Raw genomic sequence first — 56,222 nt, forward strand, 5'->3', positions numbered from 1 at the left:
TTGGTCACTTCACCAGACATTGAAAATCAACAAAATTGTTTGATGTTCGATGCTGTGAGTGCCCACACAGATTGCTTGATTCAAATTGTTAAAGAGCGATGCAACAGTGTGCTGCTGCGGGAGTGGAATTCTACTCAACCGCCTTCTCGAGTCAAGCCTTATTTTCAAAGGCTTTTCGAGGTTATCGACGTGGTTGTTTGCGTTGCCGCTTGCCCTGTCGATGTGGTGCATTATAGAGACATTGATCACATTGGCAAGCGCTGACTGCAATAAAATTGCAAAAAACGGCCATTTATTAGTTATTCATATCAAAACACAGCTTTTATACAAACTTATCCACAGGCGGGCGTTAAAAAGAGCTCTGATTGATACTCGGTGCTCCCCAATCCGGCAGCGTCTCGACGCCATCCTGACCAAAAGCCGATGCCCATACAGATACCTATATAAAGGAAGGCAGTAAAAAGAGGTCATCAGGCCAGATCGGCCTCGGCGACCCAGGCTGAGATCAGCTCGGCGGCGGCGAGGGAGCGGCAACCCGAGACATTCTGTCCGGCCCAGAGTGGCGAGAAGCCGCCCTCTCCCATCTTTTCAGCCGCGGCGCGCAACGGGGCCAATGCGCCGCTGGCATGGGGGAAATCAGGGGGCAGTGCCGAGAGAGGGCCGAGCTCCCGCATCAAGCGATTCACTATCCCCCGCGCCGGACGGCCGCTAAACAGATTGGTCAGTGCGGTGTGCCGGCCATGCGCCCCCAGGAGCGCCGCACGGTGCAGGGGCGAGGTCGTCGCCTCGTGACAACAGAGAAATGCCGTTCCCATCTGGACGGCGCTGGCCCCCAGTGCCAGGGCGGCCTTGATCCCCTTGCCATCGACAATGCCCCCGGCAGCAATGACAGGCAAATCCACTACCGCCACTATCTGTGGCAACAGCGTAAAGGTGCCTTGTTGCAAGCTGAGATCCTGATTCAGGAAGTGACCGCGATGGCCTCCCGCCTCCAGCCCCTGGGCTATGATGGCATCGGCGCCATGGCGGGCCAGCCACTTCGCTTCTGCTACCGTGGTCGCACTGGCAAAGACTTTTGCTCCCGTTGCTTTTACCCTGGCAAGCAACTCGGGCGCCGGCAGGCCGAAGTGGAAGCTGACTACGGCGGGGTTGAACTCGGCCAGGATGGCTGCATGCTCGGCGTTGAACGGGGCGCGACCTGGCCCATTCGATACAGCATCGATACTCACACCGAACTCGGCATAAAAAGGCGCCAGCACCTGTTGCCAGCGTGCGACCTGCTGCGGATCGGGATCCCCTTGCTGATGACAGAAGAAGTTGATGTTGAATGGCCCCAGACCGCTGGCGGAAAGCCGAGAGAGCTCGCTTCGCAGGTCAGTCGGGCTGAGCATGGCCGCTGGCAATGATCCCAGGGCTCCACCCCCTGTCACCGCCATCGCCAGCTCACAGTTCTGCACTCCGGCCATGGGGGCCTGGATGATGGGATAGCGCATCCCCAGTTCGGCAAACAGGCTCATGTATCGGCCTCTCTTTCTGCGACTGAGGTTGCCATATGACTGCGCGCCAGCGCGATGGCGCCGTCGATGGCACCGCGGGCCTGTGGGCTGTTCTGCCAGCAGGTCGAGCCCAGCATGCTGGCCACCAACCGGACTATGTGGCCAGTCTCCGCCTCGGCCAGCTCACTCAGGGTATGGTAACCCAGCTGTTCGAGCCTCTCGATGACGGTGGGCCCCACCCCTTTCACCCCGAGCAGCAAACTGCGTTCCCGTGCCGAAAACTGTTTCACGTCGGTCATTGCAGAGCTCCTTTCCGATGGCTCTCTTTGAACATCAGGCCCTCAAGGGGCCTGATTGAAATAAAATGGGGTCAACGCACGCTGCGCAGCAGGAAGTCTGGCTGGCCGCAGGAGCGGCGCTCCCGCTTTTGCATCTCGTCCGAGCAGGGGACGGCATCCGTCCCTTCCCTGTTAATGCAGATGTAGATCTCCCGCAGGAAACGCCCGCCATCGGCGCAGGCCACCGTCATGGTGTCGGGTGCCAACCACTCATTGGCACTGGCCAGATCCGCCTTCAGTTCGAAGGTACTCTTGCGAAGGGGCTCTGCTGGCGATTGATAGGCGACCGGGATCTTCACCTTCTGGCGCAGGTCGCTGGCTAGTTGATGGAATGCCTCCTGACTCAGGCCGGAGCAGGTGCCGTGCTTCTCCCACTCATGACCATAGAGAAAACGGCTGGGATAGAGCCCGGCAAACTGCTGCTCCATGGCGGGATCCAGCCGCTCGCGAGAACAGCTGCTCGGGTAGCCACGCTGATACTGGGGCCAGAGGCCGTGCAGCACGAATCCCAGTTGCCGGCTGCACTGCTCTCTATCGGCCGGTTTGATGGCGCAGTGCTGCGGTGACCAGGAGAGCGCCATGGCGTAGTAGTCAAACTCCCCTGCCCGCCCCTTGGCTTGCACGGTCTGGGCCCACAACAGAGTGGCCATCAGCAACACCATGATCTGCTTCATCTTCCAACCTCCATCACCATGTCTTGCCCCCCTGCTTGTGCGGCGTGTTCCCCGCAATACCAGTCCCCATGCTCCCATACAAGGGAGTCAAAGAACAACCATGTGAAATGCCCTTACTAAAGGAGGGTCAGACCAGTAAAGGGTTTCCCCTCCCGGATCAGAGGCGTAAGCTGACTCTCCGGCGAGCCCCCGCGTCCCGCCACCTTATCCCCGAATTCAGCTGCAACAGGACGTAACATGATCCGCAAGAATCCCTCAGGTCACCTGCCCGTCATCCACGAATCCGCCTACATCGACAAGACCGCCATCATCTGTGGCAAGGTGATCATCAAGGAGAATGTGTTTGTCGGCCCCTATGCCGTGATCCGCGCCGACGAGGTGGACGAGAGCGGCGACATGGAGCCCATCGTCATCGGCGCCAACTCCAATATTCAGGACGGAGTGGTGATCCACTCCAAGTCCGGCGCCGCCGTCACCATAGGCGAATACAGCTCCATCGCCCATCGCAGCATAGTGCACGGCCCCTGCGAGGTGGGTAACCGGGTCTTCATCGGCTTCAACAGCGTGCTGTTCAACTGCCATATCGGCGAAGGCTCGGTGGTGCGCCACAACTCGGTGATCGACGGCTGCGATCTGCCCCCGGGCTTTTATGTGCCCTCCACCACCCGCATCAACCAGCAGAGCGATCTGGCCCAGATACCCCGCGTCACCGTGGATGCCACCGAGTTCTCCGAAGACGTGGCCCACACCAACATCGACCTGGTCAAGGGCTACAAGGCGCTCTCCAACGAGTTCTGACGCCAGCCATGTCATAGCAGAAAAGGGGCACCACGCGGCCCCTTTTCTCTGCACGCAATCCTGACCCGGCCGAACACGCCACCATGGCGCTGGCATCCCCTCTTCTTTATCTCTCCCGCTCGACGCCTTCAAAACAAAGAACCCCTACTCGTTGGGTGCCCAACTTTCGGGGTTCACGTCACGCAGGCTGCGCCCTCATGCGGCACAAGGGGCAGCGGGTCGGAATATCAGGCCCCGATGATACCGCCGTCGTCCCGGGTGATACGCAGCACGGCGGAGCGGGGAATGGCGGTGCCGCCATCCGGGAAGTGGGAGGGTGCCAGCTCCTCCCCCGGGTGCTGCACCCCGACGAACATAGTGCGCCAGTCCGGACTGAAGGTGAGGCCCGTGATCTCGCAGGCAATGGGGCCAGTCAGGAAGCGGCGCACCTCGCCACTCGCCGGGTCCGCGCACAGCATCTGGTTGTTGCCCATGCCGGCAAACTGCTTCTCGTTGGAGTAATCGCCGTCGGTCTGGATCCAGAGCCGTCCCGCCTCGTCGAAGCCGATGCCGTCCGGGCTGTTGAACATGTTGTCCGGGTTGATGTTGGCACTGCCCGCCATCAACCCCTCTTTATTGACCTCAGGATTGCCCGCCAGCAGGAAGAGATCCCACTCGAAGCTGTCGCTGCCATGATCGCCACCGGCCGGGCGCCAGCGGATGATCTGGCCATAAGGGTTCTCGGCCCTGGGGTTGGCGCCGTCCAGGGGTTGGTTCTCCTTGAGGCCGCGGTTCTTGTTGTTGGTCAGGGTGCAGTAGGCCTCGGCCCTGTGGGGATGCACGGCCACCCATTCAGGCCTGTCCATGGTGGTGGCGCCGAGCAGGGTCGCGGCTTCGCGCGCGAAGATGAGCACCTCCCCCTGATCGGCGAAGCCGTTCTCCCGGGTCAGGCCGTGCTGGCCATACACCAGGGGCAACCACTGGCCGGTGCCCTTCAGTTCCCCTTCCTTGGCCTCGAAGCGGGCCACATAGAGGGTGCCCTCATCCAGCAGATCCCGGTTGGCAGGGTCCTTGCCCGGTGCAACCTTGTTCTTCGAGACGAAGCGGTAGATGTGCTCGCCCCGCTCGTCATCACCGAGGTAAACCACGGAGCGACCATCTTTATTGATGGTGAAGGCGGCATTCTCATGCTTGAAGCGGCCCAGCGCCGTGCGCTTCTTCGGGGTGGAGGCGGGATCGTGCGGATCGATTTCCACCACCCAGCCGAAGCGGTGCGGCTCGTTGGGGTGTTTGGCGAGATCGAAGCGCTCGTCAAACTGGTGCCAGCCAAAGCCCGCATCCTCGGCGGCCAGGCCGTAGCGGGCGGCGCGCTTGTCCAACTCAGGCTTGCCCGCGCTGCCGAAGTAGCCGTTGAAGTTCTCCTCGCAGGTGAGGTAGGTGCCCCAGGGGGTCTGACCGTTGGCGCAGTTGTTGAAGGTGCCAAGAGCCGTGCGTCCCTCCGTGTCGGCCTGGGTCTTGAGCAGGGCGTGGCCCGCCGCCGGGCCGCTCAGAGTCATGGGGGTGGTGGCGGTGATGCGGCGATTGAGTGCCCCCCTGGGGTTGGCCTGCCACTTGCCATCGATGCGTACCAGCTCCACCAGAGAGACACCGTGGGCCGCCTGGGCCTTGGCGACGGCCTCGGCACTGAGCGCCTTGCCGCCATCTGCAAACAGGTATTCGTAGTTGGTGTACTCATTGTTGACGGCGAGCAGGGCGCGATCAGGGCCCAGGGGGAAGAAGCTCATGCCGTCGTTATTGTCGCCAAACTGGCGTGCCTGGGCCCTGGCATCATTGCTCTGGGCAAAGGCGGGAGCATCGGCGAACAGGGCATCACCCCAGGCGATCAGCACCTCGGCCTTGTAACCTGGCGGCACCACTATGGCATCGGCCACCGAGGCGGGCACGGCCTGGAACCCCAGCAGCGGCTGGGTGGCGGCGGCCACGGCGCGGGCTACCGGGCTCGCGGCGAAGAAGGCCACCATGCTGGCGGCGCCGACTCCCTTGAGGAACCCCCGACGGCTGAGGCCGGCCTCGATCAGGCGGTTGAACTCCGGCTCCTGTTCCCGGGGATGGTTGACACTGTCTCTCTCGTCAAAACGGCTCATCGGCTTTTCCTTGTTCTCTCTGCTGGCATCATTGCGTCATCACTGCGTCCGGCCACAGCATGGCGGCACTTTATTAAACGATGATGACAAACGATGAGATAACCGGCTGGCCCGGCAAGGCGCACCGCCTAGAACAAGGGGCGGTGGACACGAGTCCCACCGCCCCGAATAGAGACATGACTGACTGCGTCTAACCGCACTTCTTCAGGCTGACATGCCAGTTGGCGCCGGATTGCACCTGATGTTTGGTGGCGAAGCTGTCCATATTGAGGGCCACCGAGACCTGCAGCAGGCTGTTGAGGTAGACCAGCGGCTGGCCTTCCGGCACATCGCCAAAGCTGCTGACGTAGGGGGCCTTGCCCTCATACTTCAGCGCATCCCCTTCGCTGATCCTGATGCAGGCGTTGTCCCCCTTGTTGATCCCCGCCTTGGTGAGCAAGGCGTCGTCGATGTTGGTCCAGACGTTGCCGTACTGCACGTCCAGGATGGGAATGGTGCCCTTGAGAGTGCCATCTTTTTCCGCCACGGCCGGCTGGTAGGGGATGGTCACCACCTCTGCGGGCAGCAGGGGCCCCACCTGCTCGAAGCTGATGACGCCGGAGGCAAGCCGCGCCCCCGTGTAGGCGTAGACGTCGCGACCGTGGAAGGTGTAGGACTTCTCGGAGCCCTTGAGGCGGTTGCGCTTCTCGTCTATCTGGCGCACCGCCTCGATGCCGAAGTGTTCGGCCACCAGGGTCAGGGTGCCGTTGTCCGGGCTGACGATGTAGTGGCCGCTCTTGGTCTTGAGCACCACCGAGTGGCGATCGGTGCCGACGCCGGGATCCACCACGCTGACGAAGACGGTGCCCTTGGGCCAGTAGTTGAGGGTCTGGTAGAGGCGGTAGGAGGCCTCCCAGATGTTGTAGGCCGGGATCTCGTGGGTCAGATCCTGCAGCGGCAGTGTCCTGTCCACCCCGAAGGCGACCCCCTTCATGGCGGAGACGGCTCCGTCCTTGAGACCAAAGTCGGTCTGGAAGACCAGCGCCTCGTTTGCGAAGGCACCACTCCCCATCAGCGAGAGGGCGAGGACGAGGGCGCGGGGAAGGGTACGAATAGCCATATCAGGACTCCTTGTGGGGAATGCAACAGAGAAACAGAAATCTAGACGTCCAGAATGCCATTTGATGACACCTTTGCAAGCCCCCTTGCCCGAATGGGGGGAAAGCACTCGCCAGAGTGCTCCGCCGGGTGTATCCATGGACGAGTCAAATTCAGGAGACGACGGTATGACAGAGCAAGGGCACGAAACCCTATTGTTGAGCCTGGGTGACAGCCAGAGCCGGGTACAGATCACCGGGGCGGATGGCGTCAGCCAGACCTTTTCACTGGCCCTGGGCCTGAATGCCATGACACCCGGTCCCTTTCGCCGGGACCCGCCAACCCCCCTCGAGCTGGAGCAGGCCATCATGGTGGTGGAAGATGCACTGATGTCCCTCGCGGCCCATATCCAACCCCACCCCCTGATACAGCTTCACAGCCCGGTGCCGCTGGCAGGCGGACTCGGCAGTCACGAGCTGAACCGGGAGAGCATCGAACGGTTGTTCGGCCAGCTGGTAGCCATGGTGGAGGGAGATCCGCTGGCTGCGGCCCAGCTGCCCAGAGATCGCCGCTTCGCCGCCACCCTGCTGATCCTGCGAGAATGGATGCACCACCTGGGTGCCGAACGGGTGCAACTGCTCCCGTGATGGCAGCGCCAGTCAGGGGCGCCATGCCCTCTTACTCCGCGACCACCATCGATTCGCCCTTCCCTTGCCATCGAATCGTGAACGTCTATCTTGTTGATATTGGAGGCTCATTTTCCTTGCGCTGCCTGCCCCCGCCAACTTTCGTCTGGTGATGCCGAGCAGAATCAGTTACAAAAAAGTCTTCTGTCACTACCCGGGAGCATCACGGCATGGCGGGATCACTGTTGCGGATCATCCCCCGCAAGTGGTTGATTCAATTCACACTGTTCTCTCTGGCACTGGCAGGGTTGGGGCTGGTGTTCAACTACACCTACCTCAGCATCCGGCACGACATGCAGCTCATCACCGCCAAACAGCAGAATGTGTTCGAGGTGTTTTATCAGCGGGCCCGCATCCTGGCGCCAGACGCGCTGGCCCGGTTCGTCGACAACAGCAGCATCAAGGCGCCCATCTTCAGCGAGAACAGGGATGCGACGGCCTATGCCTATGCTTATGACCTCGATACCCTGACCCGTATGGCTGTCATTCCCATACTCCCCTCATCCAACCCGGTACTCATCGCCTACCAATATGCCCTCTCCTACCCCGAGGTCATCAACCTCTACGCCTTCTATGACGATCGTCGCCTGCTTGGCATGGTGCCCGACCGACTGACACTCCCGAACCGGCTGATGCCGACCAACAGCGACCTCAATGACATCGAACCCTGGACCCATTATTTCGGTTGCGCCCTCTTCGCCTCCGCCCATGTGCCCTGCAGCACGGATGAGGCCTGGGTGTCCGACATCTACACCGACACCTTCACCGGGTTGCAGACCATCACCATGTACTTCCCCTTCGTCTTCTACGACCCGATGATAGCGGATTACCGCCATGGTCTGACGGGCATAGACATCGCCGTCGACGAGGCGTTCAAGGATGTGCTTCGCCCCTTCGAGAGCCTCAATCCGACCAGAACCACACTCTCTTTCGATGAAATAGAGCCCTGTCGCCCCTGGCATCTCTGCCTGAATACCCGCTTTATGCGGGCCAAGGCCAGCGTCGACCTCTATCTCAAATGGTCATACAGCTACGGCGATTTCATGCGAGCGGTGCTCTATGGCCCCGCCTTCAAGCTCTATCTGATCGCCCTGCTGCTGCTCATACTGACGGGACGGGGCATCTACAGCCGCCTGCGCACCCTGGCACAGACCGATCACCTGACCCGGCTGCCGAGACGGGACATCCTGGATCAGGCCCAGTTGCAGGAGCACGACTACCTGATGCTCCTCGACATCGACAACTTCAAGTCCATCAACGACGCCTATGGCCACGGAGTGGGAGACATCGCCCTCGCCGCCTTCGCCCGTCATCTGACGGCCAATATGCGCAAGGGGGACAAGGCCATTCGCTGGGGCGGCGAGGAGTTTATCGTCCTCTACAAGAGGCTCGGCGACGAGGCCAGCATGCGCCAGACCGTGGCCCGTCTGTTGGCATCACAACTTCAGATGGAGGAACTGTCCGCCCCAATCACCTTCTCGGCAGGCATCATTCGCATCCGTGATTACCTGACCGTCGCCGAAGCCACCGACCTGGCCGATACGCTGCTCTACCACGTCAAGCAGCATGGCAAGCACAACATCGCCTATTACCAGGGGCAGGAGATCAGACTGATACGGGAGCAGACCGCGGCCGACTGATCCCGCAACAGCAGGGCCCTCACCGCCCCGCCGACAGTCATCACCTTCTGCTGTGCGGGGTGCTTCTGCTACCATGGCGGCCACTGTCTGCTTTCGTCACGGCCCTGGCCGCGATAACCCCATACTGGTGCCCTATGTCCATTGCCTCCTTTGCCGAACTGGCCCTCTCTCCCCGTCTGCAACAGACCCTCTGTGAGCTGGGTTATGCCGCGCCAACCCCCATTCAGGCCAGCGCCATCCCCGTCATTCTGGCGGGGCGGGATCTGCTGGCGGGGGCTCAGACCGGCACCGGCAAGACCGCCGCCTTCGTGCTGCCGTTGCTGGAGCAACTGATGCAGCAGCCGCAAGGCGAGTCGCCCCGCCCCATCCGCGCCCTGGTGCTGGTGCCGACCCGCGAGCTGGCGGTGCAGGTCTTTGAGAGCGTGGTGCGCTACGGGCAGGGCACGGATCTCACCAGCGCCCTGGTGTACGGCGGGGTCAGCATAGCCGCCCAGGTGGAGGCGCTGAAAAACGGGGTGGATCTGCTGATCGCCACCCCGGGTCGATTGCTCGACCATCTGCGTCAGGGGGCCTTGCGCCTTGGGAACCTCAGCCATCTGGTGTTCGACGAGGCGGACCGCATGCTCGACATGGGCTTTATGGACGAGATAAAGGCGCTGCTGAAGCAAATCCCGGCGGATCGCCAGACCCTGCTGTTTTCAGCCACCTGCGATGACAACCTGTTTGCCTTGAGCAAGGTGCTGCTGCGTGACCCCGCGCTTATCGAGGTGGCACCGCGCAACACCACGGCGGCCGAGGTGGAGCAGCGGGTCTATGCGGTGGACGGGGATCGCAAGCTGGCGTTGGTCGAACACATGCTGACCGTGAAGGGCTGGGCTCCGGCCCTGATCTTCAGCCGCACCCGCCAGGGGGCCGACAAGCTGGCCCAGCAGCTCGGCAAGGCGGGCATCAATGCGCTCGCCTTCCACGGCGATCTGTCGCAAAGCGCGCGGGAGAAGGTGTTGCTGGAGTTTCGCGCCGGCACCCTGCAGGCGCTGGTGGCCACCGACGTGGCGGCCCGCGGCCTCGATATCAGCGACCTCAACCATGTGATCAATCTGGAATTCCCCTTTGTGGCGGAGGATTACGTCCACCGCATCGGGCGCACCGGCCGCGCCGGCAACAAGGGGCTCGCCATCACACTGTTCAGCCCGGAGGATGCGCCGCTGCTGGAGAAGGTGGAGGCCGTGCTCGACACCCGCTTGCCCCAGCAGTGGTTCCCGGGTTTTGAGCCGGATCTGACCCGCTTCGACCCCGAACCGCGCCGTGCCAGCAAGGCAGCCCAGAAGCAGAAGGCCAGAAAGCAGGCCCTCTCGGGCAACAAGGGCGGCAAGGGGCGCAAGCCCTGACACAGGGGATCTTGCGAGGGCGTCGGCCATGCGGGCGCCCCCGCGTCACCACTCTCCTGGCGCGGGCTCGTGGCTAGCTCCAGCAGGCCGACCGCTTTCCTGCCGCTCTCCCACCGCTTTTCTCCCCCGCGCCCTCCTGCTCAACCCTCTTCCATTGACCCGGCGACCCTTTGCCACACTCTGCTACAAAAGAGGTAGTAAAGGGGCACACTCTTGCCACAAAGCGGGCGTGCAATAGAGACATGAACAAGGAGGACATCATGAAACCCGCATCCCTCGCCTGGGCCCTGCCCCTGACCCTCACCCTCATCTGGCTCGCTGGCATGACCCAGTGGTCTGCCGGCCTCTGGCCCTGGCGCCATGAACTGCTGATCCTGACCGGTCTGATTGGCCTCGGTGCCATGACCCTCTCCCTGCTGCTGGCCCTGCGCCTGCCGAGGCTCGAAGTCTGGTGTGGCGGGCTGGATCGCATGTTGCACCTGCATCGCAGCAGCGCGCTCTGGGCCACCGGCACCCTGATGGCCCACTGGCTGCTGGTGGAGGCGTCCAAGTGGGCCGTCACCGCCGACTGGCTGACCCGGCCGGCACGCCGCGGTGCTGGCGCTGGCGCTGGCGCTGGCAACGATGCCCTGTGGCACGAACTCGGCAATACCCTGGGGGAATGGGGTTTCTATCTGCTGCTGGCCCTGGTGGTGGTGAGCCTGCTTGCGGTGGTGCGCTACGAGCGCTTCAAGGTGGTCCATCGGCTGGCCCCGGTCATCTACCTGATGGGCTGGCTGCACGGGCTCTGCCTGCTGCCGCGCATCGGCGTCCTGACGCCGGTCGGTCTGACCTTGCTGGTGGGGGGCGGGCTGGGCGCCATGGGCGCGCTCTACTCCCTGTTTGGCCGGGTGGGCCAGAATGCGCGCCGCCAGGGAACGGTCAGCACCCTCACCCCTTTGGACGAACGCACCCTGGAGATCAGGGTCACCCTGACCTCTCCCCTGTCTGGCTACCGTCCGGGCCAGTTCGCCTTCTTCGACTTCGCCGGGCGCGGCGAGCCCCATCCCTACACCCTGGTCAATGTCTCGGCGGACTGCCGCACCCTGACCCTGGCGGTGCGCGCCCTCGGGGATCACACCCACTGGCTGCACCAGCACCTCAGGGTGGGGGATGCCGTCATCGTGACCGGCCCCTATGGCGCCTTCGCCCTGCCAGACCCGGCCCCCGCGCTCTGGGTGGGCGCCGGTATCGGCATCACCCCCTTCGTCGCCTGGCTGGAGGCGCTGGTGCGCCGTGGCGAGACACGCCCGGGCACCGCCTTGCTGCAATGCGCCCCCACCGCCGAGGCCGCCCCCTATCACAGCCGCCTCGCCGAACTGTGCCGCCGGGCCGGGGTCGATTACCGATTGCACCTGGAGTCCGAGCGCGGTCGGCTGGATCTGGCCGCCCTGGGTGAACGCCAGCACACCCCGGTGTGGTTCTGCGGCCCCGAGCCCATGGCCCACACCCTGGATGCCCATCTGACCGCCCCGCTGCACCGGGAGCTGTTCCGCTTCCGCTAGCCTCAAGATGAGGCGCATCATCAAAAGGGCCTCCCTAGGGAGGCCCTTGTCATATCAGATGCACCTCGCTCGCAGCCTCTGACTTGCCCCCATAAAATCTCGAACAAGGGCAGCGACCCTCACTTGGATATTGATGCAGATTGAATGAATCAATATCATCTTGCGGCCCCTGGTCATGGATAAGAATGTTGTATGTCCTTTGATAAAAAACACGGCGAGTTCATCTTCAATGTGCAGGAACACCTGGTCACCTGCGAGCTGATCGGCCCTTTCAATGAAGAGGGTATGCTGGCGTGGATTGCACAGATAAAGCGCGTGGTGAACAGCCTGGACGGGAAGCCTTTCTGCGCTCTGGTGGACCATCGCCAGCATCAGGGGGTGGTGCTCTCCGCCCTGCCTCATCTGCAGGAGACCTATCAGTGGCTGGCCCAGAAGAACCTGGTGGCCATCGCCTCCCTCTATTCGGCCAAGGTGCTCCATCACATCGCCCTCTCCTGCCTCTCCCTCACCCACCCGGACCATATCCGGGCATTCAACGACCCTCAAGAGGCCATCGCCTGGCTTGATGCCCAATATCAGGCGCAGTAGTCCATCCAATCTGGCGTCATGCCCACTATGCCGCGCACCAACCCGGCCTGTGTAGATAAGCAATATGCCGCACAGTCCTCTGCATCGCTTGGATTAAAAGGCCACTATCCATGCCTTGAAGTGCTGCGCCCGGCAGCAGCCGATGGCTGACCCCCCAGAGACAAGAAATAGGTGCCACTCGGGAGAGCCGCAGCCTGGGCGACTATCTGCCCCGGCAAGGCGCCATCCGGGCCAAGGGGCATCTGCGCCGCCCGCACGCTGCCGCCCCAGAAGCTCGCCACCAGTATCAAGGCCCCTGCCAACCCGTATTTGACCCAGGATTTCATCGTCTTGCTCCCTTCTCTTTGGCCCCTCGCCACCCTGTGGCAAGCAGGCCCATTTATCAGTGGGCAGAAGATAGGGGGGATATGTGAGGGAAACATGAGGTTGTGTGAAGCCAAGGTGAAGTCGGGGGGGAAGGCAGGAAAAATCAGGGGAGACCGGTAGCGAACCACGATAAACAGGGCTGCTGGCGGTGCGAGGGATTGAGAGCGGCAAAAGCTAAAAACCAACCAGCGACACAGACAGCGCCCCCTCACCCTAGCCCTCTCCCGAGGGAGAGGGGATGGCCCGAGCCAATTCCAAACCCCTCATACCCCCACCCGTACCTCGCACGTAAAGCACAATTAGCTGAACCGTTTTGCACCCTTCTCCCCTTGCGGGAGAAGGGTCGGGGATGAGGGGAGGTAACAATAAGTCCCATAATATATGGGTCGATGAGCGTAGCGTAATCGTCCATTTACAGCGAACATGGAGATGACAAAACCAGCAGGAAACCTTGGATATCAACGATCTTACGGTAATTGAGGTCGCATACGGGCCCCAAAAAAGATAATATTCACCCCGTTAATAATACTTAAGACAATATGCTTCAGCACAATAACTGGTCAGGATCTACTCCAATGTATAACCTTGAAACATGTGAATATGCACAAGAACAGGAACATCTAATCTCAAAGCTTGAATATAGGGTGTATTCAAATCCAGATTCACGCTCAGAGAACAGACAGGAATTAATGAGAGACTATGCCAGAGTGCTCTATTCATCTTCTTTTAGAAGACTCCAGGGTAAAATGCAGCTTTTGGGCATCGACTCTAATAGATTTAACAGAAACAGACTTACTCATAGTTTAGAAGTAGCTCAAATCGCTAGATCTATAGCTTTTGATTTAGGGCTTAAAAATACTGTTGTCTGTGAAACAGCTGCATTAGCCCATGACATAGGGAACCCTCCATTTGGGCATTATGGAGAAACCATTCTTAACGATCTAGCCAAGGATATAGGTGGTTATGAAGGAAATGCTCAAGCCCTTCGGATTCTTAGAACGTTAGAAAAAAAGCACCATGCCCACCCAGGATTGAATTTAAATATCAGAACCCTGATGGCAGTCACTAAGTATTTCAATAATAAATCTCAAAATCAGAAAAAATTTCTATATGATGATGACTATCAGTTCATGCTAACTGAATTGGAAAGACACAATCTAAATATAACTAAGAGCATTGACGCCCAAATAATGGATCTTGCTGATGAAATAGCCTATGCAGCGCACGACTTAGAAGACGCAATGAGCTTTGGGATGATCGGTCTAGGTGAAATATTACATGAATTCAAGATCAGCAAAGATTATAATTCTGCATATACAAAAATGTCAGAAATTGCACAAGAAGCACAAAAGACAGCTATTGAGTCTTCACGTATGGACACCTCAGAAGAATACTCCATAGTATTAAGAAAAGAACTAACATCAATTATCGTAAACACACTATGTCGAGATATTGGTCTTGTTAATGGAGAGTTGAATTACCAAGCGCATGCAGATCTTGCTGGCGGCCTTAAAAAGTTATTATTCAAGGCAATATTAAGAAAGAAAGATATCATTATTTATGAAAAGCATGGGGAGAAAATTATTAAAGGGCTTTTTCAGGTATACACTGACAATGAATTTAATAAAAACAATATGTTGCTTCCCCCTGAGCTCAGATCTATAAAAGATGATCAAAAAAGATTGGTGGTAGATCATATTTCAGGAATGATGGATAGCTTTGCAGCACAAGAATATGAGAGATTTTTTGGTAAAGGCAGTGCAGAAAAACTATTTTAATTGAAAGATTCTGTATTACACAGCTTAAATAATTACTTGTCATTATAAAAATAAAAACCACCCGCTCTGCGGGTGGTTTTTTCATTATCTCAGAATGCATCCGAGAGATTTAATTCACAACAGCACTCACCCCAACGGCGGCGTACGCGGCGGCACCATACGCTTGCTGCCGGTGGACTCGAAGGCCGAGGCGACGCGCAGCAGGTTGTTGTCGTCATAGGCGCGACCGGCGAAGGTCAGGCCAACCGGCATACCGATATCGGCCATCACCCCCATGGGTACTGTGACGGTCGGCACGCCGAGATGGCGAATGGCGAGGTTGCCGTTGGCCACCCAGATGCCGTTGCTCCAGGCGATATCGGCGGAGGCCGGATTCACATCCGCGTCAGCCGGGCCCACATCGGCCACGGTCGGGAACAACACGGCGTCGAGCTTGAGCCCGTCCATCCAGTCCTCCAGATCCAGCTTGCGAGTCTTTTCCAGTCCACGCAGGCCGTCCGGCACTGTTGCGATCTCGTCCCAGGATTTCAGGCCGCGCTTGGCCATATTGACGTACTCGTCCATGCCCGCTGCCAAATCGCCCTCGCGATTCGGCAATGTGCCCGGATCGTGGGGGAAGATCTTCGGCCCATCGACGTCTTCAAGCTTGTTGAGCTTGGGATCGCCATTGGCGCGCAGGAAGTCATCAAACGCCCAGCCGGAGAGCTCCCACAGCTCGTCGTTGAGAAACTCAGGGGTGACTATGCCGCGGTTGAACACGGTGGGCGCGCCGGGTCTGTCCCCTTCGCAGTTGGAGACCAGGGGGAAGTCCACTTCGATGACTTCGGCGCCAGCGGCTTCCAGCGCCTGACGGGCCTGCTCCCAGAGGGCGATCACGGAGTCGCGGGTATGGATGCGCTGACCGGTCGGGCCGCCGATGCCGGGGTGCTCGCTGGTGCCCGCCAGTTCATCCTTGTTGATAAACATGCGCGGCACGCCGAGGCGCTTGCCCTTGAGGGCATCGGGCTTGGCAGCCAGCTCCAGATAGGAGGCCGGACGCACCTCGGAAGCCTTGGGCAGTTGCACCCAGGGCTGCATGCGCCACAGATCGCCACGGGTGTCGGCATCGTCGGCCACCACCACATCCAGCACTTCCAAGAGATCGCTCATGGTGCGGGCATAGGGCACGACGACGTCCATGGTCGGGGTCAGGGGCCAGTTGCCGCGCACCGAGATGACGCCACGGGAGGGGGTGTAGGCACAGAGGCCGTTGTTGGAGGCAGGGCCCCGGCCGCTCGACCAGGTCTCTTCGGCCAGACCAAAGGCGGCGAAGCTCGCGGCGGTGGCGGTACCGGCACCGTTGGAGGAGCCGGAGGCAAAGGGCGCGGTCAGGTAATCGGCGTTGTAGGGACTCTCGGCACGGCCATAGACGCCGCGCTGCATGCCGCCATTGGCCATGGGCGGCATATTGGTTTTGCCAAGGCAGATGGCACCGGCGGCGCGCAGGCGCTCGACGGTAAAGGCATCACGCTGGGCCACCAGATCCTTGAAGGCCGGACTGCCGGAGGCGGCGGTCAGCCCCTTGACCAGATAGCTGTCCTTGGCGGTGTAGGGGATGCCGTCGAGCGGCCCCAGGGTTTTGCCACGGGCGCGGCGCGCATCGGACGCTTGCGCCTCTTTCAACGCATCAGGATTGGGTACCACCAAAGCGTTCAGCTTGGTGTTGGTCTCGGGGCCGTTGTAGGCCTCGATCCGGGCCAGATAGGCCTTGACCAGTTCGACCGCGGTGGTGCGGCCTGCTTCGAGCGCACCGCGCAGCTCGGCAATGGAAACTTCGGTCACTTCGATCATCTGGGATCTCCTGTAAAAGGGTGACTGTTTGTCATGATGATCGCCGCATCGGCGCCTGCCATCATCACATCATCAAGAGATAAAACCCCACGGAGTGGGGTTTTGAATACCAGCTGGAACCGGTTTACGACCCGTCGCGAGAGGCCGTCAGCAAGGTGAAGAGCAGCGCAGGAACTGGAGCGTATAAACATACGTGAGGCTTCCGAGCAGCACATGAGCCTTGATCACGGTCTCGCAGCAGGATCGTCATCCGGTTCTTATTTGCCGGAGGGGATCTGCTGGGTAATGCAGTGAATATTGCCACCGCCCAGCAGGATCTCGCGGGCCGGCACGCCGACCACGGTGTGATCCGGGAAGATCTCTTCCAGAATGCGCTGGGCCTGCCCATCGGTGGCGGCATCCAGCAGCGGGTAGACGATGCGATCGTTGGTGATGAGGAAGTTCACGTAGGAACCGGCCAGACGACCTTCTGCCTCGCGCGGCACACCGCTGCCGCTCTCGACGCCGGCAGACTCCTCCTCGGTGCAGAACAGCGGGCCCGGCTGGAGCAGCTTCCAGATTTTGAGCTTGCGACCCTTGGCGTCCACCGCCGCTTCCAGCACCTTGAGGGCGGCCAGGGAGCGCTCGTATTGGGGATCGTTCTCGTCATCGGTCCAGTGCAGGGCCACTTCACCCGGGCGCACGAAGCAGCACATGTTGTCGATGTGACCGTCGGTCTCGTCCATATAGACGCCTTCATCCAGCCAGATAAAGCTGGTGACACCCAGATAGTCGCGCAAGTGCGCTTCGATCTGTTCTTTGCTCAGGTGCGGGTTGCGGTTTTCGTTGAGCAGGCACTCGGCTGTGGTCATGCAGGTGCCTTCGCCATCCACGTGGATGGAACCCCCTTCCAGAATGAGCGGCGCGGCGTAGCGATCCATGCCGTGCTGCTCCAGCATCTGAGCCGCCACTTTCTCGTCCTGATCCCAGGGGTAGTAGAGACCGCCCTTGTGACCGCCCCAGGCGTTGAAGCCCCAATCCACGCCACGGCACTCGCCGGCGGCGTTGGTGACAACTGTCGGGCCTGTGTCGCGGGCCCAGCAGTCATCGCTGTTCATTTCGACCAGGGTGACGTGGGTGGGCATGATGGCGCGGGCCTGCTCCATAAACTGGGCCGGCACCCCCATAAAGACCGGAGTGGCTTGCCCGATGGCATCCGCCACCTTGGCGAAGGTGGCCTGCGCGAAGCGACCGGCAACGCGCCAGTTGTCCGGGCGGAATGGCCAGATCATCCAGACGGCCTGCTGGTGCGCCCACTCGGCGGGCATGGTGAAGCCGTCGGCGGCCGGAATGGAGTTGATGGTCTTGATGCTCATCGCAAGGCTCCTTGCATGGATTGAGGCCCCCCGATTTACCTGGGAACCCGGAAAAATAACAGTGGGTCGCAGTGTAAGAAGTTGCGTGCCCATCCATCAAATGAATAGGATGGATTGTCCCATAAACACGGCGAATAATCCCCCCATGAAACTGCACCAGCTCGACCTCAATCTGCTGCTCGCCCTTGACGCCCTGATGACGCAAGGGAGTGTGACCCGCGCCGCCGAGTCGCTCTTTATCAGCCAGCCCGCCATGAGCCATGCCCTCAACCGCCTGCGGGCCTTCTTTGACGATCCGCTGCTGGTGCGCACGCCCCAGGGGATGCTGCCGACCCCCCGGGCCCAGCGGCTGCATCTGGGGGTGCAGCAGGTGCTGCGGCTGCTGGAGCAGCAGCTCAGCGAGGAGGATCTGTTCGAGCCGCGTCAGTCGAAACGCCGCTTCGTACTCTGCACCACGGACTACGTGGAGTGCGTGCTGATCCCGCCCCTTATCCAGCGCCTCAAGCGGCTGGCCCCCGGGGTCACCATAGAGATCCGCATACTGCGCGACACATTGCCGGAGGCAGAGCTGGCGAGCGGCGAGATCGATCTGGTGCTGGGGTTTGACGAGTACATGCAAGTGCCTGGGTATCTGGGCAAGGAGACCTGGCTCACCGAGCCCCTGGCCGGGCTGGTGCGCGCCGATCTGCCCATCGCCAAATCCGCCCCCGCTGGGGCCGAGGATGATCCCTCCCAATGGCAGGAGCGCATCACCTTGCAGCAGCTGATCGCCATGCCCCACGTGTTCCACTCGCCGCTCGGCACCTCGGAGGCGAGCCTCGACCGCTATTTGCAGAGCCTGGGTCACAGTCGCACCATCTCGGTCAACAGCCAGAGCTATATGTCCGCCGCCGCCATCGTCAGCCAGAGCGACCACCTGCTGGTACTGCCGAGCATGGTGGCCGAGCTGCTCGCCAACCACTGGCCGCTGAAAAGCCTGCCCCTGCCCGAAGACGTGCCGGATTACCATCTCAACTGCGTCTGGCACCCGGTGCATGCGCAGCAGCCAGCCTTGATCTGGTTGAAGACGTTGATGAAGGAGTTGGTGAGTCCGGTGTAAACCCTCAGCGTCTGGCGTGCCAGGCGCTCGGGTTGAAGGATTCGATCAAGGAGGGGGAATCCGGCATAAGGATCCCAATGCCACACCCGGCAATCCCCCCTAGTGTGACCCAAGGATCTGGCATAAGTAGCTGATGCGCTCGAGCCGCCCCTCACCTCGCCTCTGAGGCGACCGGCAGCTCCCCGCGGGCGATGGCGGCCAGCAGCAGGGCATGATCTTCCCGGGTGCGCTGGCCATAGGCCACCGCAAAGTCGGCGATGGCCTCATCCATCACCTCCGACTTGCCGAGGTAGCCGGCGATCTGGGCCGCATCCCCCGACTTGGCATGGGCCAGCGCCAGGGCCCAGCCGCACAACTGGCAATACTCCACGAAGTGGCGGGGCTTGACCATGCCAGGGGTAATGTCGATGCCCCCCTTCATGTCCCGCAGTTGGCGCACATAGAAGTGACGGCCCCTGAGATCGCACCAGCCGAGGAAGATGTCCGGCGATCCCTGGATCATCCGCTGGCCCCGCACCACCCGCCGCCCCTGGTTGCCGCTGTCGTCTTCCGAGGTGAAATAGGGGGCCAGCACCGAGGGTTGCGCCTCTTTGACCTGCAGGAAGAGGGGATCGTCATCGTCGGCGCCGGTCAGCAGGATCACCCAGCAGCGGGTGCCCACGCTGCCCACCCCCACCACCTTGCGGGCTACGTCCACGACCCTGTAGCGGCGCAGCAGTATGCGCCTGTCCTCCGGCAGGGAGGCGAGATAGGCCTCCAGCAACTCGCCGAGCACCTCATAGACGGGCTCCCCGTCCTCGGTGTGGGTCTCGCGGATGACGAAGGGGTGGAGCTCGCGGATCCTGTGCTGATCGTCCACCAGATCCGTCATCTTGCCGAGCACCTGCAGGTGGTTGCGGCTCCGGGCCTTTGCGAAGGTGGCCTTGACCCTTCTGTGGGCATCGACGGAGAAGGCGTCGAGCACCGAGGCCTGTTCTATGTGATCGTACCAGACCCTCATAAAGCCCATCTTGCCGTATTCCCGCAGCTTGGTGCGGTAACCGGTCGCTATCATCCTGGCCGCCTCCCGCTGGCGGGCGGCGTCGGCCCCCAGGTACTCGGCCGCCACCAGGGCGCTGGCGGCCAGACGCTTGAGATCCCACTCCCAGGGGCCGAGGTGGGTCTCATCGAAGTCGTTGATGGCCAGCACCAGGTTGCGCTCGGCGCTCGCGTAGAGGCCGATATTGGCGACATGCATGTCGCCACAGGCCTGGACCATGAGGCCGGAGTGGGGAGTGGCGACGAGATCCCCCGCCATGATGGCGGCCGCCCCGCGCAGGAAGGCGAAGGGGGACTCCTGCATCCTGGCATGGCGCACCGGCACCAGCTGCTTCAAGCGAGTGGTGGCCTGGGCCTTGAGCACGGCGATGGGATCCCTGTCATACGCCGCGGGCGGCAGCCAGGAGTGAGCTTCGCGGGAAAACTGTTCCCGCAGGGCCTTGCCGGCGGCGAAGCGCTGTGCAATTGAGAGCCGTGGCGTGGTGAAGTGCGCCAGTATCGCCCGAGACGTTGCCTTTCTGGTCATTCCCTTTCCTCCTGCCGATATCCTCACCATGAAGATGGAAGAGGGGGCAGGCAGGGGCAAGCAGCGGGGACAAATATAGGCCCAGAGGGCCGGGATTCAGCGCCGAGGGGTCAGGGCCACCATCAGCTGATCGACGACGCCCCCCAGCAGAGCGCGGTCTGGGTGGCACTGGGCGAAGGTCACCAGCCCCTGGATGTTGACCTGCAAGAAGGCGGTCAGGGTGGGAATGTCGCACCCGGGGGCCAGCTCCCCCCGCTCACTGGCCTGACGCAGCAGCTGCGCCAGGTCGCTCTCCAGCTCGCCATAGATGACCTTGAAGCGCAGGTGCAACTCTTCATCCTGTTCCGCCAGCTCCATCAGGGTGCGGGTCAGCAGGCAGGAGCCTTGCAGGGCATCGTCCACCAACTGGGTGAAGAAGGCCTTCAGCCCGGCCAACGGGCTCGGTTGATCGAAGCAGCGACGGCGCAGGGCGCCCTTCTCCTGCACATAGTGATCGACCGCCGCCAGCAGCAGGCCCCGCTTGTTGCCAAAGGCGGCATAGAGACTGCCCGGGTGCAACCCGGTCGCCGCCACCAGATCCTGCATGGTGGTCTTGGCATAGCCTCTGGCTCGAAACGCCTCCATGGCGCTTCGCAAGACAAGGTCCCGATCAAATTCGGCACTGCGCATGGGATCTCCGCTGGCAAGGGCCCGGCGTACCGGGGAACAGGGCGGCAAGTTTACCCCAGCAGGCAGGCAAGACCAATCCATGTTGAATGCTTGTTCAAAAAAGACTTGCGTACAAACCAAAAAACGTCTTGAATGCCCATTCAAGAATCACCCCCGAGGACGCTCTGCATGGATACCCTGTTTCAACCTTACCGCCTCAACGGCACCCTCACCCTCGCGAATCGCTTCATGATGGCCCCCCTCACCCGCTGCATGGCGGGCCCGGGACTGGTGCCGACCGCGCAGATGGCTGCCTACTATGGCCGCCGCGCCGACATCGGCCTCATCATCTCCGAAGCCACCATCATTCGCCCGGACGGCCAGGGCTATCCCAACACTCCCGGCATCTACAGCCCTGAGCAGATCGCAGGCTGGAAACAGGTCACCGAGGCCGTGCACGCCAAGGGGGGCAAGATCTTCGCCCAGCTGTGGCACGTGGGTCGTCTCTCCCACCCCTTCTTCCATCACGCCGAAGTGCTGGCACCGTCTGCGGTCGCCCATGAAGGCACAGTGCCGCGCATGCGCGAACTGGTGTATCAGGTGCCCCGCGCCCTGAGCGAGAGCGACATTGCCCAGCTGGTCGAGGATTACGCCCAGGCCGCCGCCAACGCCATCGAGGCGGGCTTTGACGGGGTGGAGATCCACGGCGCCAACGGCTACCTCATCGACCAGTTCCTGCACCACTCCAGCAACCTGCGCACCGACCAGTACGGCCAGACCCCGGAGAACATGAGCCGCTTCGCCCTGGAGGTGGTGGATGCCATCAACGCCCGCATCGGCAGCGAGCGGGTGGGCCTGCGTCTCTCCCCCGGTGCCTATGTGCACCTCGAAGGCGATGCGCGGGATCGCGCCGTGTTCGATTACCTGCTGGCCGAGCTGAACAAGCGTGCCCTGGCCTATGTGCACCTTGGCATCTTCGATGACAGCCTCACCTTCGACTACCTGGATGGCCGCGCCTCCGACTACCTGCGCGCCCACTACGACGGCCACCTGGTGGGGGTGGGCAACTACAGCGCCGAGACCGCCGCCGAGGCGATCCGCGCCGACCGCTTCGACCTCGTCGCCATCGGCCGCCCGCTTATCGCCAACCCTGACTATCTCGCCAAGGTGAAACAGGGCGACGCCCTGGTCCCCTATGCCGACACCATGCTGGCGGAATTGGTATAAACCGCGCCGCGCCCTGAGACAGCGCCGTGGCCGGCACCATGCTGGCCGAGCTGGTGTAAGCCGAGCCCGAGTCATACGCAGGCCGGGCCGCCTTTGCCCGGCCAGCGTGTTCCTGACCAAGGATGGGATCCGCGCACTGGCGCGGGTTTCCAATGTTTGGGCCCCTCTCCCGGGCCCTTTTTTGTGTCCGCCTTCTGGCTCATGAAATAGTTGTCATCAACAACCAGTTGGCTATATTGGTTGCAGGTAACAACGAGAAGGACACTCACAAGATGGATCCCCGCCCCCTGCGCGCCCTGTCACGGGAACTGGTACGCGAACTCGGCATGCTCTCCCAGCAGTGCGGCTCCCTGGCCCTCAGCCCCCTCGAGGCCCACCTGCTGATCGAGCTGGAGAATGGCCCCGCCACCAACCAGCAGCTCGCCGAGCAACTGCGCATCGACAAGTCCAACGCCAGCCGCCCCCTGGCCCGCCTCGCCGAGCGGGAGCTCATCGCCTGGCAGCCACACCCCTCGGACGGGCGCAGCAAGCAGGCGACCCTCACCGGACAGGGCAAGGCGCAGCTTGAGGAGCTGCACCGGCAGATGGATGAGGCCATGGCAGAGACCCTGGCCCAGCTCGCCCCCGAGGAGCGCGAACGGCTCTGGGAGGGCATGCGCCTCTATCGCAGCGCCCTCTCCCGCGCCCGCCGCCAGCAGGGCTATCGCATCAGGCCCATCGCCCCTGAGGACAATGCCGCCATCGCCGCCGTGGTGCGCGCCGTCTCCGCCGAATACGGCCTCACCGCCGACAAGGGCTACGGGGTGGCAGATCCCAATCTCGACTTCCTCCATGAGACCTATCAGGGCAAGCACAGCCGTTATTGGGTGATAGAGGGGCCGGACGGCGCCATCCTAGGCGGGGGCGGCATAGCCCCTCTGGCGGGTGAAGCCGGGACCTGCGAGCTGCAGAAGATGTACTTCCTGCCCGCCCTGCGCGGCCTGGGGCTGGGGCGGAGACTGGTGCTGCAGGCCCTGGCCGAGGCACGCACGCTCGGTTACCAACGCTGCTATCTGGAGACCACGGCCGATCTGCGCGAGGCCACCAGCCTCTACGAGTCGCTGGGCTTCGTGCACCTGCCGGGGCCCCTTGGCTGCACCGGCCACGACGCCTGCGAGATCTGCATGGTGCTGGCGCTCTGAGTCGCCCCTGAGCCTGTCCCATCTCTTCTTCCCCTGTCACGGGAAGAGGGACAAAAAAGAGACCCCGCCGCAGCGGGGTCTCTTGCATGGAGCCAAAGCAGGCCTCAGTGATCCTTGACCACAGCCCCGGTTTGCCTCTCGGCGAGAAGCAGCGGCCGCCTGGCCCAGAAGCCGGCGAGCAGAGAGCCGGAGAGGTTGTGCCAGACCGAGAACAGGGTGCCCGCCACGGCGGAGGCCGGGGTGAAGAACTTCATTGCGAGCGCCGTGGCCAGCCCGGAGTTTTGCAGCCCCACCTCGAAGGCGATGGTGCGGCAGATGCGCTCATCGAAGCCAAGCCATCGGCTCATCCAGTAACCCGCCGTGATGCCTATGCCGTTATGGAGGATCACCGCCAGCGCCACTATGGGACCTATGGCGGCGAACTGGCCGGCATTGAGGGCCACGACGGTGGCGATGATCAGCACTATGGCCACCATGGAAACCAGCGGCAGCAGAGGCTCTAGCCTCGTGGTCAGGGAGTGCAGCCAGACGTTGGCCAGGACCCCGATGACCACCGGGATCAGCACTATCTTGAGCAGGCTCAACAGCATGTCCAGCACGGGGACATCGACGCTCTTGCCAGCCAGCAGTTGCACCAGCAGCGGGGTGATGATCACCCCAAGCAAGGTGGAGAGCGCCGTCATGGTGATGGAGAGGGCCACATCCCCCTTGGCGAGGTAGCACATCACGTTGGAGGAGGTGCCACCGGCGACGCTGCCCACCAGCACCATGCCCACGGTCAGCTCGGCATCGAAACCGAGCAGCAGGCTGATCAGCAGGGCCGCCAGCGGCATCACGCTGAACTGCAACACCAGTCCCAGTCCGATGGCCCTCTTGTTGTTTACCACGTCGAGGAAGTTGGCGGGGCGCAGGGTCAGCCCCATGGCCAGCATGATGATGGTGAGCAGCGGCACTATCTGGGTCTTGAGATCGACGAACAGCGCTGGCTGCCAGTAAGCCAGCACTGAAAACAGCAAGGCCCAGAGCGGGAAGAGGTTGGTAATGCGTCCAAGCATGGTGATCTCCTGATCTGAAATAGAACGCGGGCAAAAAAAAGAAGGCCCGCGAGGGCCTTCTTTTATATCAGCTTTTGCCGCCTGGGGGCGCGCGTTATCAGTGCTCGCGGGTCTGGCGGAAGTGAACGTCCGGGTGACGCTCCTGGGCCAGCCGCAGGTTGACCATGGTCGGGGCTATGTAGGTGAGGTTGTCACCACCATCCAGCGCCAGGTTGACCTCGTTCTTGCGCTTGAACTCCTCGAACTTCTTGACGTCGGTCCCTTCCACCCAGCGGGCGGTGGAGACGTTGACCGCCTCGTAGATGGCCTCGACGTTGTACTCGCTCTTGAGGCGGGAGACCACCACGTCGAACTGCAGCACACCGACGGCGCCGACGATGAGATCGTTACTGATCAGCGGACGGAATACCTGCACGGCCCCCTCTTCGGAGAGCTGCACCAACCCCTTGAGCAGTTGCTTCTGCTTGAGGGGGTCGCGCAGGCGGATGCGGCGGAACAGTTCGGGGGCGAAGTTCGGGATGCCGGTGAACTTGAGATCCTCACCCTGGGTGAAGGTGTCACCGATCTGGATGGTACCGTGGTTGTGCAGCCCGATGATGTCACCGGCGCACGCCTCGACCGCCTGCTCACGGTCACCGGCCATGAAGGTGACGGCGTCGGAGATGTTCACATCCTTGCCGATGCGCACGTGGCGCATCTTCATGCCCTTGGAGTAGGTGCCGGAGACGATGCGCATGAAGGCGATACGGTCGCGGTGTTTCGGATCCATGTTCGCCTGGATCTTGAACACGAAGCCGGAGAACTTCTCCTCGGTCGCTTCAACCAGACGGCTCTCGGCCTTGCGCGGCATGGGGGCCGGGGCCCAGTCGGTCAGGCCGTCCAGCATGTGGTCGACACCGAAGTTACCGAGCGCGGTACCGAAGAAGACAGGGGTCATCTCGCCGGCGATGAAGGCCTCGTGATCGAACTCGGGGGAGGCGCCCTGCACCAGCTCCAGTTCGCCGCGCAGCTGGGCGGCCAGATCTTCACCGATGGCGGCGTCCAGTTCCGGGTTGTTCAGCCCCTTCACCACCCGCTTCTCCTGGATGGTGTGGCCCTGACCGGTCTGATACAGATAGGTCTCGTCCTTGTAGAGGTGGTAGACACCCTTGAAGGACTTGCCGCAGCCGATGGGCCAAGTGATGGGGGCGCACATGATCTTCAGCTCGCGCTCCACCTCGTCCATCACTTCCATGGGATCGCGCACTTCGCGGTCCAGCTTGTTCATGAAGGTGAGGATGGGGGTGTCGCGCAGCCGGGTCACTTCCATCAGCTTGCGGGTCCGGTCTTCAACGCCCTTGGCGGCATCGATGACCATCAGGCAGCAATCCACGGCTGTTAGCGTACGGTAGGTATCTTCGGAGAAGTCCTCGTGACCCGGGGTATCGAGCAGGTTGACCAGACAGTCCGCATAGGGGAACTGCATCACGGAGGTGGTGATGGAGATACCACGCTGCTTCTCCATCTCCATCCAGTCGGATTTGGCATGCTGGCCTGAGCCACGGCCCTTGACGGTACCGGCGCGCTGAATGGCCTGTCCGAACAGCAGGACTTTTTCGGTGATGGTGGTCTTACCCGCATCCGGGTGCGAGATGATCGCAAAAGTGCGTCTCTTGGAGACTTCACTCAGAAATTCAGCTGACATAATTCGACGTTCTTCTATTGAGCGGCGGCCTGGAGCCACCGTGGGAATAAATGCGGGACAGCACCTTGGGATCAGGGCTCCCATGCAGACAACGACGCCACGCAGCCGGGTCATGGAACCCGCAGGTGGAAAAAGGAGGAGCGCTGCGTTACATGGGCCTTCTCGCCTGAGTCAAAGCAAAATTGCGCGACATTATACCCGCGCGAGTGAAAAATACCCAGCCCGGCATGAGGGGCTGAAGGGCGGTTCGGGATCAGGCCGCCTTCACCACCCGGTTGCGCCCCGCCAGCTTGGCGGCGTACATGGCCTCGTCGGCCCGGCGGATCAGCTCCCCGAGATTGTCATCCTCTGCCCTGTACTCGGCACAGCCTATGCTGACGTGGATGGGGTGATCTTCAGGCACCCCCTCGATGACGAGGCGGGAGACGGCAATCCTGACCCGCTCGGCCACCTCGGCCGCCTCTTCAAGATCGGTGTCGGGCAGCAGCACCAGAAACTCCTCCCCGCCGTTGCGCCCCACCCGATCCAGGCTGCGCACCTGCTCCTCGATGCACTGGGCCACGGCGGTCAGCACCCTATCCCCCACCTGATGGCCGAGCCGGTCGTTGACCTTCTTGAAGTGATCGATGTCCAGCAGCAGCACGCAAAGGGGCTTGCCGCTCGCGCGCGCCTGGGCGAACCATTTGCGCCCCTTGGCCTGGATCTGGCGCCGGTTGTGGATGCCCGTCAGCTCGTCCGTCATGGCGAGACGCTGCATCTTGCGGGTACGGCCCCGCTGGTGGATCACCAGTATCCCCATGACCAGCAGCAGCAGGGCCACCACCAGAAATTGCCAGTAGCGTCGCTCCTGCAACTGCTTGAACTTTTCGGCCTGCAACTGCTGCTGGGCTCTGAGGGTCTGGTTCTCCAGCTCCTTGCGCGCCAGGTCAAACTCGAAACGCATCTGCAGGGCCCGCTGTTCCCGCAGCCGCTGATCCAGTGCATGGCGGGTCTGCACGAAGGCCTTGAGGCTGGCCAGGGCCTCCCCAACCCGTCCCTGACGCTCCAGCACCCGGGCGCGCACCTCGTGCACCCAGGCAAGGAAGCGCAGGTTCTGCTCCCGGGCAAAAATCGGCTCGGCCTCGTCCAGATGTCGCAGCGCCTCGGCCGGTTTGCCCATGGCATCCTGCACGGTGGCCATGACGATGTGCCAATGGCCCAGAGTCACGCTGTCTGCCCCTTCCCCCCGATGCAGCAAGGTGGCGGCCTGTTCCAGCTTGGCCATGGCCTGCGCCGTCTTGCCCTGTTTGAGCAGGATGGTGGCCAGCTCTATCCTGCTCCAGGCCAGCACCCCGTCCTGCTGCTGCGCCTCATAGTAGCGCTCGGCCTCGACCATCAGCGGCAGCGCCTTGTCGTACTCTGCCGTGTCGATATAGAGCAGTCCCTGCTGGGTGTGGATATCCACCAGCCGCTCGACATCCCCCAGCGTCCGGTAGTCGTGCTCCAGCTCCTGGAAATAGCCCTCGGCCCGCTCGAAGAGCCCCATCCGGCGATAGGCATTGGCGATCCTGGCCAGCACCTCGCGCCCCTTGCTCTCCAGCCCCAGGGCCTCGTAGCGGCGATGGGCATCGATAAGCTCCATCAGCCCCTCGGCCAGCTCCCCCTGGTAGGAGTACATCTCCCCCCGCAGGTTGAGGATGTCGGCCCGCTGCCGTTCATCCCCCAGCCTGCGCGCCAGGGTCAGGGCGGCCGCGTAGTCCAGCCTCGCCTCGTCCATGTTGCCGAGCAACTGCTGATGATAACCGCGGCAGGCGAGCAGGCCGCTCTCGGCGACCCTGTCCTTGCGGCCCCTCACCTCTGCCAGCGCCCGATCGGCAAACTGCACCGCGCGCAGGAACTCCTCGTCCCGCTCGCTCGGCTGGGCCCAGCACTGCAACCGGGCGATGCGTCCCTGCACCTCGGGCGGATAGGCATCGACATGGGCGACCAGGGCGGCGACACGGTCGCGAAACACTTGCAAGGGCGGGGCATCATCCTCCAGCTGCTGCAGCTCCCGAGACAATCCGGGCTCGCTCAGCCGGGGGGACACCGCGAAGGCGGGTGTCACTCCCAGCCATAACAGCAGGCTAACGCCCATCAGGATCTTCATGCTGATTCAGTCTCCCCGTTCGATGGCCCGGACGCCGTGCCCATCGCCTCAATCATATCCCTGCTTGCCATGGGCGCACAGCCACGGCATTCATTGCCGTGTCAGCGCTCACTCCCGCTATCTCATTCTTTACAGAAGGAAAGTCTGCATCGACTATAAGCGAACTGATACAAGGGAAGGGATGATGAATGACCTACGAGGAGCTGCGGGAGGCTTACGACAGGTTGTTGCTGGAGAACGAGCGCCTCAAACGCATCGCGGATGACGCACGGGAGAAGCTGGATGCCGCCATGGACGGCACCGGCCTGTGCATCTGGCAGAACCATGTTCCCACCGGCAAGCTCATCATCTTCAACCGGCGCTGGGGATCCATGCTCGGCTATCAGCCCAAGGAGCTGTCGGCCCACTTCGACACCTGGCGTGAACACCTGCACCCGGAAGACAGGGAGCGGGTGCTGCAGGCCTTCTTCGACCATCTGGAGGGCAAAAGCCCCTTCTATCAGGTGATGCACCGGATGATCGCCAAGGATGGCAAGACCACCTGGGTGCTGGACAGGGGTCGGGTGGTGGAGCGGGATGAGCAGGGCAACCCGCTGCGGGTGATGGGCACCCACATCGACATCACCCACGAGAAGGAGTACGAGCAGCAGCTGGCCCAGCTGGCACACCGGGATCCCCTCACCGGCCTGCTCAATCGCACCGCCCTGCACCGCCAGTTCCCCGGAGAATGCAGGGCCATCTGCTTCATCGATCTCGATGACTTCAAGCAGGTGAACGACAACCTGGGCCACCGCGCCGGCGACGAGCTGCTGGTGGCCCTCAGCCAGCGGCTGCGCCACTGCTGTGGTGAGGAGGTCAGACTGGGTCGGCTCGGGGGGGATGAGTTTGTGCTGTTGCTGCCCTGGCCGAGCGAGGATCCCCGCACCAGCCACCTGGCCCGTCAATGCATCGATGCCATCGCCACTCCGTTCGAGCTGCCCAATGGGGAGGCGGCCGTGGGCCTGAGCATGGGGATAGCCGCCATCCGACCCCAGGATGATTTCAGCACCGCGCTGGCCCGGGCCGATCAGGCCATGTACCGGGTCAAACGCAGCGGCAAGCGGGGATTTCATATCGCCCAGCCGAGCGGCCAGCCGCTGTTGGATCAGGATCAGGTCAGCGAACGGGGCCTCTATCACAGGACCGGCATCTGACACCGGAGCGGCGCCAGCCCGTCCCTAGCTGCGTTGCCAGCGCCTGAGCAGGCGGCCACGCAGACCGCAGTCCAGCAGCCAGCTGTTGTCGAACACCCGCAGGATCGCCGATTTTGCGTGCCTGGACATGGCGACGGCGTGGAAGCGGGTCTGCTGCGCTCGCCGCCGGTTCATCCGATCGAGCAGGGCATGGGGCAGGCTCTGGGCGATGAAGTCGGAGATCACCAGCACATCGGCCCTGGCAAAATCCGGTTGCTCCAGCTGTACCAGCGCCTGCTCGAGGCAGGGCACCAGATCGGTGCCGCCGTGGAAACTCATGGAGAGGAAGCGCTCTGCCTTGTCCAGCCCGGTGTCGGCGGTGATCTCGAGCGTCGCCACCTCGGTGGAAAACAGCATCAGATAGCAGCCCCGCTTCTCGTCCATCGCCACCTTGAGCAGCGCGAGGAACAGTGCCTTGGCGCACTCCTCCGGATAGCCACCCATGGAGCCCGAGGTATCGACACAGACGATGAAGGGCCCCCGCGGCTGCACCTCCTGCCCGCCCTGCTCCGGGGAGCGCTGCATCAGGCGCTGGCGCGGCAATGTGCCCCGCGACTGATAACTCAGCAGGCGCCGCTCCAGATAGCGGCGATAGAACTCCAGCTCCAGCTCCGGCAGGGCCAGCATCACGGCCTCGCTCGGCAAGAGGCGCATCAGATCGCTGGCCGGGTGCACCCCCACCAGATCGTCAGGTACGTCGTCGGTCTGCACCTCTTCCAGCTCGTGCATGGGCACAGGGGGCAGCGTCCGGGCGTCGGTCCGCCGATCCCGCTCGCTGCGCCCCAGCAGGGCCGCGATCTCCCCCAGCAGGGGTTCGCGCTGCAACATGCGGGCATATTGTTGCACCAGCACCAGGCTGCGTTTGTGCCAGCTGCCCTGGGCCAGATCCCAGAGTCCCCCCGCGGAGATCTGGTGCGGATCCAGGGCATCGGCCAGGGTCCGGTTCGCCAGCAGCTGATCCTCTATCTCCTGGCGCTGCTTCTCCCGCTCCGCTTCGGCGATCTGCTGCTGCAACTGCAGCAGGCTACCCACCAGGCTGGCCCGCCACTTCTCCACAAACAGCTGACGCAGCCCCTCGGTCGGCTGGGCCACTATCTGGCGCACCAGGCTGCGGGCATCCCCGGCGAAGGGGCTGTGCTGCTCCAGCGCCTCAAGCAGGGCCGGCAGCCGCCCCACCAGCTCGGGCAGGGGCAGCAATCTGTGGGCCTGATAGAGTAGGTACTCCTGCTCCAGCGCCACCGGCACCGGCTTGTGGCGCATCTCCTCGCCGAGCTGCTCGCTCCAGGTCTGGATGCGTTTTTTCAACAGCTTGCCCTGCAGCGGGGAGCGTTTGAGGAATTCGGAGATCTTGGGGGTGGACGCCAGCAGCAGCGCCATCTCCCCCGCCAGCTCCCCCTCACCGATGAGGAGCCCCAGATCCATCATGCCGATCTCTAGCATGGGCACTCCCCACGCAAGGGACGCATGGCGACATCCTGCGGGTACGACAGGCGGCTCATCTCATGGGCCAGCATCAGTTCGGACAGCATCAGGCATCGAGCCCGGGCAGGCGATCCCGCCACTGCTTCAGCTCCTCGCCCAGCCGTTCCAGGTCCCGGTTCAGCACGAAGAAGCTGTCCTCCACCTGGCGCAGCCAGTGCTCCCCGACAAACAGGTGGGGCTGGTGACGATCGAACAGGCTGCGCTGCCCCTTGAGGCTCTGCTGCACCCGGACAACCTGGCTCGCCAGCTCACCCAGCTCGGTCTGCCAGGGGGCCGTCACCACCTCGGGGATGGGAGTTCGCTCCACCAGCACCAGAGGCACGGGCTGACGCTGGACATCCAGTACCTGCAGCCGCAACTGCTCGTCCAGCACCAGCTCGTAGTGTCCCTCCTTGGGGTTGCCAAGGGGCCAGCCCACAAGCGCCTCCCCGGTGGGGTGCCAGTGGGAGAGCAGGGTGCGATCGAAGGTGAGGGTCTCGGTCAGGCGTTCGGGATCCCCGCCATCCAGGGGCGCCGGCGTGAGCAGGTGGAAGTGCACCTGCTTGCCGAACGGTTTGGCGTTGGCCAGCGGCAACTCGGTGCCACGGGCGCGGCGACCAAACCACTGCTTGCGCTTGACCGCCTTGCAGCCGAGACGCTGGGCGACGGCCCCCTTGAGCTGCTTGAACCGCTCGCGCAGGGCCAGCAGCTCACGGGTCAGCACCAGTTGCTGGTAACCGTAGAGGCGGGAGAACTCGCCGATCATCTCCAGCAAGGCGGTGCGGGAAGCCTCGTCGTGCCAGAGGCAATCCTTGAACAGCAGCAGATCCAGCGGGGCCACTTCGTCGCGACCGTTGAAGAAGGCGCTCGCCTTGATGAGCCTGACCGCCTTCTTCCAGCGCCGATCCGACACATAGCAGCCGTGACCGAGCTGGCTGTCGAGCTGCTGGCGCAGCTGATAGATGAGCTCGAAACAGGCGTCGGGCAGGCGCACCTGCTCGATCTCCGCCTGCCAGGCCTCGTACTCCTCCCCCCGGATCTGCACCGAGGGCGTCAGGTTCTGGTGGGATTGGCCATCACTCGCCAGCATGGCCTGGAAGTTGGATTTCTCCTGCACCCTGTCCATCCAGATCCGCACCAGCATGCGATCGTAGAGCGCCTCCAGCCCGCTGTCCGGGGCGGGCAGTTCGTTCGATGCGGTCACCAGCAGCCGCATGGGAATGGGATGCTGGCTGTCGCCGTTGCGGAACTGCCGCTCGTTGATGGCGGTGAGCAGGGTGTTGAGGATGGCCGGGCCCGCCTTCCAGATCTCGTCGAGAAACACCACCTCGGCCTCCGGCAGATAGCCGTGAGTCAGCCTCAGGTACTTGCCATCCTCCTTGAGCGCCTGGATGGAGAGGGGACCGAACACCTCCTCCGGCGTGCTGAAGCGGGTCATCAGGTATTCGAAGTGGCGGGCATCGTGAAAGGCGAGCTTGAGGCGCCGCGCGATCAGGCTCTTGGCGATGCCCGGGGGGCCCAGCAGGAAGACGCTCTCGCCACTCAAGGCCGCCAGCAGGCCGAGCCGCAGGGCGTCCTGGCGCTCATACAGCCCCTCCCCGAGGGCGGCCAGCAGCCGTGGCAGGCGCTCATGGATGGGGGTGGCACGAACAGTATTCTGGGCTAAAGGCGGCATAGGCACAGTTCCGAAGCTGGTATGGTCATAGTGTCCACGGGGTCCGGCCTCTGGCCCCGCCTCACTGTCATGGTCTGTTGAATCTGGTCATCCCGCGGTCGGGGTCGGGATCGCACGGCCCCGGCGGGACAATCCCGGCACGCAAGGGGGTGCAGCAAAACCTGCGAGAGTGTACTCTGCGCATCAGAATTTACCCCAATGCAGATCAAGAGTGAGCCTTCGCATGCAAGATCCCCTGCTGGACCCACTGCGTCAGCGCATCCTGGCCCGGATGGGCATCCCCCTCTGGCAACTGAGAGCCAGGGGCCTGCCAGACCAACCGGCAGACGCTGCGGCAACCCGGCAGCCGCAGGTGACCCCGGCGGCAGAGGATGCGGCGACCCCACGCCAGCCGGTGGCGGTGCCGACCGGCAAGCTGTGGCTGCAGGCCGAGGCACTGCCCGCGCCCTCCTTGCTCGGGGATATCTGCCAGTGGCTCGGCATAGGCACGGACGAGGTCTCCTTGCTCGACGAGCTGCCCGAGGGGGTGACGCCTCCTCTGCTCTGGCTGACGGCGCCGGATCCGCGCTGGCCCCATGCCCTCATCTGCCCGCTCAAGCCAGGCGCGGTGCACAAGCGCGCCCTCTGGCAGCAGTGCCGACAGCGCCAGCCCGGTTGAACCGGCCAGCCGCCAAGATCCTTGAAGCCACGACCATGGCATGACCATGCCGTCCGTCGCAAGTCCGAATCCCGTCCGGAGTAACCATGTCTGACCTCTTGCCCAGCTTTCGTCCCCTGCTCGAATCCGATTTCAACGCCATCTATCCCATAGAGCGGGCCGCCCACCAGGAGCCCTGGAGCCAGGCTAACCTGCTCTCCTGCTTCGGGCCGCGCTATCTCAATGGCCTGATGCTGGTGGAGGGCCGTCCCGCCGGTTTCTATATCTCGGATCTGGTGGCGGGAGACAGCTCGCTGATGAACATCTGCGTGCACCCCGAGTTTCAGGGCAAGGGGCTGGGTCGGGCGCTGCTCAAGGAGTATCTGGCCCGCAGCAAGGCGAAGGGGGCCGAGGCCTGGTTTCTGGAGGTGCGGGCGGGCAACCGCACCGCCATCGGCCTCTACGAGAGCGAGGGGTTTGCCGAGTATTGCCGCCGCGCCGACTACTACGGCACCGGGCAGGATCGGGAAGACGCCGTGCTGATGTCTCGCCTGTTCGACTTCGGCTGATCCCGTAGCCGCCCGGCTTGGGTCAGGAGGCCATCCACCACGGACAAGGGGGCATGCCGCCCCCTTGTCGTGTCTACCCTCATCCCGCACCCCAGTCGCCCCTCAGGGCAGGGGCGCATTGTCGATGGAAGGATCCTCCAGGCTGAGGGTGACCCTCAGCACCGCCTCGAAGGCGGCCCCCGAGAGCGGCATGAAGAAGCCGCGCCCGTAGGTGACCCCTGGCATCCAGATCTGCTGGATATCCACCGCCACCTTGATGGGCCTAAGCGGCTCTCCCGGTCGCTGCACATAGATGCCGGGCGCGGTCGCCACCTGAGGGAAGCGCCGCAGTATGTGCTCGCTGCCATCCCCCGCATCCGGGTTGAGCCGTACCTTGGCCAGCCCCGCCAGGGCGGATTGCATCTCGGGAGCGCGCCACAGCTCGTTATTGAGCGCCTTGCAGCGTCGGCATTTGGCGCGCTCTATCACGTAGAGCAAGGGGTATCCTTCGCTCAGCGCCAGCCGCTGCGCCTGCTCATAGCCCTCGGCCCCGCTCAGCCAGGGGTTGTCCTGCGCCCCTGATCCGCCAAGGACAAACCAGAGTGCACCGGCTCCCGCCAGCAGCAACAACATGCCCGTCAACAGACTCTTGACCCCGATCCCCATGGCGCTACTCCCTGAATGAATCCGACCCTTGTCCTTATCATGCCTGACTCTCCCCGAGTTGACGACTTTGTGATCCAGGACAAATGGCGCACACTTGTAAGCTGTAATGTTAGAGTTTAAACTCCAGCCCCGATTTTAGTGCCCCTGCGGGCGCACAACTGTTACTTGAGGATGATTTAGATGTCGCAGCTTCATCTGGTTAGAGTGATGCGTGAGCGTATTGCCCGCCTTGGCAACAAGGCCGCCCTGCGCGTCCAGCAGGATGGCCAATGGCGCGCCATCGGCTGGCGTACTCTGGGCCAGGCCATGGACTACTGCGCCCAGGCGCTGATCCGCGCCGGCCACCAGCCCACCGAGATGGTCGGCCTCTATGCCCGCAACATGCCGGAGTGGACCCAGGCCGATCTCGGCATCCTCGCCGCCCGTGGCGTCAGCGTGCCCATCTACCCCACCAGCACGCTCGAACAACTGCGCTACATCATAAAGGACGCCGGCATCAAGCTGCTGTTCGTGGGGGAGCAGCCCCAGTTCGATCAGGCGCTCCTGCTGCTCAAGAGTGGCGAGATCAACCAGATAGTCACCCTTGACGGCACCGTCGATCTGCGCGGCTGCGAGCAGGCGAGCCACTTCCAGACCTTCCTGGTCTCCGGCAACCATCAGCCCAGCGAGCAGGCGCTGAGGGAGCGCGAGCAGCACTACCGCATGGATGATCTGCTGACCCTGATCTACACCTCGGGCACCACGGGTGAACCCAAGGGAGTCATGCTCGACTTCAACAACATCGCCGCCTGTTTCGAGATGCACGACCGCCGCCTGGATCTTGGCGAGCAGGACATCTCCCTCTGCATGCTGCCGCTGAGCCACGTGTTCGAGCGCGCCTGGAGCTACTACGTGCTCTATTGCGGCGCCGAGAACGTCTATATCCGCGATCCGCAGAAGGTGATGGAGGTGATTGGCGAGGTGCAGCCCACCGTGATGTGCGCCGTACCACGTCTCTACGAGAAGGCCTACGCCATGATCCAGGCCAAAGTTGCCCAGGCACCGCGCCTGCGCCGCGCCCTGTTCGGCTGGGCCACCGGGGTCGGCAAGCGGATGGTCGCCACCCGCCAGGCCGGCAAATCCGCCTCCCCCCTGCTTTACCTGCAGCTGGCCCTGGCCGAGCGGCTGGTGTTTCGCAAGCTGCGTGCGCGCTTCGGCGGCCGCACCCGCTTCCTGCCGGTGGCAGGCGCTCGCCTCGCGGACGACGTCAACCTCTTCTTCCAGGCCATGGGGCTCAACCTCAAATACGGCTACGGCATGACAGAGACCACGGCCACCGTCTGCTGCTACGAGGACAGCCAGTTCAAGCTGGGTTCCATCGGCACCGTCATGGACGGCATAGAGGTCAAACTCGGCGAGAACAACGAGCTGCTGGTGCGCTCACCGACCGTGATGCGCGGCTACTACAACAAGCCGGACGCCACCGCCGAGGTGATGACGGCCGATGGCTTCCTGCGTACCGGCGATGCCGGCGAGCTCGACGACCAGGGCAACATCTACTTCACCGAGCGCCTCAAGGAGCTGATGAAGACCTCCAACGGCAAGTACGTGGCCCCGCAACTGGTAGAGGGGACCCTGGGCAAGGATCGCTTCATCGAGCAGATCGCCATCGTCGCCGATGCCCGCCACTTCGTCTCGGCGCTGATCGTCCCCTGCTTCGAGTCCCTGGAGGAGTATGCCCGCTCCATCAACCTGCAGTACCAGTGCAAGACCGAGCTACTGCGCCACTCCAAGGTGGTGGAGTTCTTCGAGGCACGGATTGCTGACTTGCAAAAAGAGCTGGCCAAGTTTGAGCAGGTGAAGAAGTTCACCCTGCTGCCGAGCGCCTTCTCCATGGAGCTCGGGGAGATCACCCCCACCATGAAGCTGCGCCGCAAGATCATCGAATCCAAGTACCAGAGCGAGATCGAGGCCATGTACAGCCATGTCTGAGTCCAGCCACGGCTGATCCCTCATCTGGCATGAAAAAGCCGCTCATGGAGCGGCTTTTTGCTGTCTGCCTGCCACTCAGGGCAGCTTGACCAGGGGTTGCTCGCGCAGCTCGGTGGGACGGCCGGCCTGGATCTTGTCCACCTGGGCCAGGGCCTGCTTCACCTCCTCCCCATTGCGCAGCAGGCGATAGGTCAGGTCGAAGGTCTTGGTCTCCCCCGGCTGGATCTTGGGTACCAGCCCCAGCGGGCGCTGGTACTTGGTGCTGTAGGCATAGCTGGTACCGGGCTCTATGCCGGTCACATAGCCCTGGGCCCGGGTGTCTGTGTTCTTCCAGAGTGTCAGCACAGGTAACTGTTTGGTGTTGTAACCCACCGCCACCCCGGCACTGCCCGCTTTGTTGTTCAGCACCGCCAGGGTGTTGCCCTCGGCATCGCTGTAGGGCACCAGGTTGAACACCATCTCGTCGAAGCCCTTGGTGGGCCCCAGATAGGTTTGCCAGCCCTTGAGTCCCGCCTTGGCGTAGTCGTTGAACGGAGAGATCTGCTTCACCGGCGTGCTGACATGTGCCCCCTCCTCCAGGATCGGCGCCCCGAAGTTGCCGTGATAGATGATCTGGTACTCGTTTTCGTAGTCCGCGTGGTTGGTCAGCTTGTCCTGCAGGGCAAATTCCGCCTGACCGGGCACTACGCTCAGCTGGGTCCAGGTGACCAGCTCGCTCATCTTGAAGGTGCGCTCGTCCACCCGGCCCCGCACGTGGATGGCGTAGGGCGGCTCCTCGTCCACAGTCACGCTGACCACGGATGCCGGTATGTTCTGCACCCGGCCGTGCAGGCTCTTGAGGCGGCCGTCGTCATCCACCCCGGGGTGACCGGTCCACTCATAGCCGCAGCGCACCAACATCTCGTTGAAGCCATCGAGCCAGCCCAGACCGGCGCGACTCTCCAGATCGATGAAGGCCGGGTTGACCACCTCCTTGACCGGGGAATCCCAACCCAGGCGCAGATCGGCCCCCTTGACCTCCTTGATCCCCATGCCACGGGTCGGCACCAGGGTGATCTTCATCACCCCGTTGTCGACGATGAGCAGATCCACCCCTTCCTGACGCCCGCCGTGCAGGCGTTTCTTCTCGATGGAGAAGGGTACCGGGCTCTTGATCCCCAGCTTGTCGCTGGTGATCTTCCAGTCCCCCACATCCAGTCCCTGCTGGGCGTCGGTCAGCAAGAATTCGGCGGCCTGGCCAGAACTCGCGCCCAGGGCGAGCAGCACGGCAATGGAGAGTTTCTTCAACATGGCTTTATCCTCGTGTCTCTTGTTTTTGGTGATAGCTGAATCGTTTCAGTGATCGAAACCTAGGCGTCCGACGCGTCGGACTCAAGGGACAAAAGGAGGAAATGTGAGCCGTTTGACAATAAAAGCGTCAATCGGCTTGCTGAAGTGAAGGCTGACTCACAGTCAGGATCGGGGAGGATGACGGCAAGAGGAGGGGAGACGCCGCAGCGCCTCCACGGATTCTGTCTCTCTCTGCCCTACTCCAGCGCCCACGCCACGGCGGCATCGGCATGAATGGCGGTAGTGTCGTAGAGCGGCACGGCGGCCTGGCACTCCCCCACCAGCAGGGCGATTTCGGTGCAGCCCAGGATCACGGCCTGAGCCCCGGCCTGGGCCAGCTCGGCGATGATGGCCAGGTATTCGGCCCGCGACGGCTCATGGATCTGCCCAAGACAGAGCTCGTCATAGATGATGCGATGCACCCGCTCCCGTTGCTCCTCTGCAGGCACCAGCACCTCCAGTCCGAACTGCGCCTCCAACCGCCCCTTGTAGAAATCCTGCTCCATGGTGAAGCGGGTACCGAGCAAGCCGACCCGGGTCACCCCGTCTGCCTGCAGGCGGCGGGCGGTGGCATCGGCGATGTGCAGCAGCGGGATCTCGATGGCGGCTTCAATTTCGGGGGCCACCTTGTGCATGGTGTTGGTGCCTATCATCAGGAAATCGGCGCCACCGGCCTGGAGTGCGCGGGCCTCGGCCGCCAGCAGACGGGCGGTAGCGGGCCAGTCACCGGCATGTTGCAACCGCTCTATCTCGGCAAAATCGACGCTATTGAGTAGCACCCGCGCCGAGTGCAAACCGCCGAGCCGCGCCCGCACACCCCGGTTGAGCGCCTGGTAGTAGCTGACGGTGGACTCCCAGCTCATGCCACCCAGCAGACCGATACATTTCATGAACCCTCCTTGCCACCACGCTGGCACCGGGCGACGCGAGCGTCATGCCGCGCCGCCGACGAAACAAAAAAGGCCCCGAAGGGCCAACAAGACAGCCGGTAAAGGCTCAGGCCAAGGCCTAAACCCAGATCATCAGCACGCAGGCCGCCGTGGCGATCCCCATGCCGAGGTTAAAACGACGCCAGCCTCTGGCGGTACGGATGAGGCGGCGCACCTGGGCACCGAACAGCACCCAGAAGGCCCCCGTGTAGAGGCCGGTCACGAAGAAGATGCCGAGCACCCAGCCAGCGGACGGCCAGTAAGCCTCCCCCGCCAGGGTGAAGCCGCTGATGGCGGAGAGCGCCATCATCCAGGCCTTGGGGTTGAGCAGTTGCAGCATGGCCCCCTGATGGGCCGGGATGAGCGGTCGGCTGCCATCCGCCGGGCCGCTGGCATTGGCCACCTTCCAGGCCAGCCAGAGCAGGTAGGCCGAGCCCACCAGCTTGAGGCCGTCATGCAGCAGCGGCACCTTCTCGAACATCACCCCCAGCCCCAGGGCCGTGGCCAGGATCATCAGGTTGATGCCCCCCACCACCCCCACCAGCAGGGGAATGGAGCGGCGAAATCCCTGGGCGGCCCCGGCGCTGGTGAGCAGCATGTTGTTGGGGCCGGGGGTGCCACAGGTGATCAGGGCAAAGCCCGCCAGGGGGAACAACCAGTTCAGATCCATCTCAATCTCATCCTTTAGTGCGGCAAGAGCGCGGCAAGCCTCCTAATATGCAGAGCCTCTGCCCTGACGACAAGGTCGGCAATGCATTTTCTTTGCATGAATAATCAGGCAACCATTAATACCAGAGCATCACCACGCACAGGGCGGTGAGGGCCCCCAGGCTGCCATTGAGACGGCGCCAGCCCTTGTCCGAGTTGATCCAGCGGCTGAGCTGATGGCCGAACAGCACCCAGGCAAAGCAGACCGGCAGCCCCGCCATGGGGAAGACCGACATGATGCCCCACAGACTCGGCCAGTAGTCGCTCCCCGGCAGGCTGAACAGACTGATGGCGGAGATGCCCATCATCCAGGCCTTGGGATTGAGGAACTGGAAGCCCAGCCCCTCCAGCAGGGTCAGCGGACGGGCGCGACTTGCCGGATCCCCTGGGGCACCGGCCACCGCGATGCGCCAGGCCAGCCACAGCAGATAGAGGCTGCCCAGCACCTGCAGGCTCACCTTGAGCAGGGGCCAGCGTTCGAACAGCGGATAGAAGCCGAGCGCCAGCACCAGTTGCAATACCGGCTGGCCCACCACCACCCCGATAAGGTGTGGCAGAGTACGGCGTACCCCGAAGTTGGCGCCGGATGCCGTCAGCATCAGATTGTTGGGCCCCGGGGTGCCGCAGGTGAGCAGGGCGAAGCCAAACAGGGTGGCGTACCATTCAATGGTCATGAGGTGACTCCTTTCTTGTTACATTGTATCGATACAATGTGAGCTATTGGGTTGTTAACAGGCTGAATATCACGCTATATTGGGGACAATATTGGATCAATGGATTTATTGTCACCATGACAATCTGGACACCCGACCTCACCCCCTTCGAGGGGCCCCTCTACCTGAAACTGGTCAAGGCCATCGAGCAGGCCATTGCCGATGGCGCACTGCCCCCCCAGACCCGACTGCCGACCCACAGGGCCCTTGCAGACCGGCTGGGGGTGACTGTGGGCACCATCACCCGTGCCTACACCGAGGCCGAGCGACGGGGTCTGCTGGCGGCCAGGGTGGGTCATGGCACCTGGGTCAGGGCTGCGGCGGATCCCGCCAACGAATGGGTGATCCGCAACGAGGACAATCAGCGCATCGAGCTGTGGCAGAACCTGCCGGTGCAGCTGGACAGGGCCGCCATCATCAGGCCCATGTTGACCGAACTGGCGGACGGGGATCTCAACGCTCTGCTCGGCTATGACAAGGAGGCGGGACGTGCCGAGCAGCGCCAGCTGTTCGTCGACTGGCTCGCCGCGCAGGGCATCCAGGGGAGTGAAGAGAGGCTGTTGTTCAGCCATGGCGCCCAGCACGGCATCATGCTGGCCCTGCTGGCCACCGGCTGCGTGGGGGAGACCCTCTTTTGCGAGGGGCTCAGCTACCCCGGCATGCTGGGCAATGCGCGCCAGCTGAAGAATCAGGTGATGGGGCTGGCGATGGACGAGGAGGGGCTGATCCCCGCCGCCCTGGAAGCCGCCTGCCGCCAGCGGCGGGCCAAGCTGCTTTACCTGACCCCTACCCTGCAGAATCCCACCACCGCCACCATGAGCCTGGCGCGGCGGGAGGAGATAGTTGCCATCGCCCGCCGCCATGATCTGCTGATCGTCGAGGACGACGTCAACGGCCTGCTGCCCGAGGTCTCGCTCCCGCCCCTGGTCAACCTGGCGCCGGAGCGAGTCATCTACCTCGGCAGCCTGGCCAAGATCGCCTGCGGCGGCCTGCGGGTCGGCTTCGTGTTGTCTCCCCCCTCCCTTCGCAACGGCTTCGCCCAGGCCATGCGGCTGTCGAGCTGGATGGTGAGCCCCCTGCTCATCGAGCTGGCCTGCAAGCTGGTGAGCCAGCACCAGATCATGCCGCTCATCGAGCAGCAGAGACGAGTCCTGGCGCGTCGGGGGGAGCTGCTGCGTCACCTGCTGCCGGGGGCGCGCTGGCAACCGGGTGCCATGCACGCCTGGCTGCCGCTGCCCGAACCCTGGCGCAGCCAGGAGTTCGCCGAGGCGGCCAACGCCCTTGACGTCGGGGTCGCGAGCGGAGAACACTTCGCCGCCGGCCAGTTTGCCGCCCCGCAAGGGGTACGCCTGAGCCTGAGCCAGCCCGCCACCGACGCCCGCGTCGCCAAGGGGCTGGAGCGCCTCGCCGGGCTGCTGCGGGGCACGCCGCCCACCAATCCCCTGCTATAGTCTGTGGCCCTGATCCCGAAGGAGTGACCATGCTGCCCGTCCGCCCCGCCCTGTTGCTCATGACCCTGTTGCTGGGGGGCTGCGCCTCGCCCAGCCATCAGCAGCTGGGTGCGGCGCTGAGCGGGCTGGAGGGGGAGTTGCAGCGGCTGGAGGAGGAGCTCGCCGCCATGAACGGACTCCACTATCAGAGGGCCATCGACGCCCCCCTGACCCTGCGCCGCTACCTGAGTGCTCCCTCCCCCACGGCGGAGGGCCTGGTGCCCGCCCAGAGCCAGCTGCAGGACGGCCCCCTGCTGCGCTATGACTACCGCCTGCCGGCGTCCATGACCCGGCTGCCCACCGACAACCCCTGCCTGCGCTACGAGTTCGAGCTGCGCCACCTCGGTCGTCTCGGCCAACTCGAGCTCGCCTGGCAGGGGCACGGGCAGCAGGGCAATCGGCTCATCCGTCAGCGCGACTGTCCCTTCTCGGCCAAGGGACCCGGTTTGCAGTAGGGTCCCGCCCTCATCCCAGCCTGCGGCAAGGCCTGACCGGATGAAGGCCCCCCGCCCTATGGCGGCTTATCTTCCACGCGCCCTGTCACTGACCCAAGTGGGGTATTGACCCCGTCGCCTCTCTCAGACGACAGTGGGGGCATCTTTGAATCCGGTTTTCACACGCCTGGCCACATCCCAGTTAGCGAAGGAGCGTCAAGAATGCAGATCCTCCTGATCGAAGACGATGCCATGATCAGCTCGGCCCTCTCCCAGGGGCTCGGCGAGCTGGGGGTGAACGCATCCCAACTGCGCCATTGCAAGGAGCTCGCGACCCTGCCCGCCCTCCTCGGCCAGCACGCCTTTGATGCCATCATCTGCCGCCAGTATCAGCATCAGGCCCATGACGGGATCCGTCTGCTCCATGAGGCGCACTATCTGGGCCTGCTCGCGCCGGGTTGCGTGCTGTGGTTGCTGGGCGAGGAGGATGACGCCGGTCAATTCCCCCCTTCCGACCTCTATTTCCCGTTGCGCCTGCCCGTCCCCTTCACCACGGAGCAACTGACCAACGGTCTGCGTGAATTGCTGATGCTGATCGAGCTGACGCGGCCTCTGGCCACGCCCATGGCCCTCAGGGAGTGGCGCAACGCCTGTGCCCGATGCGAGGATCTGCTCTATCAGCACTCGCGGCACAAGGGGCTGGGGCCGCAGATAGACAGGGTCAAGGGATACATGCTGTTGCAGGAGCAGGATCACTTCCAGGCCACCCAGCACTACGCCATGTGCACCACGGAACACGACGCCTGGTGGCCGCGCAAGGGGTTGATCCTCGCCCTGCTCGGATTGAACAGGCTGGAGAGTGCCCGCAAGGATCTGGCTCGCAATCAGGCACGACTTCCTGCCGCCATTTATCAGGAGCTATCCCTCGCCTGCCTGCTACACGAGGCACAATGGGAACCGGCCTGGGCCACGCTCGCGCAGTTGCTGCGCAAGTACCCCTGGCAACCAGAGTGGCGCCAGGTTGGTATTCTGCTGGCACTGCTGCTCAAAGAGGAGGGGAAGGCGCTGGAGCAGGCCAGAAGCCTCACTCTGCGTTTCTTTTCCGAGCACAGATTCCGGATATCCATCGAGCATGTCATCCTGAGCGCCAGTCTGGCGGTGCTCTGGCACAACCCGACAGCGGCCAGGATAGCCACGCTGCGCCAGGAGTGTGACAGCCTCGGCCAGGCGACGACCCTGCGTGACCACGAGGCCGCACTGCTGCAAGCCCTGATGCTGGGCCTGGATTATCGCTTCGATGAGGCCCTGGTGCTGCTGGCCAGACATCCGCCAGAGGCGGCGCGGGACCATCACCTCAACCAGTTGCTCGGCTTTGCCGTCAGCCAGTTCTGCGGCCTGCCCCAGCACGCCCGGCGTTATCTGGCACAGCTCAGCCAGCACCAGGCCAGGGTGGCGCCCTCCCCACTGCTCCAGCGGCTGTTCAGGCTGGTGATCACCGAACTCGGGCAGCAGTTGGAGCACCGCGAACAGCGCCTGGCCTCTCTGCGCCAGGGGCGGCAAGAGGCCATCTCTGCCGGGCAGCATCAGGTGGCCATCCAATATGGCTTGACCCTGCTGGAGGAGTTTCCCGCTCTGCCGGGGGATGCCTGGCAACTGCTGACGCTGTTGCAACTGTGCTGGCCGAGCGGCATGCCGGCTCCCGGGGTCGCCCAGCTGGTTGACCGGCTTGAGCGGCGCCTCAACCACAGCGCCGCGTTCCTGGGGCAGCATGCCGAGGCCTATCAGGAGACGCTGCGGCAGATCCGATCTCACCTGGCCCCCAAACTTCCTCCTCTCACACCTCACTAAGGTCGGGAGCCCAAGCGCCTGCACGGGGCAACGGCTAGAGCAGACCCCGCACCAGAATACCGGCGATCAAGAGCGGCGCCACCAGTCGCCAGCACCAGAGCAGGCACAGACGCAGGGCCGGCGACAACCCGGCAGGCAGTATGGTATCCCCCAGCCGCCAGCCCAGCAGCAGGGTCAACACCAGACCGAACAGCGGCATCATCAGGTTGGAGGTGAGGTAGTCCAGCAAGTCGAAGATGGTCTTGCCAAACAGGGTGTAGTCGGCCCAGGGACCGAACGACAGGCTCACCGGAATGCCGGAGGCCATGATCAGCAGGGTCAGCACCCGGCAAGCGCCACGGCGCGACCAGCCCCACTCCTCGCAGGTGAAGCGCACCAGGTGCTCCAGCATGGAGATGGAGGAGGAGAGCGCCGCCACCAGCAGCAGCAGGAAGAAGACCACCCCCAGCCCCTGACCGAACGGCAGATGGCTGAACACGGCGGGCATGGTCATGAAGGTGAGACCCGGGCCGGCTGTGGGGTCTATGCCGGTGGAGGCCAGCGCCGGGAAGATCATCAGCCCCGCCAGCACAGAGATAAGGCTCGCCAGGGTCACTACCCAGACTCCGGAGCGCAGCACCCCTTCGCTATTGGGCAGATAGGCGCCATAGGTAGTGTGTACCCCGAGGCCAATGGAGAGGGAGAAGAAGGCCAGCCCCAGGGCATCCAGCACGCTCTGGCCGGTCAGCATGGAGAAGTCAGGCAGCAGCAGCTGGCGCACCCCGGCCATGGCCCCCGGCATGGAGAGACCCACCCCCACCAGCAGCAGCATCATGATGAAGAGCGCCGGCATCATCCAGCGCAGCGCCCGCTCCACTCCCTTCTGAATGCCCCCCTGCACGAACCACCAGGTGAGCCCGGCGAAGACCAGATGAGTCAGCACAGGCCACCAGGGATGGCTGACGTAGCCGTTGAACAGGGCGGTCAGCGCCGAGCCCTCGCTCAGGTTGAGCTTGCCCGCCACAGCCAGTGCCGCATAGCCCACGGTCCAGCCCCCCACCACGCTGTAGAAGCTGTAGATGAAGAAGCCGCAGAGGATCCCCATGTAGCCCATCCAGCGCCAGTTCGGCCCCACCAGCCGATGAAAGGCGCCGAGCACCCCGCGCTGGCTGCGGCTGCCGAGCAGGGTCTCACCCACCAGCACCGCGACCCCCAGGGTGAAGCTGAACAGCAGAAACACCAGCAGGAAGGCGCCGCCGCCATTGGTGGCGGTCACATAGGGAAACTTCCAGATGGCGCCAAGGCCAATGGCCGTGCCGGCCGCCGCCAGCACATGACCGAGACGGGAAGACCACTGAACCTGGCTCATACAACCTCCGGGGAAGACAACATCGAATCGATACTCCATGGGTAAGTGCAACCTGGGTCGCAACAACTGGGCTGCAACAAAAAGGCCGCCCGGGGGCGACCTTTGCAATGAACATTCAGACTGAGTGCGCGTGCAGGGTCACCTCTCTTGCGAGCTGAAAAATCGACCAACAAGGGCGATGAGGGGTGACATTCTGTGAGTAACCTAGACGCGAAAAAGGAGCCACAGCCTAAACCACGGCAAGAGAAGTTGACAGCCAAGAGTCCATTCTTGCCCACAAAACAGAATATTTATTAACTTAATGGCCGCATTGTGAATCAAAGTTTTGATAAGCCTCTATTTCATGGATTTTTCGATACAGTCAATCCTGCCGGCAAGGTTCCTCTATCTGCCCGGACCACGGGCAGGCCAGAGGGCCCGCCCGAACGGCAGAAGATCACAGCAGACCCCGCACCAGGATGCCGCCGATGAGCAGGGGGGCCAGCCAGCGCCAGCAACCCATCAACAGGGCGCGCCAGTGCGGTGCCAGCCCGGTGGGCAGCGCCCGGCGACCGAGCTGCCAGCCCAGCAGCAGCGTCAGGGCCAGCCCGAACAGGGGCATCAGCAGGTTGGAGGTGATGAAGTCCAGCAGCTCGAAGATGTTCTTGCCAAACAGGGTCAGATCCCCCCAGGGGCCGAACGACAGGCTGACCGGGATGCCCCCCGCCATCACCAGGGCGGTGATCAGGCTGCAGGCCGCCCGCCGCGACCAGCCCAGGCTCTCGCAGACGAAGCACTGCAGGTGCTCCAGCAGGGAGATGGCCGAGGAGAGCGCCGCCACTACCAGCAGGGCGAAGAACACCACCGCCAGCCCCTGGCCGAAGGGCAGTTGCTGGAACACCGCCGGCATGGTCATGAAGGTGAGGCCGGGCCCCGAGGCGGGATCTATGCCGGTCGCCGCCAGCACGGGGAAAATCATCAAGCTCGCCAGCAACACCACCCAGAGGCTGGAGCGGCCCACCCCTTCGCTGGAGGGCAGGTAGGCGCCATAGGTGGTGTGGATGCCCAGACCAATGGAGAGGGAGAAGAAGGCCAGCCCCATGGCGTCGAGCACACCTGACATGCCGAGCTTGCTGAAGTCCGGCATCAGGAAGTGGCGTACCCCGGCCATGGCATTGGGCAGGGTGAGACCGAAGGCCACCAGCAGCAGGATCATGATGAAGAGGGCCGGCATCATCCAGCGCAGGGTGCGCTCCACCCCCTGCTGCACCCCGCCCTGCACGAACCACCAGGTGAGGGCGGCGAACAGCAGGTGGGTCAGCACCGGCCAGAGCGGATCCCCCACATAGTCGTTGAAGCGGGCGGTCAGCGCAGCGCCATCCCCCTGTTGCAGGCTACCCGCCAGCGCCATGCCGGTGTAGCCCAGGGTCCAGCCCCCCACCACGCTGTAGAAGCTGAAGATGAGCAGGCTGCACAAGAGCCCCATGGCGCCGACCCAGCGCCAGCGCTTGCCCATCAACTCATCGAAGGCCCCCACCACCCCGCGCCGGGTCAGGCTGCCGAGCAACGTCTCCCCCATCAGCACCGCCACCCCCAGGGTGAAGCTGAACAGCAGGAACACCAGCAGGAAGGCGCCGCCACCGTTGGCGGCGGTCACATAGGGGAACTTCCAGATGGCGCCGAGACCGACCGCCGAACCTGCGGCGGCCAGGATGTAACCGAGCCGGGATGACCATTGGGACTGCTTCATGGGAACTCCAATTGAGGGGCCCGCCAGCGGGGCCCGGAATGGCGCTCAGAGTACGCCCGGGGGCGCGCAATCACTCGGCGTATATCCGTTATAAAACTCAGTTTTTAGCATCATTAACCAATAAAATTCGGATAAACAACCAACTGTGCCACAAAATAAAAAACCGGAGCGAGTTTGCTCCGGTTTTGACGCTGACACTGGCAGTGCCGGGACTAGATGACTCCCAACTCCCGCAGCCGCTCCATCAGGTAGCTGTGGGCGGTGTGGCGCTCGGAGAGCACCACGTCCGGGCGCGGGTGCAGGAACAGCGGCAAGGAGATGCGGGACTTGGCGGCACTGCCGCCGGTCGGGTTGATGACCCGGTGGGTGGTGGAGGGGTAATAGCCACGGGAAGCCTCCTGCAGCATGTCACCGATGTTGATGATGAGGGTGCCAAAGTCGCAGGGCACGTCCATCCACTCCCCGTCGGAGCCCTTCACCTGCAGGCCGGGCTCGCTCGCGGCGGGCAGTATGGTCAGCAGGTTGATGTCTTCATGGGCCGCGGCGCGGATGGCCCCCGGCTCTTCGGTGCCGTCAAACGGCGGATAGTGCAGCACCCGCAGCAGGGTCTTCTGGCTCTCTTCGATCATGGAGGAGAGCAGGCAGCTGTAGTGGGCGGCGATGTCCACCGGGGTGTATTGCTCCACCCAGGAGAGCAGCTCGGCGGCGAGATCGTTGGCGAGGCGGTAGTACTCCATCGCCTGCGCCCTCAGCTCTTCCGGCATCTGGCCCCAGGGGTAGAGGTGGAAGTACTCCTTGATGTCCTTCTGGCTGTTGCCCTTGGCCACCTCGGACACGGAGGGCGGGAAGTAGCCGTCCTGGGTCTCGCGGTTGAACAGGAACGCCTGCTTCTGCTCGCTCATGAAGAAGCGATACCAGTTGTCATAGATGGACTGCACCAGCTCCTTCGGGATGGGGTGGTGGGTCAGCACCCCGAAGCCGGTGGTGCGCAGGGATTCGGTGAAGCGCTCGGCCGCGTCGGGGGAGCGATAATCGACGGTCAGGACTTTCATTGTTTTTGTTACGTGCCAGTTAAAAGTAGGCGCAGTTTACCCTGCCTCCCCCGGCAAGAAAAGGTCGCCGGAGGCCCGTTCGCAACGGCTTGAAAGTACTGATAAAAACATCATGAAATCGGCCTGGTACCGGGTGCTTGTCCCAGGCGGGCTTCCTCTTCTAGAATGCCCCACCATCCTTGCCGTCGGAGCCCCTTCATGTCCCCCAAGATCCTGCTGTTGACCCTCCCCCTGCTGCTCGCCGGGTGCAGCTCCCTGTCGGAGGAGGAGTGCCGCGCCATGAGCTGGTACAACCAGGGTTATCAGGACGGGGAGCAGGGCAAGACCCGGACCGCCACCCGTGACTACAAGCAGACCTGCGGGGAGTACGGCCTCAGGGTGGACGAAGACGAGTGGCAGCGCGGCTACGCCAAGGGGCTCGAGCTCTACTGCATCCCGGAGCTCGCCTACAGCAAGGGGCGGGAGGGGAACGAATACCTGGGAGTCTGCCCCAACGACACAACCTTCCTCACCCAGTTCGAACGCGGTCGCAAGGAGTATCTGCTTGAGCAGCGCCTCGGCGAGCTGCAACAGGAGCTGGAGCGCACCGAGCGGACCATCTATCAGCTGGATCAGCAGATCCGGGGCGAGAGCGACAGCAAGCAGCGGGACTACTACCGGGCCCAGCGCGAGCGCGCCATCCGCCACTACGAGGGGGTACGCCGTGACTACAACCGGATCCGCTTCCCGGATCGGGTGATCCAGTTCTCCTTCGGGAGCTGACCAACAAGGGGCCGCGCTGGCCCCTTTCTGTTGCCCCTCAGGAGGGCAGGACCCAGCGCTGCAGCGCCAGCGCTATGCCGTCTTCGTTGTGATCCGCGGTGACCCTGTCCGCATGGGCCTGGATCTGGGGCGCCGCGTTGCCCATGGCCACCGCCAGCCCTACCTGCTCGAACATGCTGATGTCGTTGTTGTTGTCCCCAAAGGCCACCACGTTTTCCATCGCTATGCCCTCCCTCACGGCCCACTGGGCCAGCCGGTTGCCCTTGCTGCAGCCAGGCTGCACCAGCTCCACCGCATAGGGCGCCGCCCAATCCTGGGTGAAGGGCAGGTGCTGCACCACCTCCCCCACGAAGCGGTGCAGTCGGCCCGGATCCTGATTGAACAGCTCCAGCTTCCAGATGGGCTTTTGCAGCCAGCTGTCGATATCCTCCGCCGGCAGCAGGGAGACCTTGAGGTGATCCGGCTGGTTCGCCGACCAGCGCCGCATCCGCCCCACATGCTCCTCGCAGCCGAGATAGCCTATGCCTTCGTCGAGGTGGAACAGGGCGCCCATCTGCTGCGCCTGCACCTCGGCCAGCAGGGCGGTGAGCGGCGCCACCGCCAGGGGATCCCCGGCCAGGATCCTGCCTTGCGCCGGATCATAGAGGTAGGCGCCGTTGCTGCAGATGAGGGGGGTGTCGAGGGCCAGCTCGTGATGGAAGGGCCGAGCCGTCATGAAGTGGCGGCCCGTCACCAGCAGCACCTTGATGCCATGGGCGCGGGCCTGGGCCAGGGCGGCCCGGGTGGCGGACGAGATCTTGTGATCCCGGGTCAGCAGGGTACCGTCCATATCCAGTGCAATGGCCTGAAAACGACTCATATCACCTCCAGGAATGTCGAAACGAATGCGGCACCGTACAATCCCGCGTCCAGTGCAATGGCTTGATAACGATTCATATCACCTCTCAGAACTGGGCATCGCGGGGCGCATATGAAGGCCTGTGCTGGCCAGGTTCGCCGGGCGACGGAGTAAAAGGGGACAAAGAGCCATACCGTCCCAAACTCGGCGCCGGGATGCAAGCCCCGCCTGCCACCCCGGCGCCAATCTGTGATCCAGCCGCCTCAGCCCGGCTCGGCACAGGCGGCCACGGCGCTTCGTCTGTCCGCCCGTCTGCGCAACCCGTAGAAACCGAGGGCGCAGATCAGGCCGCAGAGCGCCGCCAGATAGAAGGGCCACTCGGTGCCTGCCAGCAGCGCCAGGCTGCCCAGCACCACCGCCAGGATCTCGCTGCCCACCGCCAGGCCGCGGTAGACCCCCATCGCCTGCCCCTGCTGGCTGGCATGGCTGCGGTTGGAGATGGCCACCGAGGTGGCGAGCTCCCCCAGGCTCATGCCGATGCCGGCCGGAATGAAGGTGAGCGCCAGCCCCCACCACTGGGTCGGCAGAATGAACATCAGCATGCCCGCCGCCATCACCAGATGTCCGACTATGCCGAGGGAGCTGCCACGCCAGTGTCGGGCAAGTTGCGCCCCGAGCCAGGAACCCAGCATCATGGGTACGCTCACCAGCACGGCGGCCTGGGCCAACTGCACAGGATCCCAGGCCAGCCGCTCCACCAACCAGACGTTGAAGTAGGTGAAGTAGAGCTGCACGGCCCCGTAGCTGAGCAGGGTCAGCACGAAGTAGGGCAGCAGGCGGGGTTGCAACAACAGTTGCCGGGTCGAGAGGGAGGCCAGCTCTTGCTCGGCGGGTACCGGCGGCCGATTGGGCAGCAGCCAGAGCACCAGCAGCAGGTTGCCCACCGTCATGGCCACTGCCAGCCAGGCCGCCAGGCTGTAATCCCCCGACACCACGGCGGCATAGCCCCCAATCATGGGGCCCAGTACCCAGCCCAGGTTCATGCCGATGTTGATGCGAGCGAAGTTGCGTGCCTTGGTTCTGGTGGTGCTCATATCCGCCGCCATCGCCTGCACGATGGCGATGTCGCCGTTGAAGAAGCCCTCCACCACCCGGCTCAGCAGCAAGAGCGGCAGGGAGCGCCAGGCGATGCCGAGGGCCATCAGCACATAACCCGCCAACACCCCGATCAGGCAGAGGGTCAGCACCGGCTTGCGGCCATGGCGATCCGACAGCTTGCCCAGCCAGGGGGCCCCCAGCAGTTGAAACAGCGGATAGAGCCCCATGATGACCCCGAGCCACACCTTGCGGCTCCAGTCAGACGCCTCGGGCGTCAACATGCCCTGGGCCGGATCCAGCATCAGTGGCGCCAGCACCGGCGAGGGCAGGCTGAAACCCGCCACCGCCAGGGTCACCGTCATCACCAATACCCAGAGGGTCGCCTGTCCCTTGATCCCTTCCATCTTCGCCTCATTAAATAAAGTTATTGGTTTATTTATACTGCAAAGGGAACGGCATTAAGTAAAGTGAATTATTGATTTAAATGAGGCCGCTGCCCATAATGACCACACGCATACCAGAATCGCGCGAACCGCTTCCGCTCAATATGCCGCACCTGTCGACAACGAGATCCCCCATGAACGCCAGTACCGACAAGATCCTCTACCTGCTTAAGACTCACGGCCCCCAGAGTGCCGCCGCGCTGGGGGAGCAGTTGCAGATGACCTCCATGGGCGCCCGCCAGCATCTGACGGCGCTGGAGGCCGACGGCTGGGTGGGATTTAGCGACGAGGCGCGGGGCCGCGGTCGCCCGGTACGGCTCTGGCACCTCACCGAGCAGGCCTGGCAGCGCTTCCCCGATAGCCACAGCGAGCTGACCCTGCAGCTTATCGACAACATCCAGCAGCTGTTTGGCGAGGCGGGCATGGAGCGGCTGATCGCCCAGCGGGAGCAGCAACAGCTGGCCCGTTATCAGGCCGAGCTGACCCAGCCGGCGCTGGCCGACAGGCTGGCTGCACTGACGGCGCAGCGTACGCGAGAGGGCTATATGGCGGATTTTCGCCAGGAGGAGGATGGCAGCTGGCTGCTGTGGGAGAGCCACTGCCCCATCTGCGCCGCGGCGCGGGCCTGTCGGGGATTTTGCAGGAGCGAGCTGGCGCTGTTTCGCCAGTTGCTGGCACCGGCCGGGGTGGAGCGGGAACAATACCTGCTGGAGGGGGACAGGCGCTGCCTCTATCGCATCCGGCCACCGCAGGCCTGAGGATGCCGGCGCGCAAAAACAACAAAGCAGGCGCCGGGATGCCTGCTTTGTTGCCTTCGGGGAGGGGATGCTCTCGTTCCAGCCCGTCGTTTCCCGATAAGGTCGGACGGCTGATGGGGTTGTTGACCCGGTAAGGTCCTTCACCACAGAGGCCTGATTGGGCATCTGTCTTGCCACCGGAAGATGAAACCATGGTACCCCTACCGGTGCGGTGAGTGGTTGTGAAGTAGTAGGTATTTTCAGTTGTTTTTGCAATAGTTCACCCTTAATCTAGGAAAAGTGAATTAATAATTGCAACAAGGAACGGAGAATGCTGAAACTTGATCGCATAGACAGGCATATTCTGGAGTTGATGCAGGAGAATGGCCGCATCAGCAACCTGGAGCTGGCCGAACTGGTCGGGCTCTCCCCCTCTCCCTGCTCGCGCCGGGTCAAGGCGCTGGAGGATGCCGGTCTCATCGATACCCACGTCACCCTGCTCAATGCCCGTCAGCTGGGGCTCACCCTCACCGCCTACATTCACATCTCCATGGACAGGCACACCCCTGAGCGGTTCGAAAACTTCGATCGGGCCATCCAGGATCTGCCCGAGGTGCTGGAATGCGACCTCATCACCGGCAACGACGCCGACTACCAGCTCAAGGTGGTGGTGCGGGACATGGAGCACTACCAGCACTTCCTGCTGGACAAGCTGACTCACATCTCCGGCGTGACCGGGGTGCGCTCCAGCTTCGTGCTGCGCCGCATCAAGCACAAGACGGCGCTGCCCCTCAACCACCTGGGCTAGCAACCCGGCACCTGGGCTGAGGGCCAGAAGCGCAAAAAGCAAGAGGAGGCACTGGCCTCCTCTTTGTATCTTGTGTCACCGGGAACTGGCCGGGTCAGACGCCGACCTGGCTGACATCCTGCACCTGCAACAGCCAACCGGCCTGCTCCTGCTGGGGTTCACCACTCAGTCGCAACCGCTCGCCTTCTGACACCCACTGCCCCTCGGGCAGGGAGACCAGCAGACTCTCGCTGCCGTTGTCGAACACCCAGCGATCTTCGCCGAGCGACTCAATCAGATAACCTTCCATCTCCACTCTGGACTCGGCTTGCCAGGACGGCGCAACGGAATCACGGCTCTCGATGAAATCCCCCTGAACACCAAAACTGGCCAGCCCCCACAGAATGGAGAGCCCGACGATGGATGACTGCATCTCTCTCTCCTCTCATGAAACTGTGAGGCCAGTATGGAAAGGGAACCATGAGCACACCATGAACAAGGCCGCAAAGTGCAGGCGAGATCGCGAAAAAAAACCGGCCAATGGGCCGGTTGTGTCATTTTATGGTGCCTGGATCACACTATTTGGCGGCTTCCTCTGTCATTCGAACCGCCCTTGGCTTATTCGTCCACATGGCCACGCCGCGGTGATCCGCGCAGATCCCCTCCTCGTTGATGGCCCTGACCCGCACGCCATCCTTGCAGACGGCCTGCCAGGCATCCGCATCATCGATCCGCAACTCGGACGGGGAATGGGTGCTGCCGGCGCAGCCACCGAGCAGCAGAACACACAGGGGTAACCAGGGTTTCATCGGATGACTCCAGGCAAGGGGAAGAGGATTCAGCGCCCGAGCTGCGCCGCCACGCGATCGCAGAGTCGCTTGAGCTCGGCCAACTCAGCATCGGCCAGATCCACCTGATTGCGCAAGTTGTCCGCCAGACAGCACTCCCTGACCCCCTGCTGCAGCTCGCGTCCCGCCTCGGTCAGGCGGATGCATTTTTGCCGCTCGTCTTCGTGTGAGACGGTGCGGGTCAGCCAGCCCTTGCTCTCCAGCCGCTTGACGATGGGGGTCAGGGTGCCCGCGTCCAGTCCGGTCTCCTGGCCGATCTCCTTGAGGCTGACCTCGTCCCGCGCCCAGAGCGACAGCATCACCAGGTACTGGGTGTAGGTCAGATCCAGCTTGTCCAGGAGCGGCCGATAGGCGCGCATCACTGCATTGGAGGCGCTGTAGAGGGCAAAACAGACCTGCTTTTTCAATTCACTCATGGGGCACCTCGCTGACGACTGGGGCCAGTATACCCCAGGACAACTGGCGTCTGAATAATTTGCACACAAAACAGTTGTCACCCCCTCTTTTCGGGATTAACCTGATTTTAGTTTGCACACAAATAGAAATACCCCGTGCCGTCGCTCCCAACCCCTCAGACTGGCGCGGTATCAACGGCCCCCTACCCCGTGGAGAACAACCATGACCCCGATCAGCCATCAAATTCAACTGCTGCGCCGCCCCACCGGCCTCCCCACCCCGGACGATTTCGCCCTCAGGGAAGTGCCCCTGCCCGCCCTGCAGGAGGGCGAGGTGCTGGTGACCAACCAGTGGCTGTCGGTGGACCCTTACATGCGCGGTCGCATGAGCGAGGCCAAGAGCTATGTGCCCCCCTTCCCCCTGAACGGCCCTCTCGACGGCGGCGCCATCGGCACTGTGCAGGCCTCCCGTCACCCCGACTTCAAGGTGGGTGACCCGGTGAGCAGCATGCTGGGCTGGCGGGATGCCTTCGTCGCCAAGGGGGAGCAGCTGACCCGTTTGCCCGCCACAGCGCTGCCCTCCCAGCTCTTCCTCGGCGCCCTCGGCATGCCGGGCATGACTGCCTGGGCGGGCTTGCACAAGGTCGCCCGTCTGCAGGCCGGTGAGACTCTGCTGGTATCGGCCGCTTCCGGCGCGGTCGGCACCATGGCGGTGCAACTCGCCAAGCGGGCTGGCGCCCGGGTGATCGGGTCCACCGGCTCCGCCGACAAGGTCGCCTACCTCAAGACGCTCGGCGCCGATGCGGTGATCAACTATCGGGAGACGCCGGATCTCGACGCCGAGCTTGCCCGGCTCGCGCCAGAAGGCATTCAGGTCTATTTCGAGAACGTGGGTGGTGCCATGCTGGACGCGGCCCTCAACCACATGGCGCTGCACGGGCGCATCGTGCTGTGCGGCCTTATCGAGCAGTACAACAGCAATGGTCAGGGGAGCGGCCCGCGCAACCTCGCCCAGATGATCCGCAAGCGCATCCTGATGCAGGGGCTGCTGGTCTCCGATCACTGGCAGCATTACGGGGAGTTCCTGGCCGAGGCCATCCCCGCCTTCGAGGCAGGCCTCCTGCAGGCAGAGGAGACCATCAGCGAGGGACTGGCCAGCATGCCGCAGGCCTTTATCGGGCTGTTCGAGGGACGCAACACCGGCAAGATGCTGGTCAGGCTGGGCTGACCATCGGCCACCAGTCGAGAGATCCAGCCCTTTATCGACGGTTGCAAGCCGAGGCGCACTGCGCCGGCAAGATGCTGGTCAGGTTGACGTGATCCCGAATTGATAGCCAATTGGCGACTTGCGAAACGGGCCCATCCGTCCTAAGGTGGGCCCGTTTTTTATGGTGCCATCCAGTTTTGGCAAGGAGCTCTTCTTATGTCCACTCCCTATCCCCGCGTCGGGGTCGGTGTCATCCTCGTCAACCATCAGGGTCAGGTGCTGCTTGGCAAGCGCAAGGGCAGCCATGCCCCCTACTGGTCCATCGCCGGCGGCCACCTGGAGCTCGGTGAGAGCTTCGAGTCGGCGGCGATCCGGGAGGTGGCCGAGGAGACAGGTTTTCTCATCACCAACCCCAGCGTCATCGCCGTCACCAACAACCTGGAGACCTGGCGCGAGAGCGGTCTGCACTACATCTCAGTCACCCTGCTGGCAGAGGTGGAGGGGGAAGCGAAACTGCTGGAGCCGGAGAAGTGCGAAGGCTGGATCTGGTGCGATCCTCGCGTGCTGCCCGAGCCCCACTTCGATGCCAGCCGCCAGTCCATTTCCTGCTGGCTGACAGGACGCTGCTATCTGCCTCAGCCGACCTAATCCCCATCCCCTGCTGGCTGGCTCGCGGCCAATTGCCACAGCCACGCCAGCGCGAATTGTCATAAAAAAGTCATCACTTTGTCATATCATCCCTGCCCATATCCAATGACAACAGGGGAGTGAGCGGTGGGGCAGGTATTCCTTCAATTTTTGTGGCTGGGCTGTATCAGCTTCGGTGGGCCGGCCGCCCATATCGGCTACTTCCAGCGCACCTTCGTCACGCGCCTGGGCTGGCTCAGCCAAGCCGAGTTTGCCCAGTTGCTGGCCCTGTGCCAGCTGTTGCCCGGCCCGGCCTCCAGCCAGCTCGGCTTCGCCATCGGTCGCCATCGGTCAGGCCTTGGAGGGGCGCTCGCCGCCTTTGCGGGTTTCACCCTGCCCTCTTTCCTGCTGTTGCTGGTCGCCGCCATCGGCCTCGGGCAGCT

52 protein-coding genes (1 of these 52 running past the window's edge) are annotated in these 56,222 nt (G+C 63.1%); 24 read left to right on the forward strand and 28 right to left on the reverse strand.

The features are described 5' to 3' along the window. On the forward strand, positions 1 to 264 hold a 264-nt coding region (locus ACB039_RS17450), incomplete at its 5' end, for a hypothetical protein (RefSeq protein ID WP_371166110.1). 206 nt (positions 265 to 470) lie between these two features. Here the strand turns inward: ACB039_RS17450 and ACB039_RS17455 are convergent. The 3 genes from ACB039_RS17455 to ACB039_RS17465 form a co-directional block, all read right to left on the reverse strand. Next, positions 471 to 1,517 (reverse strand): NAD(P)H-dependent flavin oxidoreductase, encoded by a 1,047-nt coding sequence (locus tag ACB039_RS17455; protein WP_371166111.1) that lies wholly within the window; start codon positions 1,515 to 1,517, stop codon positions 471 to 473. Beyond that, entirely contained in the window at positions 1,514 to 1,795 is a 282-nt protein-coding gene (locus ACB039_RS17460; protein ID WP_371166112.1) for a helix-hairpin-helix domain-containing protein, read from the reverse strand. Before ACB039_RS17460 ends, ACB039_RS17455 begins: the two co-directional genes overlap by 4 nt. Positions 1,796 to 1,866: 71 nt before the next feature. Next, positions 1,867 to 2,508, reverse strand: a complete 642-nt coding sequence (locus ACB039_RS17465) for a ribonuclease (protein WP_371166113.1) — start codon at positions 2,506 to 2,508, stop codon at positions 1,867 to 1,869. Positions 2,509 to 2,745: 237 nt separating this feature from the next. Here ACB039_RS17465 and ACB039_RS17470 point away from each other — a divergent pair, with 237 nt between their 5' ends. Further along, a complete protein-coding gene (locus ACB039_RS17470) occupies positions 2,746 to 3,306 on the forward strand; it encodes a carbonate dehydratase (RefSeq protein WP_005330618.1) in 561 nt (186 codons plus the stop codon). Between the two features lie 227 nt (positions 3,307 to 3,533). Here the strand turns inward: ACB039_RS17470 and ACB039_RS17475 are convergent, their stop codons facing one another. Next, complete coding sequence (locus ACB039_RS17475; protein ID WP_371166114.1) at positions 3,534 to 5,429, reverse strand: PhoX family phosphatase; 1,896 nt, start codon at positions 5,427 to 5,429, stop codon at positions 3,534 to 3,536. Positions 5,430 to 5,619: 190 nt separating this feature from the next. After that, positions 5,620 to 6,528 (reverse strand): S-adenosyl-l-methionine hydroxide adenosyltransferase family protein, encoded by a 909-nt coding sequence (locus tag ACB039_RS17480; RefSeq protein WP_218410500.1) that lies wholly within the window; start codon positions 6,526 to 6,528, stop codon positions 5,620 to 5,622. A gap of 166 nt (positions 6,529 to 6,694) precedes the next feature. Between ACB039_RS17480 and ACB039_RS17485 the strand changes: the two genes are divergently transcribed. The 5 genes from ACB039_RS17485 (at position 6,695) to ACB039_RS17505 (ending at position 12,352) form a co-directional block, all read left to right on the forward strand. After that, positions 6,695 to 7,153, forward strand: a complete 459-nt coding sequence (locus ACB039_RS17485) for a hypothetical protein (RefSeq protein ID WP_371166115.1) — start codon at positions 6,695 to 6,697, stop codon at positions 7,151 to 7,153. A gap of 209 nt (positions 7,154 to 7,362) precedes the next feature. After that, complete coding sequence (locus ACB039_RS17490) at positions 7,363 to 8,832, forward strand: GGDEF domain-containing protein (protein ID WP_371166116.1); 1,470 nt, start codon at positions 7,363 to 7,365, stop codon at positions 8,830 to 8,832. Between the two features lie 134 nt (positions 8,833 to 8,966). After that, positions 8,967 to 10,220 (forward strand): DEAD/DEAH box helicase, encoded by a 1,254-nt coding sequence (locus tag ACB039_RS17495; protein WP_371166117.1) that lies wholly within the window; start codon positions 8,967 to 8,969, stop codon positions 10,218 to 10,220. A 242-nt stretch (positions 10,221 to 10,462) separates the two neighbouring features. Beyond that, on the forward strand, positions 10,463 to 11,764 hold the full coding sequence (locus tag ACB039_RS17500; protein ID WP_371166118.1) for a ferric reductase-like transmembrane domain-containing protein: 1,302 nt from the start codon (positions 10,463 to 10,465) through the stop codon (positions 11,762 to 11,764). 192 nt (positions 11,765 to 11,956) lie between these two features. After that, positions 11,957 to 12,352, forward strand: coding sequence for a hypothetical protein (locus tag ACB039_RS17505; RefSeq protein WP_043128369.1), 396 nt, complete (start codon positions 11,957 to 11,959; stop codon positions 12,350 to 12,352). A 104-nt stretch (positions 12,353 to 12,456) separates the two neighbouring features. Here ACB039_RS17505 and ACB039_RS17510 read toward each other — a convergent pair whose 3' ends face one another. Next, positions 12,457 to 12,678 (reverse strand): hypothetical protein, encoded by a 222-nt coding sequence (locus tag ACB039_RS17510; protein WP_371166119.1) that lies wholly within the window; start codon positions 12,676 to 12,678, stop codon positions 12,457 to 12,459. A gap of 615 nt (positions 12,679 to 13,293) precedes the next feature. Here ACB039_RS17510 and dgt point away from each other — a divergent pair. Then, complete coding sequence (gene dgt / locus ACB039_RS17515) at positions 13,294 to 14,496, forward strand: dGTP triphosphohydrolase (RefSeq protein WP_371166120.1); 1,203 nt, start codon at positions 13,294 to 13,296, stop codon at positions 14,494 to 14,496. A gap of 126 nt (positions 14,497 to 14,622) precedes the next feature. Here dgt and ACB039_RS17520 read toward each other — a convergent pair whose 3' ends face one another. Both ACB039_RS17520 and aguA read right to left on the reverse strand, forming a co-directional pair. Continuing rightward, positions 14,623 to 16,326 carry an amidase gene (locus ACB039_RS17520; RefSeq protein ID WP_371166121.1) on the reverse strand — a complete coding sequence of 568 codons (1,704 nt, stop codon included), beginning with the start codon at positions 16,324 to 16,326 and terminating at the stop codon, positions 14,623 to 14,625. Between the two features lie 257 nt (positions 16,327 to 16,583). Next, a complete protein-coding gene (gene aguA / locus ACB039_RS17525) occupies positions 16,584 to 17,681 on the reverse strand; it encodes an agmatine deiminase (RefSeq protein WP_371166122.1) in 1,098 nt (365 codons plus the stop codon). A gap of 145 nt (positions 17,682 to 17,826) precedes the next feature. Between aguA and ACB039_RS17530 the strand changes: the two genes are divergently transcribed. Beyond that, the gene (locus tag ACB039_RS17530; RefSeq protein WP_371166123.1) at positions 17,827 to 18,780 is read left to right on the forward strand and encodes a LysR family transcriptional regulator; all 954 of its coding nucleotides are present in this window, start codon (positions 17,827 to 17,829) and stop codon (positions 18,778 to 18,780) included. A 151-nt stretch (positions 18,781 to 18,931) separates the two neighbouring features. Here the strand turns inward: ACB039_RS17530 and ACB039_RS17535 are convergent, their stop codons facing one another. Together ACB039_RS17535 and ACB039_RS17540 are read right to left on the reverse strand one after the other, a co-directional pair. Further along, positions 18,932 to 20,344, reverse strand: coding sequence for a DUF2252 domain-containing protein (locus ACB039_RS17535; protein WP_371166124.1), 1,413 nt, complete (start codon positions 20,342 to 20,344; stop codon positions 18,932 to 18,934). 96 nt (positions 20,345 to 20,440) lie between these two features. Next, positions 20,441 to 21,013, reverse strand: a complete 573-nt coding sequence (locus ACB039_RS17540; RefSeq protein ID WP_317841980.1) for a TetR/AcrR family transcriptional regulator — start codon at positions 21,011 to 21,013, stop codon at positions 20,441 to 20,443. A 168-nt stretch (positions 21,014 to 21,181) separates the two neighbouring features. Here ACB039_RS17540 and ACB039_RS17545 point away from each other — a divergent pair, with 168 nt between their 5' ends. Continuing rightward, complete coding sequence (locus ACB039_RS17545) at positions 21,182 to 22,219, forward strand: alkene reductase (protein WP_371166125.1); 1,038 nt, start codon at positions 21,182 to 21,184, stop codon at positions 22,217 to 22,219. Between the two features lie 272 nt (positions 22,220 to 22,491). Next, positions 22,492 to 23,400, forward strand: a complete 909-nt coding sequence (locus ACB039_RS17550; RefSeq protein ID WP_270824069.1) for a MarR family transcriptional regulator — start codon at positions 22,492 to 22,494, stop codon at positions 23,398 to 23,400. A 104-nt stretch (positions 23,401 to 23,504) separates the two neighbouring features. Here ACB039_RS17550 and ACB039_RS17555 read toward each other — a convergent pair whose 3' ends face one another. From ACB039_RS17555 to ACB039_RS17565, 3 genes are all read right to left on the reverse strand, one after another. Continuing rightward, the gene (locus ACB039_RS17555; RefSeq protein WP_317841978.1) at positions 23,505 to 24,455 is read right to left on the reverse strand and encodes a bile acid:sodium symporter family protein; all 951 of its coding nucleotides are present in this window, start codon (positions 24,453 to 24,455) and stop codon (positions 23,505 to 23,507) included. Positions 24,456 to 24,552: 97 nt separating this feature from the next. Next, complete coding sequence (gene prfC / locus ACB039_RS17560; protein ID WP_371166126.1) at positions 24,553 to 26,139, reverse strand: peptide chain release factor 3; 1,587 nt, start codon at positions 26,137 to 26,139, stop codon at positions 24,553 to 24,555. A gap of 253 nt (positions 26,140 to 26,392) precedes the next feature. Next, complete coding sequence (locus tag ACB039_RS17565) at positions 26,393 to 28,267, reverse strand: diguanylate cyclase (protein WP_371166127.1); 1,875 nt, start codon at positions 28,265 to 28,267, stop codon at positions 26,393 to 26,395. A 188-nt stretch (positions 28,268 to 28,455) separates the two neighbouring features. Here ACB039_RS17565 and ACB039_RS17570 point away from each other — a divergent pair, with 188 nt between their 5' ends. Next, positions 28,456 to 29,460, forward strand: coding sequence for a sensor domain-containing diguanylate cyclase (locus ACB039_RS17570; protein ID WP_182787648.1), 1,005 nt, complete (start codon positions 28,456 to 28,458; stop codon positions 29,458 to 29,460). Between the two features lie 24 nt (positions 29,461 to 29,484). Here the strand turns inward: ACB039_RS17570 and viaA are convergent, their stop codons facing one another. Together viaA and ACB039_RS17580 are read right to left on the reverse strand one after the other, a co-directional pair. Next, positions 29,485 to 30,939: an ATPase RavA stimulator ViaA gene (viaA, locus tag ACB039_RS17575; protein WP_371166128.1), complete on the reverse strand. Its 1,455-nt coding sequence runs from the start codon at positions 30,937 to 30,939 to the stop codon at positions 29,485 to 29,487. Between the two features lie 88 nt (positions 30,940 to 31,027). Beyond that, complete coding sequence (locus ACB039_RS17580) at positions 31,028 to 32,635, reverse strand: ATPase RavA domain-containing protein (RefSeq protein ID WP_371166129.1); 1,608 nt, start codon at positions 32,633 to 32,635, stop codon at positions 31,028 to 31,030. 223 nt (positions 32,636 to 32,858) lie between these two features. Here ACB039_RS17580 and ACB039_RS17585 point away from each other — a divergent pair, with 223 nt between their 5' ends. After that, positions 32,859 to 33,293 carry a hypothetical protein gene (locus ACB039_RS17585; RefSeq protein ID WP_371166130.1) on the forward strand — a complete coding sequence of 145 codons (435 nt, stop codon included), beginning with the start codon at positions 32,859 to 32,861 and terminating at the stop codon, positions 33,291 to 33,293. A 98-nt stretch (positions 33,294 to 33,391) separates the two neighbouring features. Continuing rightward, positions 33,392 to 33,841, forward strand: coding sequence for a ribosomal protein S18-alanine N-acetyltransferase (gene rimI / locus ACB039_RS17590; RefSeq protein ID WP_152565374.1), 450 nt, complete (start codon positions 33,392 to 33,394; stop codon positions 33,839 to 33,841). A 102-nt stretch (positions 33,842 to 33,943) separates the two neighbouring features. On the opposite strand, the gene ACB039_RS17595 is transcribed toward rimI, so the two are convergent. Further along, the gene (locus ACB039_RS17595) at positions 33,944 to 34,486 is read right to left on the reverse strand and encodes a hypothetical protein (RefSeq protein WP_371166131.1); all 543 of its coding nucleotides are present in this window, start codon (positions 34,484 to 34,486) and stop codon (positions 33,944 to 33,946) included. Between the two features lie 180 nt (positions 34,487 to 34,666). On the opposite strand from ACB039_RS17595, the gene ACB039_RS17600 reads away from it, so the two are divergent. Next, complete coding sequence (locus ACB039_RS17600; RefSeq protein ID WP_371166132.1) at positions 34,667 to 36,457, forward strand: long-chain fatty acid--CoA ligase; 1,791 nt, start codon at positions 34,667 to 34,669, stop codon at positions 36,455 to 36,457. 75 nt (positions 36,458 to 36,532) lie between these two features. On the opposite strand, the gene ACB039_RS17605 is transcribed toward ACB039_RS17600, so the two are convergent. The 4 genes from ACB039_RS17605 to ACB039_RS17620 all read right to left on the reverse strand — a co-directional run bounded on the left by ACB039_RS17605 (position 36,533) and on the right by ACB039_RS17620 (position 40,097). After that, entirely contained in the window at positions 36,533 to 37,747 is a 1,215-nt protein-coding gene (locus ACB039_RS17605; protein WP_323981792.1) for an aldose 1-epimerase family protein, read from the reverse strand. Positions 37,748 to 37,983: 236 nt separating this feature from the next. Continuing rightward, positions 37,984 to 38,676 (reverse strand): aspartate/glutamate racemase family protein, encoded by a 693-nt coding sequence (locus tag ACB039_RS17610; RefSeq protein WP_171272583.1) that lies wholly within the window; start codon positions 38,674 to 38,676, stop codon positions 37,984 to 37,986. Between the two features lie 118 nt (positions 38,677 to 38,794). Then, positions 38,795 to 39,385 carry a LysE family translocator gene (locus ACB039_RS17615; RefSeq protein ID WP_139439688.1) on the reverse strand — a complete coding sequence of 197 codons (591 nt, stop codon included), beginning with the start codon at positions 39,383 to 39,385 and terminating at the stop codon, positions 38,795 to 38,797. Between the two features lie 115 nt (positions 39,386 to 39,500). Beyond that, positions 39,501 to 40,097 carry a LysE family translocator gene (locus ACB039_RS17620; RefSeq protein WP_182787640.1) on the reverse strand — a complete coding sequence of 199 codons (597 nt, stop codon included), beginning with the start codon at positions 40,095 to 40,097 and terminating at the stop codon, positions 39,501 to 39,503. A 116-nt stretch (positions 40,098 to 40,213) separates the two neighbouring features. Between ACB039_RS17620 and ACB039_RS17625 the strand changes: the two genes are divergently transcribed. The 3 genes from ACB039_RS17625 to ACB039_RS17635 all read left to right on the forward strand — a co-directional run bounded on the left by ACB039_RS17625 (position 40,214) and on the right by ACB039_RS17635 (position 43,908). Then, entirely contained in the window at positions 40,214 to 41,587 is a 1,374-nt protein-coding gene (locus ACB039_RS17625) for a PLP-dependent aminotransferase family protein (RefSeq protein ID WP_182787638.1), read from the forward strand. Positions 41,588 to 41,616: 29 nt separating this feature from the next. After that, positions 41,617 to 42,081, forward strand: a complete 465-nt coding sequence (locus ACB039_RS17630) for a hypothetical protein (RefSeq protein ID WP_041206735.1) — start codon at positions 41,617 to 41,619, stop codon at positions 42,079 to 42,081. A gap of 201 nt (positions 42,082 to 42,282) precedes the next feature. Beyond that, positions 42,283 to 43,908 (forward strand): hypothetical protein, encoded by a 1,626-nt coding sequence (locus ACB039_RS17635; protein WP_005324623.1) that lies wholly within the window; start codon positions 42,283 to 42,285, stop codon positions 43,906 to 43,908. Between the two features lie 34 nt (positions 43,909 to 43,942). On the opposite strand, the gene ACB039_RS17640 is transcribed toward ACB039_RS17635, so the two are convergent. The 3 genes from ACB039_RS17640 to ACB039_RS17650 form a co-directional block, all read right to left on the reverse strand. Further along, positions 43,943 to 45,256, reverse strand: coding sequence for a sodium-dependent transporter (locus tag ACB039_RS17640; protein ID WP_005324621.1), 1,314 nt, complete (start codon positions 45,254 to 45,256; stop codon positions 43,943 to 43,945). A gap of 436 nt (positions 45,257 to 45,692) precedes the next feature. Further along, a complete protein-coding gene (locus ACB039_RS17645) occupies positions 45,693 to 46,985 on the reverse strand; it encodes a sodium-dependent transporter (RefSeq protein ID WP_371166133.1) in 1,293 nt (430 codons plus the stop codon). A 212-nt stretch (positions 46,986 to 47,197) separates the two neighbouring features. Continuing rightward, on the reverse strand, positions 47,198 to 48,037 hold the full coding sequence (locus ACB039_RS17650) for an isopenicillin N synthase family dioxygenase (RefSeq protein WP_371166134.1): 840 nt from the start codon (positions 48,035 to 48,037) through the stop codon (positions 47,198 to 47,200). A 198-nt stretch (positions 48,038 to 48,235) separates the two neighbouring features. Here ACB039_RS17650 and ACB039_RS17655 point away from each other — a divergent pair, with 198 nt between their 5' ends. Further along, complete coding sequence (locus tag ACB039_RS17655; RefSeq protein WP_171272591.1) at positions 48,236 to 48,799, forward strand: DUF2799 domain-containing protein; 564 nt, start codon at positions 48,236 to 48,238, stop codon at positions 48,797 to 48,799. 37 nt (positions 48,800 to 48,836) lie between these two features. On the opposite strand, the gene ACB039_RS17660 is transcribed toward ACB039_RS17655, so the two are convergent. Further along, the gene (locus ACB039_RS17660; protein WP_371166135.1) at positions 48,837 to 49,658 is read right to left on the reverse strand and encodes a Cof-type HAD-IIB family hydrolase; all 822 of its coding nucleotides are present in this window, start codon (positions 49,656 to 49,658) and stop codon (positions 48,837 to 48,839) included. 242 nt (positions 49,659 to 49,900) lie between these two features. Then, positions 49,901 to 51,139, reverse strand: a complete 1,239-nt coding sequence (locus tag ACB039_RS17665; protein WP_317841961.1) for an MFS transporter — start codon at positions 51,137 to 51,139, stop codon at positions 49,901 to 49,903. A gap of 173 nt (positions 51,140 to 51,312) precedes the next feature. On the opposite strand from ACB039_RS17665, the gene ACB039_RS17670 reads away from it, so the two are divergent. Then, positions 51,313 to 51,936, forward strand: a complete 624-nt coding sequence (locus ACB039_RS17670; protein WP_371166136.1) for a helix-turn-helix transcriptional regulator — start codon at positions 51,313 to 51,315, stop codon at positions 51,934 to 51,936. A gap of 310 nt (positions 51,937 to 52,246) precedes the next feature. Then, the gene (locus ACB039_RS17675; RefSeq protein WP_025325819.1) at positions 52,247 to 52,723 is read left to right on the forward strand and encodes an Lrp/AsnC family transcriptional regulator; all 477 of its coding nucleotides are present in this window, start codon (positions 52,247 to 52,249) and stop codon (positions 52,721 to 52,723) included. 94 nt (positions 52,724 to 52,817) lie between these two features. Here ACB039_RS17675 and ACB039_RS17680 read toward each other — a convergent pair whose 3' ends face one another. The 3 genes from ACB039_RS17680 to ACB039_RS17690 form a co-directional block, all read right to left on the reverse strand. Beyond that, entirely contained in the window at positions 52,818 to 53,135 is a 318-nt protein-coding gene (locus tag ACB039_RS17680; protein ID WP_005324594.1) for a hypothetical protein, read from the reverse strand. 145 nt (positions 53,136 to 53,280) lie between these two features. Beyond that, positions 53,281 to 53,511 carry a hypothetical protein gene (locus tag ACB039_RS17685; RefSeq protein ID WP_371166137.1) on the reverse strand — a complete coding sequence of 77 codons (231 nt, stop codon included), beginning with the start codon at positions 53,509 to 53,511 and terminating at the stop codon, positions 53,281 to 53,283. Between the two features lie 29 nt (positions 53,512 to 53,540). Next, the gene (locus ACB039_RS17690; protein WP_043128402.1) at positions 53,541 to 53,966 is read right to left on the reverse strand and encodes a MarR family winged helix-turn-helix transcriptional regulator; all 426 of its coding nucleotides are present in this window, start codon (positions 53,964 to 53,966) and stop codon (positions 53,541 to 53,543) included. 202 nt (positions 53,967 to 54,168) lie between these two features. Between ACB039_RS17690 and ACB039_RS17695 the strand changes: the two genes are divergently transcribed. From ACB039_RS17695 to chrA, 3 genes are all read left to right on the forward strand, one after another. Then, a complete protein-coding gene (locus ACB039_RS17695) occupies positions 54,169 to 55,173 on the forward strand; it encodes an NADP-dependent oxidoreductase (protein WP_371166138.1) in 1,005 nt (334 codons plus the stop codon). Between the two features lie 195 nt (positions 55,174 to 55,368). Next, positions 55,369 to 55,800 (forward strand): NUDIX domain-containing protein, encoded by a 432-nt coding sequence (locus tag ACB039_RS17700; protein ID WP_317841957.1) that lies wholly within the window; start codon positions 55,369 to 55,371, stop codon positions 55,798 to 55,800. Between the two features lie 126 nt (positions 55,801 to 55,926). Further along, positions 55,927 to 56,222: the beginning of a chromate efflux transporter gene (chrA, locus tag ACB039_RS17705; protein ID WP_371166139.1), read on the forward strand. The gene runs 844 nt beyond the window's last position; 296 of the gene's 1,140 nt are visible here — the first part of the coding sequence; it begins with the start codon at positions 55,927 to 55,929; the stop codon falls past the right edge of the window.

This window comes from Aeromonas sp. S2(2024), assembly GCF_041402505.1.
In the GTDB taxonomy this organism is placed as follows: Bacteria; Pseudomonadota; Gammaproteobacteria; order Enterobacterales; family Aeromonadaceae; genus Aeromonas; species Aeromonas media.

Coding starts and splice junctions, on each gene's coding strand:
- ACB039_RS17680 (WP_005324594.1), bottom strand. CDS start 53,135: ATGCAGTCATCCATCGTCGGGCTCTCCATTCTGTGGGGGCTGGCCAGT.
- ACB039_RS17570 (WP_182787648.1), top strand. CDS start 28,456: ATGACCTACGAGGAGCTGCGGGAGGCTTACGACAGGTTGTTGCTGGAG.
- ACB039_RS17490 (WP_371166116.1), top strand. CDS start 7,363: ATGGCGGGATCACTGTTGCGGATCATCCCCCGCAAGTGGTTGATTCAA.
- ACB039_RS17695 (WP_371166138.1), top strand. CDS start 54,169: ATGACCCCGATCAGCCATCAAATTCAACTGCTGCGCCGCCCCACCGGC.
- ACB039_RS17635 (WP_005324623.1), top strand. CDS start 42,283: ATGCAGATCCTCCTGATCGAAGACGATGCCATGATCAGCTCGGCCCTC.
- ACB039_RS17640 (WP_005324621.1), bottom strand. CDS start 45,256: ATGAGCCAGGTTCAGTGGTCTTCCCGTCTCGGTCATGTGCTGGCGGCG.
- ACB039_RS17630 (WP_041206735.1), top strand. CDS start 41,617: ATGCTGCCCGTCCGCCCCGCCCTGTTGCTCATGACCCTGTTGCTGGGG.
- ACB039_RS17535 (WP_371166124.1), bottom strand. CDS start 20,344: ATGACCAGAAAGGCAACGTCTCGGGCGATACTGGCGCACTTCACCACG.
- ACB039_RS17565 (WP_371166127.1), bottom strand. CDS start 28,267: ATGAAGATCCTGATGGGCGTTAGCCTGCTGTTATGGCTGGGAGTGACA.
- ACB039_RS17580 (WP_371166129.1), bottom strand. CDS start 32,635: ATGCCGCCTTTAGCCCAGAATACTGTTCGTGCCACCCCCATCCATGAG.
- ACB039_RS17510 (WP_371166119.1), bottom strand. CDS start 12,678: ATGAAATCCTGGGTCAAATACGGGTTGGCAGGGGCCTTGATACTGGTG.
- ACB039_RS17485 (WP_371166115.1), top strand. CDS start 6,695: ATGACAGAGCAAGGGCACGAAACCCTATTGTTGAGCCTGGGTGACAGC.
- prfC (WP_371166126.1), bottom strand. CDS start 26,139: ATGTCAGCTGAATTTCTGAGTGAAGTCTCCAAGAGACGCACTTTTGCG.
- ACB039_RS17700 (WP_317841957.1), top strand. CDS start 55,369: ATGTCCACTCCCTATCCCCGCGTCGGGGTCGGTGTCATCCTCGTCAAC.
- ACB039_RS17655 (WP_171272591.1), top strand. CDS start 48,236: ATGTCCCCCAAGATCCTGCTGTTGACCCTCCCCCTGCTGCTCGCCGGG.
- ACB039_RS17540 (WP_317841980.1), bottom strand. CDS start 21,013: ATGCGCAGTGCCGAATTTGATCGGGACCTTGTCTTGCGAAGCGCCATG.
- ACB039_RS17670 (WP_371166136.1), top strand. CDS start 51,313: ATGAACGCCAGTACCGACAAGATCCTCTACCTGCTTAAGACTCACGGC.
- ACB039_RS17500 (WP_371166118.1), top strand. CDS start 10,463: ATGAACAAGGAGGACATCATGAAACCCGCATCCCTCGCCTGGGCCCTG.
- ACB039_RS17665 (WP_317841961.1), bottom strand. CDS start 51,139: ATGGAAGGGATCAAGGGACAGGCGACCCTCTGGGTATTGGTGATGACG.
- ACB039_RS17555 (WP_317841978.1), bottom strand. CDS start 24,455: ATGCTTGGACGCATTACCAACCTCTTCCCGCTCTGGGCCTTGCTGTTT.
- ACB039_RS17520 (WP_371166121.1), bottom strand. CDS start 16,326: ATGATCGAAGTGACCGAAGTTTCCATTGCCGAGCTGCGCGGTGCGCTC.
- ACB039_RS17660 (WP_371166135.1), bottom strand. CDS start 49,658: ATGAGTCGTTTTCAGGCCATTGCACTGGATATGGACGGTACCCTGCTG.
- ACB039_RS17600 (WP_371166132.1), top strand. CDS start 34,667: ATGTCGCAGCTTCATCTGGTTAGAGTGATGCGTGAGCGTATTGCCCGC.
- ACB039_RS17505 (WP_043128369.1), top strand. CDS start 11,957: ATGTCCTTTGATAAAAAACACGGCGAGTTCATCTTCAATGTGCAGGAA.
- ACB039_RS17495 (WP_371166117.1), top strand. CDS start 8,967: ATGTCCATTGCCTCCTTTGCCGAACTGGCCCTCTCTCCCCGTCTGCAA.
- ACB039_RS17585 (WP_371166130.1), top strand. CDS start 32,859: ATGCAAGATCCCCTGCTGGACCCACTGCGTCAGCGCATCCTGGCCCGG.
- ACB039_RS17615 (WP_139439688.1), bottom strand. CDS start 39,385: ATGGATCTGAACTGGTTGTTCCCCCTGGCGGGCTTTGCCCTGATCACC.
- dgt (WP_371166120.1), top strand. CDS start 13,294: ATGTATAACCTTGAAACATGTGAATATGCACAAGAACAGGAACATCTA.
- aguA (WP_371166122.1), bottom strand. CDS start 17,681: ATGAGCATCAAGACCATCAACTCCATTCCGGCCGCCGACGGCTTCACC.
- ACB039_RS17625 (WP_182787638.1), top strand. CDS start 40,214: ATGACAATCTGGACACCCGACCTCACCCCCTTCGAGGGGCCCCTCTAC.
- ACB039_RS17620 (WP_182787640.1), bottom strand. CDS start 40,097: ATGACCATTGAATGGTACGCCACCCTGTTTGGCTTCGCCCTGCTCACC.
- ACB039_RS17465 (WP_371166113.1), bottom strand. CDS start 2,508: ATGAAGCAGATCATGGTGTTGCTGATGGCCACTCTGTTGTGGGCCCAG.
- viaA (WP_371166128.1), bottom strand. CDS start 30,939: ATGCTAGAGATCGGCATGATGGATCTGGGGCTCCTCATCGGTGAGGGG.
- ACB039_RS17480 (WP_218410500.1), bottom strand. CDS start 6,528: ATGGCTATTCGTACCCTTCCCCGCGCCCTCGTCCTCGCCCTCTCGCTG.
- ACB039_RS17690 (WP_043128402.1), bottom strand. CDS start 53,966: ATGAGTGAATTGAAAAAGCAGGTCTGTTTTGCCCTCTACAGCGCCTCC.
- ACB039_RS17470 (WP_005330618.1), top strand. CDS start 2,746: ATGATCCGCAAGAATCCCTCAGGTCACCTGCCCGTCATCCACGAATCC.
- ACB039_RS17605 (WP_323981792.1), bottom strand. CDS start 37,747: ATGTTGAAGAAACTCTCCATTGCCGTGCTGCTCGCCCTGGGCGCGAGT.
- ACB039_RS17595 (WP_371166131.1), bottom strand. CDS start 34,486: ATGGGGATCGGGGTCAAGAGTCTGTTGACGGGCATGTTGTTGCTGCTG.
- ACB039_RS17685 (WP_371166137.1), bottom strand. CDS start 53,511: ATGAAACCCTGGTTACCCCTGTGTGTTCTGCTGCTCGGTGGCTGCGCC.
- ACB039_RS17650 (WP_371166134.1), bottom strand. CDS start 48,037: ATGAAAGTCCTGACCGTCGATTATCGCTCCCCCGACGCGGCCGAGCGC.
- ACB039_RS17550 (WP_270824069.1), top strand. CDS start 22,492: ATGGATCCCCGCCCCCTGCGCGCCCTGTCACGGGAACTGGTACGCGAA.
- ACB039_RS17460 (WP_371166112.1), bottom strand. CDS start 1,795: ATGACCGACGTGAAACAGTTTTCGGCACGGGAACGCAGTTTGCTGCTC.
- ACB039_RS17530 (WP_371166123.1), top strand. CDS start 17,827: ATGAAACTGCACCAGCTCGACCTCAATCTGCTGCTCGCCCTTGACGCC.
- ACB039_RS17475 (WP_371166114.1), bottom strand. CDS start 5,429: ATGAGCCGTTTTGACGAGAGAGACAGTGTCAACCATCCCCGGGAACAG.
- ACB039_RS17545 (WP_371166125.1), top strand. CDS start 21,182: ATGGATACCCTGTTTCAACCTTACCGCCTCAACGGCACCCTCACCCTC.
- ACB039_RS17645 (WP_371166133.1), bottom strand. CDS start 46,985: ATGAAGCAGTCCCAATGGTCATCCCGGCTCGGTTACATCCTGGCCGCC.
- ACB039_RS17675 (WP_025325819.1), top strand. CDS start 52,247: ATGCTGAAACTTGATCGCATAGACAGGCATATTCTGGAGTTGATGCAG.
- ACB039_RS17455 (WP_371166111.1), bottom strand. CDS start 1,517: ATGAGCCTGTTTGCCGAACTGGGGATGCGCTATCCCATCATCCAGGCC.
- ACB039_RS17610 (WP_171272583.1), bottom strand. CDS start 38,676: ATGAAATGTATCGGTCTGCTGGGTGGCATGAGCTGGGAGTCCACCGTC.